This window comes from Chitinophaga silvisoli, from assembly GCF_003412465.1.
GTDB classification, from domain to species: domain Bacteria; phylum Bacteroidota; class Bacteroidia; order Chitinophagales; family Chitinophagaceae; genus Chitinophaga; species Chitinophaga silvisoli.
In genome coordinates this window covers 346,028-403,698 of sequence record NZ_QTJV01000010.1, presented here as the reverse complement: position 1 = coordinate 403,698, position 57,671 = coordinate 346,028, and the positions used below count along the sequence as shown (strand labels likewise).

At 45.7% G+C, this 57,671-nt stretch carries 45 protein-coding genes and 1 pseudogene (1 of these 46 cut by a window edge); 36 read left to right on the top strand and 10 right to left on the bottom strand.

The genetic code is table 11. The features are described 5' to 3' along the window. The 5 genes and pseudogenes from DXN04_RS25985 to DXN04_RS25965 all read right to left on the bottom strand — a co-directional run. Positions 1–127 carry the beginning of a hypothetical protein gene (locus DXN04_RS25985; RefSeq protein ID WP_116856319.1) on the bottom strand. Its footprint begins 500 nt before the window's first position, so only the first 127 of its 627 coding nucleotides appear in the window; it begins with the start codon at positions 125–127; its stop codon lies beyond the left edge, outside the window. 32 nt (positions 128–159) lie between these two features. After that, positions 160–2,571: a beta-galactosidase GalA gene (gene galA, locus DXN04_RS25980; RefSeq protein WP_116856397.1), complete on the bottom strand. Its 2,412-nt coding sequence runs from the start codon at positions 2,569–2,571 to the stop codon at positions 160–162. 121 nt (positions 2,572–2,692) lie between these two features. After that, positions 2,693–4,852 carry a multicopper oxidase domain-containing protein gene (locus DXN04_RS25975; RefSeq protein ID WP_199415137.1) on the bottom strand — a complete coding sequence of 720 codons (2,160 nt, stop codon included), beginning with the start codon at positions 4,850–4,852 and terminating at the stop codon, positions 2,693–2,695. A 56-nt stretch (positions 4,853–4,908) separates the two neighbouring features. Continuing rightward, positions 4,909–5,223, bottom strand: a complete 315-nt coding sequence (locus tag DXN04_RS25970; protein ID WP_116856318.1) for a hypothetical protein — start codon at positions 5,221–5,223, stop codon at positions 4,909–4,911. Positions 5,224–5,305: 82 nt separating this feature from the next. Further along, positions 5,306–5,506, bottom strand: a pseudogene (locus tag DXN04_RS25965) (LytR/AlgR family response regulator transcription factor); the annotation flags it as partial. A 176-nt stretch (positions 5,507–5,682) separates the two neighbouring features. On the opposite strand from DXN04_RS25965, the gene DXN04_RS34625 reads away from it, so the two are divergent. The 22 genes from DXN04_RS34625 to DXN04_RS25855 all read left to right on the top strand — a co-directional run bounded on the left by DXN04_RS34625 (position 5,683) and on the right by DXN04_RS25855 (position 35,214). Then, entirely contained in the window at positions 5,683–5,907 is a 225-nt protein-coding gene (locus DXN04_RS34625; protein ID WP_147320064.1) for a hypothetical protein, read from the top strand. An 836-nt stretch (positions 5,908–6,743) separates the two neighbouring features. After that, entirely contained in the window at positions 6,744–7,334 is a 591-nt protein-coding gene (locus tag DXN04_RS25955; protein ID WP_116856315.1) for a DUF4255 domain-containing protein, read from the top strand. 7 nt (positions 7,335–7,341) lie between these two features. Next, positions 7,342–8,619: a hypothetical protein gene (locus tag DXN04_RS25950; protein ID WP_116856314.1), complete on the top strand. Its 1,278-nt coding sequence runs from the start codon at positions 7,342–7,344 to the stop codon at positions 8,617–8,619. Between the two features lie 37 nt (positions 8,620–8,656). Next, positions 8,657–10,063 carry a phage tail sheath family protein gene (locus DXN04_RS25945; RefSeq protein WP_116856313.1) on the top strand — a complete coding sequence of 469 codons (1,407 nt, stop codon included), beginning with the start codon at positions 8,657–8,659 and terminating at the stop codon, positions 10,061–10,063. 25 nt (positions 10,064–10,088) lie between these two features. Beyond that, entirely contained in the window at positions 10,089–11,087 is a 999-nt protein-coding gene (locus tag DXN04_RS25940) for a hypothetical protein (protein ID WP_116856312.1), read from the top strand. Between the two features lie 17 nt (positions 11,088–11,104). Beyond that, a complete protein-coding gene (locus DXN04_RS25935) occupies positions 11,105–12,157 on the top strand; it encodes a hypothetical protein (RefSeq protein WP_116856311.1) in 1,053 nt (350 codons plus the stop codon). Between the two features lie 34 nt (positions 12,158–12,191). Next, complete coding sequence (locus tag DXN04_RS25930) at positions 12,192–12,662, top strand: phage tail protein (protein ID WP_116856310.1); 471 nt, start codon at positions 12,192–12,194, stop codon at positions 12,660–12,662. A 2-nt stretch (positions 12,663–12,664) separates the two neighbouring features. Next, the gene (locus DXN04_RS25925; protein ID WP_116856309.1) at positions 12,665–13,129 is read left to right on the top strand and encodes a phage tail protein; all 465 of its coding nucleotides are present in this window, start codon (positions 12,665–12,667) and stop codon (positions 13,127–13,129) included. Position 13,130: 1 nt separating this feature from the next. Beyond that, on the top strand, positions 13,131–13,313 hold the full coding sequence (locus DXN04_RS25920; RefSeq protein WP_116856308.1) for a DUF5908 family protein: 183 nt from the start codon (positions 13,131–13,133) through the stop codon (positions 13,311–13,313). Then, positions 13,303–13,998, top strand: coding sequence for a CIS tube protein (locus DXN04_RS25915; protein ID WP_116856307.1), 696 nt, complete (start codon positions 13,303–13,305; stop codon positions 13,996–13,998). Before DXN04_RS25920 ends, DXN04_RS25915 begins: the two co-directional genes overlap by 11 nt. Further along, the gene (vgrG, locus tag DXN04_RS25910; protein WP_116856306.1) at positions 13,998–15,770 is read left to right on the top strand and encodes a type VI secretion system tip protein VgrG; all 1,773 of its coding nucleotides are present in this window, start codon (positions 13,998–14,000) and stop codon (positions 15,768–15,770) included. The genes DXN04_RS25915 and vgrG overlap by 1 nt, the downstream gene beginning before the upstream one ends. Position 15,771: 1 nt before the next feature. Continuing rightward, entirely contained in the window at positions 15,772–16,065 is a 294-nt protein-coding gene (locus DXN04_RS25905) for a PAAR domain-containing protein (protein WP_116856305.1), read from the top strand. A gap of 16 nt (positions 16,066–16,081) precedes the next feature. Beyond that, a complete protein-coding gene (locus tag DXN04_RS25900) occupies positions 16,082–16,507 on the top strand; it encodes a GPW/gp25 family protein (protein ID WP_116856395.1) in 426 nt (141 codons plus the stop codon). A gap of 13 nt (positions 16,508–16,520) precedes the next feature. Then, complete coding sequence (locus DXN04_RS25895; RefSeq protein WP_116856304.1) at positions 16,521–20,840, top strand: baseplate J/gp47 family protein; 4,320 nt, start codon at positions 16,521–16,523, stop codon at positions 20,838–20,840. 10 nt (positions 20,841–20,850) lie between these two features. Continuing rightward, entirely contained in the window at positions 20,851–26,682 is a 5,832-nt protein-coding gene (locus DXN04_RS25890) for a hypothetical protein (RefSeq protein ID WP_116856303.1), read from the top strand. 3 nt (positions 26,683–26,685) lie between these two features. Further along, positions 26,686–28,137 (top strand): contractile injection system tape measure protein, encoded by a 1,452-nt coding sequence (locus DXN04_RS25885; RefSeq protein WP_116856302.1) that lies wholly within the window; start codon positions 26,686–26,688, stop codon positions 28,135–28,137. Further along, entirely contained in the window at positions 28,128–31,352 is a 3,225-nt protein-coding gene (locus DXN04_RS25880; RefSeq protein WP_147320063.1) for an eCIS core domain-containing protein, read from the top strand. Before DXN04_RS25885 ends, DXN04_RS25880 begins: the two co-directional genes overlap by 10 nt. A 10-nt stretch (positions 31,353–31,362) precedes the next feature. Beyond that, positions 31,363–31,806 carry an SMI1/KNR4 family protein gene (locus tag DXN04_RS25875; protein WP_116856300.1) on the top strand — a complete coding sequence of 148 codons (444 nt, stop codon included), beginning with the start codon at positions 31,363–31,365 and terminating at the stop codon, positions 31,804–31,806. After that, complete coding sequence (locus tag DXN04_RS25870; protein WP_116856299.1) at positions 31,806–32,576, top strand: ParA family protein; 771 nt, start codon at positions 31,806–31,808, stop codon at positions 32,574–32,576. The genes DXN04_RS25875 and DXN04_RS25870 overlap by 1 nt, the downstream gene beginning before the upstream one ends. 15 nt (positions 32,577–32,591) lie before the next feature. Then, positions 32,592–32,807 carry a hypothetical protein gene (locus tag DXN04_RS25865; RefSeq protein ID WP_116856298.1) on the top strand — a complete coding sequence of 72 codons (216 nt, stop codon included), beginning with the start codon at positions 32,592–32,594 and terminating at the stop codon, positions 32,805–32,807. 14 nt (positions 32,808–32,821) lie between these two features. Then, entirely contained in the window at positions 32,822–34,153 is a 1,332-nt protein-coding gene (locus DXN04_RS25860; protein ID WP_116856297.1) for an ATP-binding protein, read from the top strand. 107 nt (positions 34,154–34,260) lie between these two features. Continuing rightward, positions 34,261–35,214, top strand: coding sequence for a DUF3829 domain-containing protein (locus tag DXN04_RS25855; RefSeq protein ID WP_116856296.1), 954 nt, complete (start codon positions 34,261–34,263; stop codon positions 35,212–35,214). A 54-nt stretch (positions 35,215–35,268) separates the two neighbouring features. Here the strand turns inward: DXN04_RS25855 and DXN04_RS25850 are convergent, their stop codons facing one another. Beyond that, a complete protein-coding gene (locus DXN04_RS25850; RefSeq protein WP_116856295.1) occupies positions 35,269–36,684 on the bottom strand; it encodes an RtcB family protein in 1,416 nt (471 codons plus the stop codon). Positions 36,685–36,868: 184 nt separating this feature from the next. Here DXN04_RS25850 and DXN04_RS25845 point away from each other — a divergent pair, with 184 nt between their 5' ends. Continuing rightward, positions 36,869–37,219: a DUF6799 domain-containing protein gene (locus DXN04_RS25845; protein ID WP_147320062.1), complete on the top strand. Its 351-nt coding sequence runs from the start codon at positions 36,869–36,871 to the stop codon at positions 37,217–37,219. A gap of 59 nt (positions 37,220–37,278) precedes the next feature. Here DXN04_RS25845 and DXN04_RS25840 read toward each other — a convergent pair whose 3' ends face one another. Next, positions 37,279–39,522: a hypothetical protein gene (locus DXN04_RS25840; RefSeq protein WP_116856293.1), complete on the bottom strand. Its 2,244-nt coding sequence runs from the start codon at positions 39,520–39,522 to the stop codon at positions 37,279–37,281. Between the two features lie 305 nt (positions 39,523–39,827). Between DXN04_RS25840 and DXN04_RS25835 the strand changes: the two genes are divergently transcribed. Continuing rightward, the gene (locus DXN04_RS25835; RefSeq protein ID WP_116856292.1) at positions 39,828–40,466 is read left to right on the top strand and encodes a class I SAM-dependent methyltransferase; all 639 of its coding nucleotides are present in this window, start codon (positions 39,828–39,830) and stop codon (positions 40,464–40,466) included. Between the two features lie 52 nt (positions 40,467–40,518). Here the strand turns inward: DXN04_RS25835 and DXN04_RS25830 are convergent, their stop codons facing one another. Further along, the gene (locus tag DXN04_RS25830) at positions 40,519–41,319 is read right to left on the bottom strand and encodes an FkbM family methyltransferase (protein ID WP_116856394.1); all 801 of its coding nucleotides are present in this window, start codon (positions 41,317–41,319) and stop codon (positions 40,519–40,521) included. A 27-nt stretch (positions 41,320–41,346) separates the two neighbouring features. Then, positions 41,347–42,222, bottom strand: a complete 876-nt coding sequence (locus tag DXN04_RS25825; protein WP_233525688.1) for a hypothetical protein — start codon at positions 42,220–42,222, stop codon at positions 41,347–41,349. 401 nt (positions 42,223–42,623) lie between these two features. On the opposite strand from DXN04_RS25825, the gene DXN04_RS25820 reads away from it, so the two are divergent. The 12 genes from DXN04_RS25820 to DXN04_RS25765 all read left to right on the top strand — a co-directional run bounded on the left by DXN04_RS25820 (position 42,624) and on the right by DXN04_RS25765 (position 56,705). Then, positions 42,624–43,853, top strand: a complete 1,230-nt coding sequence (locus DXN04_RS25820; protein ID WP_158569148.1) for an acyltransferase family protein — start codon at positions 42,624–42,626, stop codon at positions 43,851–43,853. A 44-nt stretch (positions 43,854–43,897) separates the two neighbouring features. After that, a complete protein-coding gene (locus DXN04_RS25815; RefSeq protein WP_116856290.1) occupies positions 43,898–44,662 on the top strand; it encodes a polysaccharide biosynthesis/export family protein in 765 nt (254 codons plus the stop codon). 11 nt (positions 44,663–44,673) lie between these two features. Beyond that, positions 44,674–47,037: a GumC family protein gene (locus DXN04_RS25810; RefSeq protein ID WP_158569147.1), complete on the top strand. Its 2,364-nt coding sequence runs from the start codon at positions 44,674–44,676 to the stop codon at positions 47,035–47,037. Then, positions 47,030–48,379 (top strand): flippase, encoded by a 1,350-nt coding sequence (locus DXN04_RS25805; protein ID WP_116856288.1) that lies wholly within the window; start codon positions 47,030–47,032, stop codon positions 48,377–48,379. Before DXN04_RS25810 ends, DXN04_RS25805 begins: the two co-directional genes overlap by 8 nt. Beyond that, entirely contained in the window at positions 48,376–49,071 is a 696-nt protein-coding gene (locus tag DXN04_RS25800; RefSeq protein ID WP_116856287.1) for an FkbM family methyltransferase, read from the top strand. The genes DXN04_RS25805 and DXN04_RS25800 overlap by 4 nt, the downstream gene beginning before the upstream one ends. A gap of 4 nt (positions 49,072–49,075) precedes the next feature. Then, on the top strand, positions 49,076–49,717 hold the full coding sequence (locus DXN04_RS25795) for a class I SAM-dependent methyltransferase (protein WP_116856286.1): 642 nt from the start codon (positions 49,076–49,078) through the stop codon (positions 49,715–49,717). Further along, on the top strand, positions 49,717–50,625 hold the full coding sequence (locus tag DXN04_RS25790; RefSeq protein ID WP_199415136.1) for a hypothetical protein: 909 nt from the start codon (positions 49,717–49,719) through the stop codon (positions 50,623–50,625). The genes DXN04_RS25795 and DXN04_RS25790 overlap by 1 nt, the downstream gene beginning before the upstream one ends. Before the next feature lie 2 nt (positions 50,626–50,627). After that, the gene (locus DXN04_RS25785) at positions 50,628–52,043 is read left to right on the top strand and encodes a hypothetical protein (RefSeq protein ID WP_116856285.1); all 1,416 of its coding nucleotides are present in this window, start codon (positions 50,628–50,630) and stop codon (positions 52,041–52,043) included. Continuing rightward, a complete protein-coding gene (locus DXN04_RS25780; protein WP_116856284.1) occupies positions 52,043–53,137 on the top strand; it encodes a glycosyltransferase family 4 protein in 1,095 nt (364 codons plus the stop codon). Before DXN04_RS25785 ends, DXN04_RS25780 begins: the two co-directional genes overlap by 1 nt. After that, on the top strand, positions 53,134–53,877 hold the full coding sequence (locus tag DXN04_RS25775) for an FkbM family methyltransferase (protein ID WP_116856283.1): 744 nt from the start codon (positions 53,134–53,136) through the stop codon (positions 53,875–53,877). The genes DXN04_RS25780 and DXN04_RS25775 overlap by 4 nt, the downstream gene beginning before the upstream one ends. Before the next feature lie 183 nt (positions 53,878–54,060). Then, on the top strand, positions 54,061–55,464 hold the full coding sequence (locus tag DXN04_RS25770; RefSeq protein ID WP_116856282.1) for an undecaprenyl-phosphate glucose phosphotransferase: 1,404 nt from the start codon (positions 54,061–54,063) through the stop codon (positions 55,462–55,464). Positions 55,465–55,466: 2 nt separating this feature from the next. Next, entirely contained in the window at positions 55,467–56,705 is a 1,239-nt protein-coding gene (locus DXN04_RS25765) for a WcaI family glycosyltransferase (RefSeq protein ID WP_233525687.1), read from the top strand. Here DXN04_RS25765 and DXN04_RS25760 read toward each other — a convergent pair. Then, entirely contained in the window at positions 56,689–57,420 is a 732-nt protein-coding gene (locus DXN04_RS25760; protein ID WP_116856281.1) for a hypothetical protein, read from the bottom strand. The two genes, DXN04_RS25765 and DXN04_RS25760, sit on opposite strands and share 17 nt — an antisense overlap. Positions 57,421–57,671 lie beyond the last annotated feature (251 nt).

The window sequence follows — 57,671 nt, the reverse complement described above, 5'->3', positions numbered from 1 at the left end:
CAGCTTCACTACTGGTACTGGCAACGTTATTGGAGGTAAGATCGGGCAGGTCTTCTGTTTTCTTACAGGCAGCGATAAGGAGCATAACAAGGCTGATTGCTATGAGCAACCGGGGTTTTCTTTCCATTGTGTAGGATTTGAGGGTTTAAAAATTACAGATTAAAATGTAAGGGTAGCTGATTCCAATCCATTTCCTGTAGCTTTTAAAACCACTGCTCCGGGTTTGTTTCCTGCTTTGATGATCAACTGGGCATGCCCGTTGAAGAGGCTGCGCTGCCATGCACCTGGTAAGCATTGGTCAGGTTCATGACAGCTGGGATCACCATTACCGACACCAATGATGTCTGCATGGCCATCCAGTGAAAAGTGGATCATATCGCCGGCTACGGGCACTGTTCTGCCCTTATCATCCACTGCACTCACGTTGACTACAACAGCATCTTCGCCATCTGCCTGCAAAGTTGTCTTTGAGGGGGTTAATACAATCCTTTTAGGAGCATTGGTGGTTTCTACCTTGCTGGTGATTTTCTTTCCTTTCTTATAAGCTACCGCTTCGAGGGTACCGGGTTCATAGTTCACGCTCCAGCGGAGGTGTCCATTCACCGGCATATCTTTTTTTCCAAGGCTTTTGCCATTGAGGAAGAGTTCTACATTATCTGCATTGGTATTGATCCATACCAGTATCGGCTGTCCTTCCTTACCGGGCCAGTTCCAGTGTGGTGCAATGTTCAGTACATCTTTGTCTGTCCACCAGGATTGATAGTAGTAATAAACATTTTTAGGGAAGCCGCACATATCCATGATCCCAAAGTGAGAGTTGATATTTGGCCAGCTGTAAGGGGTGGGTTCCCCACGATAGTCAAAACCTGTCCATGCAAAACCACCCATGAACCAGGGACGTGCTGCTGCCAGTTTCCACCAGATTTCGGCGGTAGATGCCCATGATGGATAGGTACTGTCATAGTCAGGTACATAGCCATTGATAGTATCCTTTATATAGATACCACGGGTGGTGACAGTGCTGGCGACTTCTGTACCAATCACCGGTTGCTCAGGATGATCTTTGTGATACCCATCTATACCACCGAGATTGTAGTTGAAACCACGAACAGGCATTACCTGGTTTACGCCATAGTACACATTCGGCATGTTCGCTGCATAAGTACTGGTCCGGGAAGGATCTGATTCTTTCTGAACGATTAACTGGTGCTCCGCGATGCGCTTTCCGATGTTAGTATACTGCGTGTGGAATTCTTCGTTGCCGATGGACCAGATGAAGATGCTTGGGTGATTTCTGTCTCTCAGGATCAGGCTGCGCAATTGTTCCTCATATTCCTTGCCGCTGTTGAGTAAGCGGGTTTCGTCCATGACGATCATACCCAAGCTGTCACAGGCATCCAGCAATTCCGGTGTAGGAGGATTATGGCTGGTGCGGTAAGCGTTGGTACCCATTTCTTTCAGGAGGGCGATTCTATAGTATTGCAAGTAATCGGGTAATGCTACACCTACACCTGCGTGGTCCTGGTGGCAGCATACGCCCTGTATTTTGATATTCTTTCCATTGAGGAAGAAGCCTTTGTCTTTATCCATTACGATGGTACGTACACCAAAACGCACCTTTACGCTATCGATGGTTTTACCATTTGATTGTACGATGGCTACGGCGCGATAGAGGTAAGGATTTTCCAGTGACCAGAGTTGTGGCTGGCTAAGGTTTAAGACCTGTGAGAGTTTTTTACTTTCATAAGTGGCGAGAGACAATGGCTGCGGTTTGCCCTGTGCCAGTGTCTTGCCCTCCCTGTTAGTGATTACCGTATATACAGTGGCATTGGCCGGTGCAATGTTATCATTCTTCACAGTGGTTTCGATTGTCACAGCGGCATCGTTACCCTTTTGGGTAGTGTGAACGAATACGCCACCTTCGGAAGCAATGTGGAGATTGTTGAAAACATTGAGCCATACGTGGCGGTAGATGCCCGCACCTTCGTAGAACCAGCCTTCGTTTTGAGTAGCGTCGGCCCTTACTACGAGCACGTTGGGTTTATCGAATTGCAGTACATCGGTGATATCGTAGGAGGCACCGGTGTAACCACTGAAGTTACCGCCTACATAGTAGCCGTTTACCCATACTTTGCTATCGCGGTATACACCATCCAGCTGAATGACGAAGCGGTTGCCGGAATCAGCCCTGGCTACATCGAAGGTTTTGCGATACCAGCCGATACTGTTTTCTGGGAAAAGGCCGCCGATGGGCTTATAACCATGACCTTCCAGGTCGCCTTTTTTGGAATATTGGAATGGAAGGGATACAGCCCAGTCGTGAGGGAGCTGGACATCCTGCCAGGATTTGTCGTTGAATTTGGCATCAATGCAGGTATTGCTTGCATATCCCGATTTGGAAAAGGAAGTTTCTACACCATAGTTGAAGTCTCTTTCGGCATTGCCTGCGTGGCCGAGAGAGAATTTCCAGTTTGAGTCGAAGTTAATATGCCTGCGTAGCGGTGACTGCGCGAAGGCAGTATTTCCGATAGTGAATGCTGTAAATAATAGCAGCAAGTCTTTTTTAGTCATAATGTTGATTTTCCTTGCGTGGGTAGAGGAAAGCAATTTAATCATTATTAATTGTAAAAAAGACAATTTATACCATGAAATTAAGGCAAAATAATGTCGGTTAATATTTGATTAAAATCTGTTAATATCGAAGAGTTACACCTGCGCCAAAACCCATATCACTATCATAGTGAGTAGATAATGACAAATAATTCGTCCAGATGTACCGGAACCCGGCCATATATTCACGATCTGTATTTGCCATGAACTGGAAGCGTAATCTGCGGGTAATGGGAATATCTTCGCGGCTCAGTTGTAACCTTAGTTTACCATCAGTATCAATAGAGGCATCGGCAAGCAGTAACATAGGTAAGGTATATTCTACCCCGGCATGCAATACACCACGCTTATTGCGGGTATTGACCTGACCAAAGAGGTTCTTCTCCGGCTGCTTTTCCCTGCGATAACGGAAGTCCCAACCGATGTAAGGGAACAGCCATTGCATGCGACCTATATACCGTCCTAAATGGCTTTCTGTTTCATATCCATTCTCTGCATTCAGTCCTACTCTCCATTCTGTCTTGAAGCGATAACGGGTATTGGCAAATTGTAAGGTACCATCACTTCCATTGCTTTCCAATCCGATTTCTGCCATGGTATGAATCTGCCTGTCGTCAGCTTTTATTTTCCTGTATGCTTTTTCAGGATTGGGCAATTCAGGATTGGCAGGAGAATTTTCATAACTGAATACTCTTCCCATTCCACTCATCATATGATACAGGATATGGCAATGGAAGAACCAATCGCCACTTTCCGAAGCTGCAAATTCAATGGTATCTCTTTCCATCGGCATGATATCCAGTGTATGCTTGAGGGGGGAATATTCACCCTGCCCGTTCAGTACACGGAAGAAGTGACCATGCAGGTGCATAGGATGCCGCATCATGGTATTGTTGTACAGTATGATGCGAACGTTTTCTCCTTTTTTTATGAGGATTTTATCCGATTCTGAAACAGTTTTATTATTGATCGTCCATACATAGCGGTTCATATTTCCGGTGAGATCAAAGTGGAGCTCTTTTACCGGGCCCGCAGGCAGGGTTGTTTTTTCTGTAGCACGAAGCATGCTGTAGCTGAGGGTGACAAGATCATCATTGTTGCTCATATGCATATGATGCATGTGATCCATGTTCCCGGAAGACTTCTTTTTGCGATCCAGTTCAGGATACATTACAGTATTCATATCCATCTGCTGGGCGGACATCTCCATCCCCATATCATCCATATCCCCGTTCATCTTCATCATGCCATTCATCATCTTCATTCCTTCAAAATATCTTAAACGGGGCAGGCGATCTGCAGGCATAGCCATACCAGTACCCAGGAGCACAGAAGTACTATTTGTTCTGTCTTCCGAAGTGGCCAGGAACTCATACTGCATATCTTCAGGGATGGTTACGATTACATCGTATGTCTCCGCTACACCTACTATTAACCTGTCTACTTCAACCGGCTCTACATCTTTTCCATCATTTGCTACGACGGTGATCTTTCCACCTGAATAGGTGAGCCAGAAGTAAGTAGATGAGCTACCGTTTACAACCCGCAATTTTACCTTATCGCCCGCCTTGTATTGCGGCAGGGTATCTGTTATCTTTCCATTTGTAAGAAAATAATCGTAGTATACATCGCTCACATCCATTGCCAGCATGCGCTTCCACTCATTGGTTACTTTGGTACCGAATTTACCGGCTTTGATTGCTTCTCCATAACTCTGTACACTATTCTTCTTTACAGAAAACCAGTCAGACGCATTGTGCAGGTACCTGTTCACGGTGTTTGGGTTCATGTGGGTATAGTCACTCAGCAGCATCGTGTATTCAGGTTGGGGCTTTTCATTTTTCTTATGTATCACGATAGCACCATAAAGTCCACTTTGCTCCTGGAACATGGTATGTGAATGATACCAGTAAGTGCCGTTTTGAATAATGGGAAATTTATATTCATGTGTCTCTCCTGCTTTGATGGGTGCTGTAGTGAGATAAGAGACACCATCATACCTGTTAGGTAAAAGAATACCATGCCAGTGAATGGAGGTTTCCATTCCCATCTGGTTGTGCACATAGATGAGCGCGGTATCGCCTTCAGTAAATTCCAGGACGGGTCCGGGGCTTCCCCCATTGATGGTCATTTCATGGTGCATGTGACCATGGGCAATGTAAAGGTCATAACGCACGGTTCGCTGTGCGAATGCGGTAGTACCCAGCACTACCAGGATAAGTGTAGATAATAGATTCTTCACCTGATAAAGGTAAATCAGGAAAAGGTATAGAATTCCGGTAGAGTTGTATAAAATTTTTAGTTCTTACTGAAGGGTATCCTTATAAACGGAGATTCCCATTGTTCAAAGTCATGCTTATACATCTCGTCCACCTTGTACCAGCTGCCGGAAGGAGATTGTTCCGGTGCAGGCTCTACACGGCAGTGATGTTTGTATTCCAGTACGATCCCTGTCGAGACGGTACTTTTCTGTATCACTTTTGGTGCGGGTACCTGTGTGTCCGAAACTATAAAAGGCCCTCCTTTCTTTTTTGATTTTAATAATACTATCGACGCTGCGATAACTACAACCGGCAGAAGGCAAAGAAGTTCCTTCGTTAAGTTACTGTCCATAAAAAAGCTAAAGTATCCCTGTTTGCTGCAAAATAGCTACCTGCATGGCTGCCTTGTCCAAGGCCTGCAGGAAACGGTCATACTAAAATGGTTTTAAGAGAAAATCTGCTGCCCGGGCATTGAATGCTTCGATCGCATATTCGCTGTAAGCAGTCGTAAATACAACTACCATTATGCGGGGCAAGGATTTATAAAAGTCCAATCCTGATACATTTGGCATTCTGATATCGATGAACAAAACGTCTATAACATGTTCTTCCAGATACTTTAATGCGGCTGCCGTGCTTGTAAAAACTGCTCCAGGCTGATAAAATCTGTTTTATTACAATATGTTTCGATAACCTGCAGTGCAGGTGGTTCACGGATTGACCCCATGCTTAAAAGCATTTCCTGAAACCAGCGACTTCGTATACCTTGTAGTACAGCTGTTAGTATAACGATCGCAAACAGGAATACATAGTGCCTGATCTGCTCCGGGAAACTCCATCGTTAGGCATTGGTCCCATTCCATGTGCATCGGGCATTGGCGGTGGCCCAGGTGCATGTTGCCACTATATATACCCTGTGAGCAGGGAAGGCAACACACATATCATAGTGAATGCCAGCACGATACTGCTCAAATATAATACTTACTTCCGCTTAAAATACATGACCGGAATCAGGCAGGAATCATTAGATAGCTGATAAAAGACCAGCACCATGATTGAATTGCCGATCAGGTCCCTGAGATCAGGCCAGTAAAAGTAGCCTGTTTCCCCAGGTGGCCTGGGAGACAGTAAGAGGGGTACGAACAAAAACGCCCTACTCCAGATATGTGGTACCATGTATACTTGCGGTCCCCGGACATGAATGCTGATAGTTTTACTGCCTTCCTCCCGGAAGACAATTATTGATAGTATGCAATTTGGCAATTTTACCCTTCCGCTGGTAAGGAATGAGGTAAACAGTCACTTTTTATAGGTATAAAATCAAATTTCCGTATTTCTACGCAAGAAGTTCCGGAGAAATACTGACACACTTTTCACAGGAGGAATGTAACTTGCATGGAAACTAATCGAACATGGAAAAAAATTAAAGCAAGGGATTTGTTTGAATTTCAAGATTTAGTTTTAATTTCACTATACATTTACCTTTTTACCCCAAAAACGATAGATAAGTTATTATTGATAAAACCTGAAAGGTAAGTGATCACAACATTCATTATTTGGAAGAACCTGGATTTTACAACTGATTTATTTACCCCAAAACACAACTATTCAGTTATGAATCATCACTGAATTTAATCAAACTGTAGCGCGTCTGTGAACAGAGAATTCCCACATCTAAAGGGAATAATACAAAAACTGTACGTTAAAGACTCATTTCAAAGCCATCCGCAGGCATTAGCAAGCGGTAGCGATTATTATTTCCATTCCTGAAGTAAATCACAATTTGAGTCTATTAACCACCATACTTATCGCATATCATCCTGTATGATATCGTGGATGGTAATTCCATGTCGTTAATTTAATCAATTAGCAATGATTGATCGTGCACTACTGCTTTTGAAAGAAGAACTGGAATCGTACCTGAGCATTACTGATGCTGCAGCGACTGTTGTTATTGACAACATTGGTTTGTTTGAAACAGCTGCCGGTACACAACTTCCTGACAACATTGTACTGACCCTTGTCAACCTTGAGGAAGAAAGTACATTAAAGAATAATACACCCCTGAAAAAAGGCTACAGCAATGCTGTATACCAGAATCCACCGGTGTTCCTGAACCTGTATGTACTCTTTGTGTGCAACTACGGAGGCAGCAAATACATCGATGCGCTGAAACGCCTGAGTTATGTCATACAGTTTGTACAAGGAAAGAATTCATTTCACTATGCTTCTGATACCGGCAGTTTGCCTCCCGGCGAAGACATCCTGGATATGAAGTTTACCCTGGAACTTTATACCCTGACCTTCGAGCAGATCAACCATCTGTGGGGATCTCTGGGAGGCAGACAAATGCCGTTTGCCATGTACAAACTCCGCCTCATTGCACTCACGTCGAACAACAGACTGAGAGAAGTACCATTAATTGAAGAAATAGAAAATAATAACGCCCCCATAAACAGGTGATCCAACCATGCAAACTATATATAAGATATTGTTTGAGGTAAAGGTGCTGCATGAATACTATCTCACCAATCCCAAGGGTGATACAGTATTTGATCTTGACAATCAGGCTGACCGCCTGCTCTTTCTGGCTGACAGGCTGGATAAGGATGCAGTATCTGTCAATAACGATATTAGTTTTGAACCTTCCCCGGAACTCGTGAAACTGTTCAAAGATCATCGTCTGCGCCTGCTCACCTCCTACTCCGGTTGTAAAGTAGGCATTGAAGTCATCGCTTCCTACCTGCCCGACGGCACACGGGTATACACACCCAGCATACCGCTGCCGGCCGATTTGCCGATTACGCTGCTCATCAGGGTAAAGAATCCTGTCTTTCATACCATTACTAATTCACGTATTGTTACCCCCGTGCCTGCCACCTATTATTTTAGTAATGACAGTGTGCTCAGTGCACTCAATTTTCCTTCGCTCAGCAGCCGCATTGCTGACTTTACCGCCGGCTATGCATATGAGCAGGGAGAACTTGCGACGATTGCCCCCAACAGCGTCAAGGCATATTATTCCGATAATAATGCGGACAAGTGGTTGCCACTGCATGGCAATGACTACGTGAATGAGGGCGATCGTTGTTTGCTGCCATTGCGGTTTAACTTTACTTTTCCTGCTGGGGCCAATGTAACACAGGCTACTTTTACGCTGAAGGATGGCACTGGCACTGTACTCAATACATTTGTAACGCAAAATGCCGGCGGCTTACAAAAAGTAGCACTCAACTACAGCACCCTTTCCCTGGTTAATTATATTAAATATACGCTTGAAGTAGCCGGCGACAATGGTTATACCTGGATACGCCCTGTCATCTTCACTAATACCAATAGCTGGGCCACCCTGCAATTTAAACCCCGCGTTACCAATGCTGCATTCAACCTGCTGGATGATCAGGGTTACCTCATCACCCGCAAACCACCTGTAGGTAACATTAATGATCCTCCCGTATTCGAGCTGAGAATTCCAAGCAGGCTTACCTATTGGCGATATGTGCACGCAAACAGGTTGCCATTTGATCAGACCAATTACCCCGATGAATTATTGAATTACCAGAACGGATTACTCATCAGTAAAAGCCCCAGGAATTCCACTTATCAATCCACTTATTTTCAGAAACCGGATAATTCATTTTTCTTCCTGCCCAATCCGGAAGACTATGCATTACTCCGCAGTGAAAATAAACTGCTGTTTACCGAAATCATGCTACCTACATCCAAACTCTTCCCGGTAGCTCCTTAACCACATTCAATCTTTAAATTTTTATAAACAAGAACATATGGCAGAATATAAAACCCCGGGTGTCTATATAGAAGAGATTCCCAAATTGCCCCCTTCCATCGCTTCCGTAGAAACAGCTATTCCTGCCTTTATCGGCTATACGGAAAAGGCGCAGTGGAAAGTAGCCGGCGATCTCACCAACAAACCATGGCGCATAGCATCCATGCTGGAATATGAACTGTATTTCGGTGGTGCCAGACCTGATGCAGGGATCGAAGTCACCGTCGATGCCACGCAGGGTAAAGTGGACATTCAGGGCTCCATCAATGCAGAACTCCGCTCTAAATACCTGATGTACTATTCCCTGCAAATGTTCTTTATCAATGGCGGAGGGCCCTGCTACATCACCTCTGTAGGCGGCTATGCTGACGGGGATGTAATTCTCGATGCAGACCTGCAGGCAGGGCTTGCAGAAGTGGAAAAGATAGACGAGGTAACCTTGTTGCTCTTCCCCGATGCCATCAACCTGGCCAGTGCAGGTAACTACTATGCACTGTATTCCCAGGCCATTGCCCAGTGCGTAAAACTGAAAGATCGCTTTACCGTACTGGATGTATATGCTGATCCTGCGAATGCCGGCAACTGGCGGCTGGACGTAGATTTCCTGCGCAACACCCTTTCAGGTACTACAGATGACCTGAAATATGCAGCTGTCTATTTCCCACGGATTTATACCAGAACGGACTTTACCTACAATGAAGCGGATGTAAAGATCATCAGCAATGGTGCAGGCGAAATCGGGGCCACTCTCACTGAACTCAAATCCAATAACAACGCTTACTACAATATGGCACGTGGCGCTATCAACGATATACAGATGCTGCTGCCTGCTTCTGCTGCTGTAGTAGGTGTATATGCAACTGTCGATAACAACCGCGGTGTATGGAAAGCGCCTGCCAACGTGAATATCGAATACGCGGTAGCTCCTGAACTCCTCATCACACAGGAAGAGCAGGAAAGCCTGAACGTAGACACCACTGCCGGTAAGTCTATCAACGTGATCCGTTCATTCCCTGGCAGGGGTCCTGCTATCATCTGGGGTGCACGTACACTGGCAGGTAATGACAACGAATGGCGCTACATCCCTGTAAGAAGGTTCTTTAACATGGTAGAAGAATCTACCAAAAATGCCGCCCAGCAATTTGTATTCGAACCCAATGACCGTAATACCTGGATCAGGGTAAGGTCTATGATTGAGAACTACCTCACCCAACAATGGAAGGCCGGCGCACTGATGGGCACTACCACCCGCGAAGCCTTTTATGTAAGAATAGGACTGGGCGAAACCATGACAGAGCAGGACATCTGGGAAGGCCGTATGATAGTGGAAATAGGATTGGCGGTAGTAAGACCTGCCGAGTTTATCATACTCCGGTTCATGCATAAAATGCTGACGGAAGCGTAAAATTTAACCTTTCAAATGATTTGTTATGGACATACCGCAAAAACAACAATCCACCAACACCGATAAATGTAAGGACAAGGATAACGCCACCCAGAAGAGCATCAATACCCAACGCAGTATTGTATGCAGCAATCTCTATGACACCGCTGCTTCTCTGGGTAAAGCGGAAAAAAGATATGACGGTGCCAGCGAACTGCTGAATGAAAAAAAATGTCTCTTCGTTAAAACGGAAGACAACTACCGCCGCTATCGTAACCTGGAGATGAGCACTGCCACTGAGCTGCTCATCACCAACGAAACCATGAAGTCTAACATGGACACCTATAAGAAGTGGAATACCGCTTTGGGGGCGGCCCTGAAAGACATTGCCAAGAAAGCTAAAGAAGTAAAAACAAAGTTCGCCGACCTGAAAGATGCTGCCGGTAAACTGGACAGCGCCATCAATGACAGCTGCAACTGCTCCCAATACAAAGCTCTTACCGGTAAGAGTCGTGAGAATTGTAATTGCGGAGAAGGTGGCAAACAGGTGATCGCTGCCTGCGCACAATCAGAAGAGATCCTGAACGATCTCGTGAATATGCCTAAGGCACTGGCATCCGATATCGATACCATCTTCCAGAGTGCTGCCGATGTAGCAGGGATCCAGCTCTTCTCCAATCTGGAGACACTGGAACCGCTGGAGAAGACTTTGTCTGACCAGTCAAAACTATTTGAAGCACACATCAGCCAGGTGATGAAAACCAGGAAAACGGATCTGGACAAACTGCAGGACGATGTAGTGAAACAGGTACAGGAAGTAAGCAGGGCTATCGCCGATCGCCATTACCAGCGCAGCATACTGGAAGGCTATTATGATGCAGCAAGGCATTTGTGCTGCCCGCCATGCGACTGCGTACAGGTAGGCGAAAGCAACTATTCACCACGTCTGAAAGGATGCAGCGACATCATTTGCAACATCTGTGATGAAGTAAAAGATGCCTTCTGCTGTAAACCTGTCACACAGGAAGAAGAAGCTAATTGTTAAAAATTAAAACCCCGGAAATGTCTACTACCTATAACTACGACGCATTGGCATCTGGCTGGGACGCAAAGATTGCCAATTGCTGCAATACCAACACTACGACTGACGGCGGCTGTACTGATTGCTGCTACGACACCTGGCAGGATCAGCTGAAAGATGTAACACAACGCGCTGCATCTGTTACTGAAAAGACCACACAGCTACAAAATAAAATCGCTTTTATCTCCGACAGGCGTAGCCGTTATAAAACATGGCTGGATGAACTGGATAAGGCGGAAACACTGGCACGCAATATCTGTCATCAGCTGGAAATCATCGCTACCCAGGCAGACAAAATCTGGTACAATGCGAGCAAAGCCTGCAAAGCGATCGAAACCCTCTTCTGCATGATCAGGGATTTCTATGGCCAGGTAGACTTTATAAAGAAAAGATATGATGACCTGCAGATCTGCATCCAGAAGAATGACGATCCTGCCCTTGAAAAAGGCAAAGGCATTCTGAAAGCACTCGACGACTATGGTGCCCGGCTGAATATCATCATCGCTACCCGCGATGCCCTGATTGCACAGGCGATAGAAGCTGTCAAACTGGCTAACCTGATCATAGATGCGATTACCAGCAAAGACTGCACCTGCGACTTTAAGCCATGCGATGGCAATTATCAGCCATTCAAAACCCCGAATGATGGTAAGAACTATTATGGCCTGAAAACCATCATTACTACCTGGTACAATGTACTGGGTTGCGCCAGCGGTTGTCCTGGCGAAGGTAACACGCCTGCTGTTTCTACGACCGCACTCGTAAAGAAGAACTCCGGTCCTTCTACTGACGAAGACTGTGGTCCGGACAATGGAGACGATACCTGCGAACTGACTCCCATCCTCTCCTTCCCTATTTGTGCGGATAGTTACCGCACTACTGTGCAAGCCCTTTTTGACAAAGACGACAAATCCCTGGTGACCCTGTCTAAAAAGCTGAAAGAAGCCAATAAAGACAAGGAAGCACTGGATGCCTGCAAGAGTAGTCTCACCAATGCGATTGCAGTAGTAGATCCAAAATCAAGGTGTAATTAATCAAATTTTATCACGCTCAAAATTATAAATGCATATGGCAGCTAAAGGCGATTACCCAATTCCTAAATTCCATTTCCAGGTAGAATGGGGTACAGATTTCAGGATGGGATTTACCGAGGTAAGCGGTCTTGATTTCGAAACCGAAGTGATAGAATACCGCGAAGGTAACAGCAAAAGATATAATAAATCCAAACAGGCGGGTTTGCGCAAGTTCAGCAATGTAACGCTGAAACGCGGCACCTTTGAAGGGGATTTTGACTTCTACAATGAATGGTCCAAGACCTATTACTTCCAGGAAGGTAACAAGACGGGATCCAAATACCGCAGAACCGTTACCATCAAACTGCTTAACGAAAACCATGAAGCCATCATCACCTGGAAACTGCTCAATGCATGGCCTTCAAAAGTGAACTCTACCGACCTGAAAGCCGATGCCAATGAGGTGGCTATCGAAACGATGGAACTGGTACATGAAGGACTTGAAATCATGGAAGCTAACAACTAATCATGGCAGAAAATGTAGCAAATTCCTTTTACCAGACGGTGAACTTCCACTTCAGAGTGGAGTTCGTAACGGATACGGAAAACATTGACGTGCGCTTTCAGTCTGTAAGCGGACTAGATGCCACCCTGGATACCGAGACGGTAAAGGAAGGCGGTGAAAACCGTTTTGAGCACGTGATCCCGGTGAGAAGAAAGTACGGCCCCCTCGTATTGAAGAGGGGGCTCTTATCTCCCTCGCAAAGTGCAATGCTCACCAAATGGCTCAAGGAAGCCTTTGATGATGAAAAGGTGAAACCCCTTGCGCTGCTACAGGTGTCATTGCTGAATGAAGACCACCAGACACTCATGTTGTGGAAACTCAGCAATGTATGGCCGCGCAGCTGGAAGATAGGTGAGCTGAATGCTGAACGGGGAGAAGTACTGATCGAAACACTGGAACTTAACTATAACAGGTTAATATTCGAATAAGATGCCTATAGAGATCCGGGAACTGGTAATCAAGGCCACCATAACTGATGATGCTGCAGCCGGCAGCAGCGGTGCAGGTAAATCAGGTAGTGGCGATAACAACAATGTATCGCCAGGCGAAGAAATGATTAAAGATACCCTTGACAAGATCATGGATGCTATAAAAGACAGAAATGAACGATAACAATCATCTGGTAAAACTGAAGATCCATTCCTTTCCCAACCGTGACTATACGGGTGAGGAGACGGTATTTACCCTGCCGGTAAACCCGGAATCATTCACGAAAAACTACAAGGTAGACCTGGATGAAAGAAGGGGCCATGGCAATAATGGTACAGATGTACGCTTCAAATCTACTGCTCCTGAGGAGTTGCGGCTTGAATTCATTCTTGATGGTACCGGTACGATAGAAGGCTACCTCGATGCATTGAAAACGGTGCCAGTCACCCGGCAGCTGGAATTGTTCACACACTGCGTATACAACATGGACAGTAATATTCACCGTCCACGTTTCCTGTTGCTCATCTGGGGTACAGATATCAGGTTTCGATGCGTGCTCTCCAACCTGGACATCAACCACACGCTCTTTACACCCAAGGGTGATCCGCTGCGGGTAAAACTGAATGCCACCTTTCTGAACTATGTAGCCAGACAGGAAAGACAGGCCCGGGACAGAACAAGTTCTCCTGACCTGACACACTACCGCAAAGTAGTACAGGGCGACCGCCTGGACAACCTGACCAACACGATCTATAATGACCCTGCCTACCTGATGCAGGTAGCCAAGGTAAATGGCCTGAGTACCATCCGAAGTATCAAAGCAGGTACCGAGCTTTATTTTCCACCCTTTGACCAAACTGAAAAGTAATGGAAGAAATACTGATACCAAACGACTCACAGCATGATGTAGTCACGTTTACGCTACTCGTGGATGGTACGGCAGTATCTCCGGATTACCAGATCCTTTCCATTACTGTCACCAAAGAGATTAACCGCATTCCCATGGCCCGGATTATCCTGCGGGATGGGGAAGCACCCGATAAAACGTTTGCCATCAGTGATGAAGACCTGTTTATTCCAGGTAAAAGCATCGTGATCAGGATAGGAAGAGATGGCGATAACAAACAGATCTTCAAAGGTGTCATCACCCGCCATGCCATTAAAGTCAAAGAGAATGGCAATGGTGAATTGCAGATTGAATGCAGGGACGATGCCATGCATATGACGCTGGGCAGACATAGCCGTTACTTTGAACAGGTAAAGGACAGCGAGGTGTTCGACGACCTCATTGGGAAATATGCACTCAGCAGCGAAACACAGACTACTACCCTTACACATAAAGAACTGGTTCAACATCACCTGAGTGACTGGGACTTCATGCTGCTGCGCGCAGAAGCCAATGGCATGCTGGTAAATGTAGATGATGGAAAAGTGATTATTAAAAAACCGGATACAAGCGCCGCCCCCGTACTGCAGGTGAGCTATGGCTCTTCCGTATTGGAATTCGAAGCAGACATCGATGCCCGCAGACAATGGAAGAACGTAGCGGCGCGCTCCTGGGACTATAGTAACCAGCAATTATTCCAGGCAGATACGGATAGTGTATCCTACGCCGAACATGGTAACCTGAGCGGCCAGGATCTCTCTGCTGCTATGAAACAATTGCCTTTTGAACTCCATCATAGCGGGCACCGCCTGGAGCAGGAATTACAGGACTGGGTAAATGGCACCATGCTGAAAAGCCGTATGAGCAAGATCAGGGGCCGTGCCCGCTTCAGTGGTTTTGCCACAATCAAACCCGGTGATATGGTAAAACTGGACGGCGTAGGCAACCGCTTTAAAGGCAATGCATTTGTTACGGCTGTGAGACAGGAACTGGGCAAAGGCATGTGGGATACGCATATCCAATTTGGCCTCGACCCTACCCCTTACGCTTTTATCCATCACGATATGAACGATGCTCCTGCTGCTGGTTTGGCTGGTGGGATCAGCGGTTTGCAAATAGGTGTAGTCGTACAACTGGAAAATGATCCTGATGGGCAGGACAGGATCCTGGTACGCATACCTGTTATAGACAACGACGCACAGGGGATCTGGACACGGGTAGCCAGTCTGGACGCCGGTAAGGACAGAGGCGCTTTCTTTCGGCCTGAAATAGGCGATGAAGTGATTGTAGGCTTTATCAATGATGATCCCCGCGATGCAGTGGTGCTGGGCATGCTGCACAGCAGTGCGAAGCCCGCTCCCATCAAAGCGCAGGATGTAAATAATGAAAAAGGATTTACCACCCGCAGTAAAATGCACATCTCATTCAACGATGATACCAAAACCATCAGCATCGATACGCCAGCCGGCAATAAGATTGTACTGGATGAAGCCGGCCAGCAAATCACTATTACAGATCAGAACAGCAACAAGGTAACCATGGACGCAAAGGGTGTGAGCATGGAAAGCCCGATGGACATCAAGCTGAAAGCCGGTGCCAACCTGAGCCTGGAAGCAGCAGCTTCGCTGACTATCAAAGCAAACTCCCTCTCTATGCAGGCCAATGCAGATGCTTCACTCTCCGGTGGTGCAAGTACTAAACTGACATCGAGTGGTATCACAGAAATAACTGGATCATTAGTCAAAATAAACTGATATGCCCCCAGCAGCAAGAATATCCGACATGCATACCTGCCCTTTGGTAAATCCGGGTCCTGTACCCCATGTAGGAGGCCCGGTGACAGGACCGGGCGTAGCCACTGTATTGGTAGGTGGTATGCCGGCAGCCGTATTGGGCGATATACTGGTATGTACAGGGCCTCCTGATACCATTGTAAAGGGTTCTGCTACCGTGTTGATTGGAGGCCGGCCTGCAGCCCGGATGGGCGATAATACGGCCCATGGCGGAGTCATTGTAGCTGGCTTACCCACAGTGATGATTGGTGGATAATTATAAAAAAGAAAACATGAGCACAATAGTAAACTCATTCCTTGGACGCGGATGGTCCTTCCCTCCCACTTTCAACCTGCAGACGGGTGCGGTGGAGCTGGTAAGTGACTATGAGGATATCCACGAAAGCCTCAATATCCTGTTGTCTACAAGCCTGGGAGAAAGAGTAATGCAGCCCAAGTATGGCTGTAACCTCAACGACTATTTGTTTGAACCACTGAGCAGCTCGATGATCGGGTATATCAAAGACAGGGTGCAGTCGGCCATCCTCTTCTACGAGCCCCGCATCATTGCAGATAAGATTGATGTGACGGCTGACAGTTCTTTTGACCTGATAGAAGGCCGCTTCACCATTTCGATTGAATACACCGTACCTGAAACCAACTCCCGTTTCAACTATGTGTACGATTACTACAAGAACGAGGCATTAAAGCCAGTATAAAGAATCAATAACTATGGAATGCACTAATCTGCTACATCCATTTCAACATGATCCCGGCACCAGCCAGCGTCAGCGTGTACTGGACGACCTGCTCTCCAGCACCACACAGATCGATGGCAGACAGTTGTCGGATCTGCTGGATTATTTTGTACAGCTGTCCAGGCACGTCAACTATTATGACGCGCAGGGCGGTGTACTGATCAATGCCGGCGACTGGCAGGCCTTCTTCCGTAACAGTACCCCTTTTACGCTGAGCGCGATCAATAAATATAACCTGCCGGCCAAAAAAGAAAAGCTGGCGGGGTACTATTATCTCTTTGGCAAGAAACCTTCTGCCAGGGGATTACAACTGCTTATCCAATACACCTGGTATTATACCATCAGCCGTGTCGATGCCTGGTACCAGCAGGTAAAAGATAGCGGACTGGCACTGGAGCCCCTGTTGCTGCATGTAATCAAAGATAAACTCCACAACAGCCTGGTTGAATTTATTGCACTCGACAATGCGGCAGCTTCCCGGTTTGCCATTAAAAGAATTGATTTCCGTCCTTACTTTGAAAGTGATTACTGGGACCTGGAGATAGATGACCTATATGCAGTATCATCCCTGAGCAGCCTCACCGACCTGGCCGCTGCTGTGGTGAATGTATTCAATGGCTGTCAGCAGGTAATAGATAGTATCAGTACTGCCGCTGCCGCAGATATTGAGAATAGTTTGCTGCCACTGAAACAGGAATTACAAAAACAGCATACGCCACATCTGGGTTTGCTGTTTGCCTTCCTGAAATTATTCCGCTACCTGCAGGACGACCTGAACGGCTTTGCCAAAAAGCACCTGGATTTCTTTTACCAGCAGGTATTACAATTGAAACCGAGGCCTGCACAGGCAGACCAGGTACACATTATCATAGACATTCAGCAGCAGCTGGAACAGTATAGGTTACAGGCAGGATTGCTGGTGAAAGACGGCAAGGACAATAACAAAGCGGAAGTACTCTTTTCACTGGACAATGAGCTGGTGGCGAATAAAGCCCAGGTAGCAGATGTGCGTACGCTCTTTGTAAGCAATGGAGTGTATATGGCTCCCAATGCACTCTTTGCAGACGGTGTATCCCAGGGTACACCCGATAGCTGGCCAACCATGGGTAGTCACTATAGTAAATACATAGACCCGGAACAGCAATTTACTTACCCTTATCCACATGCACGCTTAGGATTTATCTTAGCGACTCCTGTACTGCTCCTGAATGAAGGCAGGCGTACTGTGACGATAAAACTAAGCTGTGAACTGCAGGATGCAGGTTCCCTATACAGCACTGTTGCAGGACTGATTCAACAGACCTGGTATTATATCAGCAAGCCGCTTATCAGGCAGGCAGTGAAGAAAGGTATCAGCTCAGCACTGGAAGCCAGTCTTTACACTTTCCTGCTGGAAAAACCCACGCAGTCGCTCTGCTATAATCCACAACTAAAATACAATTACGATGCGCTGATCACCGAAGCCGAATTTAACAGCCTGAATACCGGTGATACACTGAAAGATATTTTTCCACCCCAAAAGGCACTGAATGTATCATTCAGCGGCAAAGACAAATGGCTGGATGCTGATGAACTGAGTATAACACTTGATCCTGCATTGAATGGTAACCTGTTCTCCATTACCATCAACGCCACCCTGCAACCTGCCAGTCCGGCTATTGTATTCTATGACAAGGATAAGCTAAAAGAAGATTTCAATACCACACAGCCCGTAGTCAGGGTATTGCTGAATGACCTGATTGCCATGCGGCTGCCGGGAAATAACCAGTCTGAGAATTATTGCTGCCTGTCCGTACCGCCCAATACAGACGACATTGAAGTATCTCTGTATTATTTCTTCAGGCATGTTATTTTAAAAGATAACAACATTGATGTCACTGTTTGTGGCCTTAAGAATTTCATCGTGCAGAACGACGACAGCCCGATGGACATCAATGGTATTATTTATCCATTTAGTTCAAGACCACGTTTAGGTTCGCATTTCATACTCAGTTCCAAAGAGATTTTTAACAAGAACTGGACTGCCATAAATTTAAGACTGAACTGGAAAGACAAGCCTGCCAGCCTGGAAACCTACTATCATGGATATGAGGACCTGACCACTACTCCGGCTATAGAACAGGACCACTTCAATGAAGATAATTTCCTGTTTACGACCGACTTCCTGGATCATGGCAGCTGGCGGAATTATAATGCAAGCAAAAAGCTTTTCAGCAGCGATACACCGGCTGATAAATTCTGTGGCAATGAGGGGCCGGTTTACTTCTTCAATTTTAAAAGAAGCAACTTTACCGGCATCAATGCCTACAAAAGGAATGATGGCCTTAGCTACACTGATGTACCCTACACCAATGCCGCACAGGATGGTTTTCTGCGCCTCTCGCTGACATCTGTGCATAACCTGGACTTCCAGCATGCAAGATATTCCTATGTGCTGACCAGGCAAATGCTGGCATTGGGCAAGTACCCTGAAATATACGTAGGGCCTGTATATGATGGTATTTCTCCTACGGGCACCTCTACAGCACAGGTATTGACCTTCAATGAGGTCTTCGACGCTGTAAAGCACTCCTATGAGCTCACAACAAACATCCGAAACAGGGCAGACCAGCTGATTGACAAACTGTGGGTAAAGTATCCGGAGATGCCAAATACGCCTATCGATTTCTCAGACGGCGAGTATAAACTGGCATTGGGTAATCCTGCCCCGGAGGGTCAGCAACCTTTTCCACCGGCTTCATTCCCCCTGTATCCTAATGGTGTGCCTGACAATGCGCCGGCCTGGAATGGATACAACCTGAAACGCATGATCGACTTTGAAGAAGATCAGGTATTGAAGCCCACTTATGATAAAATTATAAAGCTGCAGAACATCAGGGTAGTAATTCCGAATGAGCCGTATACCCCACAGATCAAAGGCATCTCCCTGGATTATACAGCAACTGCGGCGGCCAGAGATATTGACCTGATACACCTGCATCCTTATACAGGTACCTATCAACCTGTAAGTAATACGGCAAGTCCTACGCTCTTCCCCTTATTCACTGACGAAGGAAATTTATTCATCGGCCTGAAAGATCTCCAGCCGGGCAATAACCTGAGTGTGTTGTTCCAGCTGGCAGAAGCTACCGCCGATTCTGAAGCCGAACGGCAGCCCGTGCAATGGTATTACCTGGATAATAACCAATGGAAGCCATTGCGTACAGGGTTTGAAGTGCTGGATGATGCAACTGATGGCCTGACCACTTCCGGCATCATCCAGTTCTCCCTGCCGGCTAATATGACGAATGAGAACACCATTTTGCCCAAAGGACTTCATTGGATTAAAGCCGCCATTCCATTTAACAGTAAATCCATCGCAGAGACGATTGGTATTCATACGCAGGCAGTGAGGGTCACCTTCACAAATGGTGATGCCAATGATAAGATGCGCCTGGCAAATCCCATGGATGCGGGTCAAATCTCCAAACTGAAGGAAGCCGATGCAAAGGTGAAGAAGATCACCCAGCCTTACCCTTCCTTTGGAGGCAGTGTGCCTGAAGAACAGGGGCAGTATTATGTACGTGTGAGTGAACTACTGCGTCACAAAGGAAGAGCTATTCAGAAGTTCGATTATGAGCGGATCGTGCTCGATGCATTCCCACAGGTCTTCAAAGTGAAATGCATCAATCATACCCATGCGCTGGATGCGGCCGCATTTACCAACGACTTCCCGATGGCTCCCGGTCATGTACTGGTCGCTGTGATTCCTGACCTGAACAAACTGAAAGCATCGCAGGCCTTCGAGCCCAAAGCACCACTGAGCCTGCTGGAAAAGATCCAGGAAAGCCTGCAAAAAGTAGCCTCCCCTTTCGTAAAACTAAGGGTTATGAATCCCCGCTATGAAAAGGTGAACTGCTGTATCCAGGTGAAGCTCTACCCGGGCAAAGACAAAGGCTATTACAAAGATAAACTGGCTGCTGACCTGCGGGAATACCTCGCTCCATGGGCAGTAGGGGTGTATGATAAACTCAGTTTCGGACAGTGTATTTACAGGTCAGATATTGTCTACTTCCTGGAAACAAGAGATTATGTAGACTATGTACAGGACCTGCGGCTCTGGCATGAAGGAGGTACCAATGGTACTGACGTAACCAATGTATGCCCCATTACCCCACGCAGTATTCTCATAGCTGGTGAAGTTGAAGTAAATATTCCGGATGATGAAGAGGAAAACTGGGACCGCGAATATACCTGTGGCAAGCTGCCTACACCAGTGATGCAATATTGTGAAGATTCAGTAACCCCCAAATAAGTAAGCCACCATGGCAGATGTTTTAAACGAAACGACAGTCATCAGTAAGCAAAATGCCGGCTTCCCGGATTACCTGGATTTCTCAAGGTTAAGATCGGAAGGGATCGGTTACCTCGCACAGTTGTCCGGCAAGATCTGGACAGATCACAACGTACATGATCCGGGTATCACTATCCTGGAAACCCTGTGCTATGCCCTGCTGGATTTGGGTTATCGAACCAACCTGCCTGCGGTAGACCTGTTTACCCCGGCACCCGGCACCACTACCACGGACAATAATTTCTTTACCCCTGCACAAATATTAGGATGTAATCCGGTAACCATCCTGGATTACCGGAAAATGCTCGTTGACATCGAAGGTGTCAGAAATGCATGGTTGCAGGTTGCGGATGATTTCAATGTAGAAGAGTTCTGCGGAAATTATAATCGTGCAGGTATTGCCCTGAATGGACTCTATAATGTATACATAGAACTGGAAGATAATGCTGAAGAAGCAAAGGTGCTCGAACAGGTAAAAAGGAGCCTGCTCGCGCATCGTAATTTCTGCGAAGACTTCCTGAAAATATATATTCTGTGCAGACAGCCCCTGGGTGTAAGCGCCGATATTGAACTGGCAAATGGTGCTGATCCTGAAAAGACGTACCTGGACCTGATGCAAAGGTTACAAAATTTCTTCTCTCCGGCCCCACAGTTCTACACCTTACCACAACTGCTGGACAAAGGTGTTTCAATGGACCAGGCCTTCGCGGGCAGACCTTTTAATGTGACGAGTAGTCACGGTTTCGTAGATACAACAGAATTTGAGCAGATCATTCTAAGAAAAGAAATTCATACTTCGGATGTGTACAATGTGCTCCTGTCTACAAATGGCATCGGCAGGTTACAATCCCTGAGAATAAAGTTCTGTGACCGGGATGCTGATGAACGCTGGAAGATCTCCCTCCCTGAGCATCACATCCCTTTATTAAACCCTGCCTGTTGTGAATTCAGGTTCACAAGGAATGGAATTCCTGTTGCCTTCGACTTTTCTAAGTACAATGATTTATTGCTGGTAAACTTCCGTTATACGGGTAAGATTACTTATCAGCAGCAATTTCCCTATTTGGATGCAGCAATCCCAACTGGTGTATATAGAAAAGACCTGGCGGATTATTATTCAATTCAGAATGATTTTCCACGTGTATATGGTATTGCCAAAGGTGGCCTCTCTCCCAGTTCAACCGCCCTGCGCAAAGCACAGGCTTTACAATTGAAAGGCTACCTCCTGTTCTTTGACCAGTTGCTGGCCAATTACCTTACCCAGTTACAACATATACGTACGCTCTTTTCAATGTCTGCCACAGAAGAACGACATTCCTATTTCATCAACGGACTGGATAGCGTACCTGACCTGGACAAATTACAAAGATTCAGCGACGGATCACTGGGAAATACCGGGGATACCCTCTGCTACCCAATCGATAAGTCTGTAATAGACACCGCAGACCTGCTGACAATTGATATCAGTCAACTGGCACCCGCTACTTTTGAAACTACAGCAGACAATGCGATTGCCATTGCGCAACTGGAAGATGACCTTCGGAATAACAATGCGGTCATCCATGTTATTACTCAAAAAGATGGTTGCTGTTTTTACTACATCACCAGTTCTGCTACCGATTTTGTATTGATCAGCAAGCGCTATTACCCTGATGCCGTAGCGGCTAATAACGCAGCAACGGCACTGCTGTACATGGGTACTTTTGACAGCAATTACAATGCATTCCTATATGCGGCTAATACCCGCTATTCATTTGAGATCAGTTTCAATCTGAGCAATTATGCTGTTTACCTGCAACAGATTGCTGAAGACGAAAATCAATATGCGGCACGCCGGCAGGGTTTCCTGGATCATTTACTTTCAAGGTTTGCGGAGCAGTTTACAGATTTTGCTGTATTATCATATGGCCAGAGCCAGATTGAAGCAAAAGAAAACTTCCTGGCTAACTATAGCGAACTCAGTGCAGACAGAGGTACGGGTTATGATTACAGCAACGTCGATGATATCTCCGGATTTGAAAAACGCTTCCTTGCTTTAACGGGTAATACTGACAGTACACGGCATACCCTGTGCAATTTTGAAGTGGTTCAATATGCAGAGCAATACCTGTTCTCACTACCTGTTGGTGAAAATGATTATTTCCGCAGTACAATCAAATATGATACAAGAGCGGAAGCACGGGAGGCAGCAAAAGCACTGCTCACACAACTGGGTGACCAAAAGAATTATACCACCGAATACCTGGCACATGAACAGGCTTATGTGATCAAAGCAAACAATGCTACCTTCTCAGTTAAACAGCCCACAGCAGAGATAGCCAATTCAGTGATTAGCGGACTGCAGAAGTTATTTACAACCGACATTGCGCCTGATGATATCTATATTCATACTTACAGGTACAATGCGGTCCTGAAAGACAGTGCCGGCAACAAGGTCAGAATGTTCATATCCCCTTCCCCGGCGGAGGAGCAGGCACATACTGTAGCAGTACAGGCCATCAGCATGATCAACGATCATAAAGTTTGGGAGGATACCGAAACGCCCCAGGTACCTATCGGCGTACTCGCATTCGATGAGAAACAGGCGACTACTTTTATTGATACCGATGCTTTTAAAATCGGGGATAATGACATCATCGACAAGCCTGATAAATTGTCTTATGCACTGGTGGAGAAGAAAGGTAAGCGCTTTAAATTTACCCCTCTGGCTGAGTTTGATAATAAAGAGCAGGTCAATGCGCATGCCTTCAGGTTGCTGGTATTAATGCTGGATCCAGCTAACTATTCTATCTCGAAAGAAACTGATGGGGATAAATACCTCTTGTCTGTAAAAGATGGAGAAACGCCGATAGCGGTATGCGCGATGGAGACTAATTCCGAAGCCGCCGCCCAGGCATTGCAGGAAAAGATCTGGCGCATTGTCAATGAGTTCAGGTATGATATGAACATCAACCAGGCCCCTGATACCTGGAAGTTCAATTATACCATCGGTTACCAGGCTACCCAGCAATATACCTTTACTAGTCAGCAGGCTTATGATACACAGGCGGCGGCACTGGAAGCTGCAAAGAAGTTTACTACTGCCTTGCCCCAGTATAAACTCAATGGAGCTGATTTGACTGCCGGTAAGATCAGTAGCCGTTTGTCTACAGCCATACCACAGGATGCGGGCATTAATGCGCTCCTGGAAGTCCGCAGGCATATTGAAAGTCTGCGCAGTGCCACTGATACCAAAGCCTACGATGCATATGTACAGATTGATGAGATCAGTCAGTGCGGGCAATATGTATACAGGCTGGTAGACAAAGATCATCCTGTAGCTGTACACAATGGCATTATAGATGCCCGCAAACAGGTGACCCCGGATTATCTTGAAATATACCTGGGTGGAGATCTCATTGTACAGGATGGTAAATTGTACTATTACCAGATAAAGTCTGTAAACAGGAATACCCCTGACAAAGAACTGGTATTATACAGAAGCGCAATTGGTTACAATAGCCAGGACGAAGCGCTCCAGGCCTTCAAAACCGATTATCTCCTGATTTTACAGGGGCGCGTTGCTGCTACACCGGTGATGGATGCTGAAGCTGCGGCCCAGCTGGCGGCCACCTACCCCATCAAACAATTATTCAAAAGAGCAGATTGCGATGAGTTCTACCGCCGCTTTCATCCCTGCGAGCCAAATCCCTGTGCGGCTATAAAATCCCAGTGTTGTTTTACAGACCCTGATGAAGCCGTGTATTATTTCTCATTAGGTGAATGGCAGAGTGTCAACTACTACCCCGATCCGGCAGCAGCCATGCAGGCTTTCAGGTTTTTCCTGATCCTCCTGCAGTATGCGGGCAACTATACCAACACCTGCGATTGCAATGGTACTACCCGTACTTATCTGAGAGAAGTATTGGCAGAGAGCAGTACCCGCTTCCTTACAGCAGATGATGCATGGGGAGAACAAGGCGTACAACTGTTTATTAATACCGGAGAATTTCAGCGGTATAGTCATTCCTGTGCATACAGCTTCTTTATGGGTAGTGCCGAAGAACTGATTATACACCCTTGTGCATATGATGATGTAGCCAAAAGAGATGCCGCCAAGATTGCTTTATACAATCAATACAAGGCACTGGCCGGAAAGAAACCTTTTAGCACCAGCGATGAAAATGGCAGCAGTATCCTGAAGGATAACAGTGGGATACCATTTGCAAGCGTACCACACGCACGTGCCTGCAACTGGGTAGATGTGATTGATGCTTTGCAGAATGAAAAAAATATCATAGCAGGTACCAAACAAAATGACTATTATCTGACCAATGCGAACCAGCAAAGATTAGTAACAGCGTATGCAGCAGTGAATGCTATTCCATTCGATACCTGGAAGCAGCAATTGCTGTCTGTGTTCCAGTATTACAATAGTCTGGTCAGGTTGGGTGAGGACAAAAAATACTATATCAATATTCCTTTCTTACAGGATCATACCAATGTTGTCAGTTCACTCAGCAGCACAGTATGTGAGCGCTGGATGATCAATAATGGCTTTGCCACATACAGGGATGCTGTACAACAGTTACTGAACCTGCTTGCAATGCTGGGAGATTATGAAAACTATCGCAGCAGTTTTGATTGCAGCTGCGGACCATATGGTGTGACTTTCTATGCACCCCGCTATAGCTGTGGTTGTAGTACGCCGGATGGACAACCCAATCAGCCGGCGGTCAATTTACCTGCGGCAGGAGAAATGCTTGCCTGGAATCCACAAAAGTATAGCACTCCGGAAATGGCTTGCGAGGCAGTAAAGAGAGCGAAGCAACTGATCAATAGCGAGGGCCTGCATGTAGTTGAACATATCCTGCTGCGTCCTCATTGTGAAAATAATTGTGGCTGTTATTTGTTACCGCATCGGGCAGAACTGTTTAGCCAGTGCGATTTCCCGGACCTGGCAGCCGGTTATGATCCTTATTCATTTATTGCAACAGTAGCACTGCCTGCATGGCCGGAAAGATTCCGGAAAGACGGAAACAGGCAGGTGATTGAAAACATGTTGCAAAGAGAGGTACCGGCACATGTATTACTGCGTATCATCTGGCTGATGCCAAAAGAATGCTGTGAATTTGAAAGTTATTATAAGCAATGGATCCGGTGGATGGCGAAAAAGACAGTATGCAATGGTCCTTTCGATTTCAATGCCTTCTTACAGGTGCTGACAAGGGATGTAGAGACACAGGGTTTCCAGCAGCAGGTAGACGAGTTATTTGACTGGAAAACTTCCTGCGATGATTCCGGGCCGGTGATTACAGTAGCAGCTGTAAAAGCTGAGAATGTAGAAGCAGTACCAGGAGTCACCAGTGAAGCTCCTGCATCAGTTATTGATGGCAGCGGCAAAGCCAGGGTTGTCAATGGCCGTCTCAACGCACGCAAAAAAAACATCCAGGAACTGGCTGCAAATATTAAAGACAAACAACTCAGCAGCATGCTCACCACCTTCTCAGAAGTGGCATCCCCTTCAGTGGCCCAATACCAGCAGGTAATTGATAAAGTCCTCCAGTACTGGCCTACCAGTAAAAAGAAGATCCTGAATAAAAAACAGGCTACTTCACTCCTCAGCTTACTCACCGGTAATTATCTGGACAAATACACATTTGGCGGCAAAGACATCAGTGAAATTACAGCCATCAGGCCAGTATTGGACCAGATCAAAACCAAAATGCCATTAGCAGATATTTATAAGGAATGGAACGCTGCTACTGTCAAAAAGTACGAGCCTTCCTTAGATCTTAAACAAATTGAAAATCTCTTTAAATAATACATGGCAGCGGAACAACACCATATGATCCGCAGACAGGTGCTGGCATTGAAACTTCCAAAGTCAGCACCTGCTTTTGAATGGCAGCATGAAATGAGCAGGTATTACCATCATCATTTAGTGCCACTCCTGGAAAAAGCATGCAATGAAATCTGTGGAGAAGAGGAAGTCATTCAACTGGATACCGTTACAATCGACCTTGGTATGCTTCGCATGAAAGACATGAAAGCGGGCAAATGTGAAGCATTGATCTACGCACTATTATTAGAGCAACTACGTAAGCATATTCCTGCTGCTTTAAGAATATCAGCAAGCGCAGGCAATACTATCCGCCTTTCTGTGGCCCGCCAATGGCTCTTCTACATGCAAAAGGGCTACCTGCCATGGAATACCCTAAAAGCAGACCAGACCTGGTTTAACTACGTCCTCGAGGCATTTGCCACCGACTTCGGGATGGTCACCCTGCTTAGAGAACAATTAATACATAACCCCGTTGTGTTACAAAGAGTGATCACAGATCACCCCACTTCCTTTTTAATTCAACTAATTGAAATATTGACTGCCACCAGTCAGCCGGGTTTATTAGCAGTATTTCATGAACTGGCTATCCTCAGTGCCATTTCGAAAAGTGAAAACCCCGGCCCTCTCCTCTCATCATCTCCTGGCATTCCGCCAGCGCTTTATCGTCAGCTCTGGCAGGTGGCGCTAAAGATGGCGGCTGGAAAGACGGGAAAAGGTTTGTCCGCATCTGAGGTAGCGATAGCCTGCCTGCAGCAATTCGTACCCTTAACAACCATCACGGTAAATGCGATAAGCGAAGAAATCATACCATCGTTGCCGGTATGCCTTCCTTTAATCAGTGAACTAAAAACGGTACCCGCCACAGCGGCAGGCGAAATTAAGCCCGGCGAATATAGCATTTCGCTTGACGGTGAAGATGACGCAATCCCGGCGGATGGCATCTTCCTCATCAATGCAGGATTGGTCTTACTCAATCCCTTCCTTGCCACCTTCTTCAAAAAACTGGGCCTCTTAAAAAACAATGCTTTCAAAGATCCTGCTGCGCACGAAAAAGCATTGTACCTGCTTCACTACCTCGCTACAGGTGAAACAGAAACACCCGAGCATGCTCTTGTAGTGCCCAAGCTCCTTTGTGCATGGCCTTTGGGCAAAAACCTTGCACAGGAAACTGTACTGACAAGCGAAGAGTGTGAAGAAGCAGATGCCCTGCTTGAAGCGGTGATTGAACATTGGGACAAGTTACAACGAACTTCCGCCGATGCATTGAGAGGTGGTTTTTTGCAACGCAACGGCAAGATCTTTACCCTCAATGAACAGACCTTTATACAAGTAGAACAACAAGCCCTGGATATATTATTGGATTACCTGCCATGGAATATCAGCCACATACGGCTGCCATGGATGAAAACAATTTTAAGAGTTGAATGGCGATGAATAAAGCAGCCCCCACACCAGTAGCTACTCCTGCGAAAAAAGAAACTCCCTTTTTTGATAAAGAAGGCGGGGAAGATTTTTTTTCAGATTCAGGTTTCTTTAGTGGCATACAACGATGTGCAGCATGCGACGAACAGGAAGAAAAAGACAAGCCCATCCAACCTAAACTCAGTGTGGGCCAACCTGATGACAAGTATGAAAAAGAAGCCGACCAGGTCGCCGATCAGGTGATTCAGCGCAAGCCTGCTCCACCCATCCAACCCTTGCAAACGAAAGGTGAGGGTACCGCTGCTCCACCCGCCGTAGAAACGCAGCTCGCAGACAGCAAAGGCAGTGGTAAGCCACTCCCGGGCGATCTGCAGCAGCATATGGGTAAGGCCATGGGGGCAGACTTCAGCGGTGTCCGTATTCACACTGACAGTACTGCCGTACAGATGAACAAGGACCTGCATGCCCAGGCCTTCACCCATGGCAATCACATTTACTTCAACAGTGGCAAATACAATCCCACTCACAACAGCGGTCAACATCTGCTGGCGCATGAGCTGACACATACCATTCAACAGGGAGCCGCCGGTACCGACATCAACCTGCTCAGTGCAGAGGAACAAAACTCCTATACCAATGATGTCTACGATGCCCTGGATGGCTGGACATCCAGCAATGACAGCGCCATTATTCTCTCTAAGTTCCAGGGACTGGGGCAAAACGATGTAGATGCCATCCTGAATGGGGTAGCGGCCAAGGCAGAGGAAGATGTGATGTATGTATACGACTGGCTCAGTTCTGACTGTGTGACGGCTGACTGGAAAGCCCTGCTCCGCATTTTCATACAGGTACAGTCTACCCGGATCAGCGAACTCATTGCCAAAGAGGTCCTGAACCGCTTGAATGGCTGGACCTCCGACAATGACAGCAAGGAAATCAAAGACCTGCTCACCGGGCCCACCGGCGGAGCACTGGACAATATACTCTCGGAGATGGAGACACAGGGCGAATCCCTGCCGGATGACATGACGGCCTTCCTCTTTGGCGACATGCAGGATATGGATGCCCATAACCTGTCACTCGTCTTCTTTGGAAGTGGCAGTGTAAAAGCATTGCAATATGCCACCTACTGGTACGCTTATAAAATTAAAAACCTTATCTCTGGTTTTACCAGCATCCGGGATAGTAACTCCATCTTACTCAACTTTCGCCGCCTGCCGAATCATATGGCATGCCTGGCTGTGTACGCTAAACTAGGCGAACTGACACAGGCAGAATGGAATGAAACGGCGGCCTTCTCCCTTATGGACGACATGCAGCAGGGTGATTACAATACCCTACGTAATGAAGTCCTCCCAGAATTGCCCGTTTACAGCATTGAGCGGAACTTCCTTCGCCAGGCCTGGGACTTTATTACTGACATCGGTGATTATCTGCTTGGCTTCGTGGAATATGTAGTATGCGGACTGGCTGGTATCGTCGTAGGGATCTTTGATGCCGTTGCAAGCATTATAAGCGGCATCGTTGACCTCGCGGCTGGTATTATGCACTTCTGTGGCTGGTTGCTTTATCATGCCAGTGGCGGGGCTATATGCAGGGATTCTGCAGATAAGGTGCATGACTTTGTTGCCTCCATCGGTCAGGCCTTTGGTGCCCCCGGCGAAATGATTTCCCGGATGTGGGAAGAAACCAAACTGGAAGCATCACTCATAGAAGGTCCTTTTGAGGAGTGTCAGCTCGCTATCTTCTGGATGAGGAGGGTAACGAACTTCGTAGTTAATATCATCTTACTTTTCGTAGCCGGTTATGGTGCTGTCAAAGCCGCACTGGAGGCGATCGAAACCATCAAGACCATCAGCAGCTTCGGAGAGTTCCTTACCAAAGTAGGACAGGTACCCATCCGCCTGCTGCGCAGTATGCGGCAACTACCTGCCAGCCTGGCCTCCGGCGCAGCAAGGATCGTCACAACCATTCGTAACATCGATGAGATCATTGCAGCTGTGCGTAGCACCATCGGGTTTATCAGACTTGCTGCCGCTGATGAGAACTTCTTTACAAATCTGCGGGCTGCAGGTACAGAGCTGGCCAGGGAACGACTTGCCGCAGAAAGGGATTTCTGGCGCAGGCGACGCGAGATCTGGCGGGGCAGCGCAGATGCACAGGAAACCCGCCTGGTAGGTATTGAAAACGCCACTGACGATGCAATAGCTACTGCAGATACTAACAGGCCGGCTGCCGAAGCACAGATAGCCGAAGCAGAAACGAATGCGAATGCAACCAGAACTGCCGCCGATGCCACTGAGGCAGAAGTAAGAACGGGGCAACCCAACAATGAGGGTAATACTCCACTCACGCCTGACGTACCCAATGCAGAAGCCCTGGCATGGGAACAGTCACTCAGCCCGGAAACCCGTGCCATGCTGGATGCCGACCCTGATCTCCGCAGGATGTGGCACAACATGGACTCGGATGTACGCCGTGCACTCACCTATTGTAATTCGCCCTGTATACCGGTCAATATCTCGCCGGAGAACCTGACCAAAGTACATAATCTTATCAACAGGCTGAACCTGCCTTCTGATGACAGGGCGCTGAGGGAATACCTGCATATGTTCAGGGATAACCAGGCAGACCTCTCGAATGCCATCGATGCGCTCAATGGTGTCACCAATGGCAGGGAACTGCAACAGTTTATGGATAACCGCCTGATCTCAGCTATAGAAGCGAGAACAGGTGTCACCCTTCGCAGAGGGGCCGGTGGACTCTGGGAATATACAAGAGCCGATGGTGCCATCATCCGCGAATTTGAATTCAATACCCATGGCTTCCTCACGGATAACAGGGGTACGAACAATTTCTTCCAGTCGCATCATGGTATCCAGGATGCATGGGCCAGGGAACGCTTTGCAGGATTAGGCGTTTATGGCCGGGACGATGCCCCTGCTTTGTTATTGAGAACACGTAACTTTGCGGGAGGCAGCCGCGGTACCCCACATGGATTAATCAATGACCTGCAGGGTGCCAGAAGAGCGACTGTAGCCACCCGCACCTTTGCTGAAGAACGAGCCTTCCTGGTAAGCGATATGAATGCGATAGGCGTACCTGCAGGCGTGCAGGGCCCTTACCTTGCAGAAGTGGATGCCTATTTCGGAAGGATTTACAATACACTCAGGAATACTTTAAGCAACGATCAGCTGACTGCCATCTTTGGCACCTGGACCCCATAAAACAGACCATATGAGTACAACAAATGAACTGATTTCTTTGATCAGCACACAGGAATGGGATAAACAACATCCGGCGACGGCACAGGACATTCAATCGCTGGAAGCTGCTTTCGGGCCGATCCCGGAAGACTATAAAGCCTTGTTGTTATTCTCCAACGGCGGCAGTTTGTATGGCAAAAAGACCCCATTCATCGCTTATTCCGTGATCGAAGTACTGGCATTATTCAGAGAAAAAGACCTGTATAAATTCATTCCGCAATCGCTCATCTTTGGCGGTGATGGCGGTGGTACGATCTATTGCTTTGATCTGCGGCCGGACAAAGGGCAGCAGGTATTCTTCATCCGGGAGGAAGATGCAGGATACGACCCGAATGCGTATAGTAATGTGGTATTTAATGGTAGTACCCTTACAGATACTCTCCAGCGCATTGTCAACAATGAAAAGCTCAACTAATGCCAATCATTTCCATAGCCATCCAAAAGGGAGGCGCAGGCAAAACCACTACCTCCATTAATCTTGGCGCTGCCCTGGTAAAAGCCGGGAAGAAAGTATTATTAGTAGATGCCGATCCACAGGCGAACCTCTCACAATCGTTAGGAGTGCCGGCGGAGCCAGCACAAAACCTGTATACTGAACTAAAGAAAGAGATGTCAGGAGAAGGTAGTCAGATCAAAGAAGCTATCATCAACATCAAAGAAGGATTAGACATTGTTCCTTCCTCTATTGAGCTGGCAGGTGCTGAACTGGAACTGGTCAGTGTATATGGCAGGGAACAGGTGTTCTCCTGGCTCTTACAACCCATCGCGGCTGAATACGATTTCATTCTTATTGATTGTCCGCACGCGGTAGGGATGCTCACCGTAAATGCACTTGTATGCAGTGATTATGTCTTCATTCCTTTGCCGGCAGAGTTTCTGCCATTGAAAGGAGTATACAGCTTCATGCAACACTTCCAGACCATCCGCAAGAAACTCAATCCCAAACTTAAGCTGCTGGGAATGGTGCTCACCCGTTTTGATGAAAGAAAAACAATGAACCAACAGGTCAGACAGGAACTGACGGAACAATACAAAGGCAGCGTATTCGGTACCGTAATCCGTAGCAATATGCAACTGGCCAAAGCACAGGAAGCAGGCAAAGATATTTTCAGGTATGACCCGCATGCCAATGGTGCAAAGGATTACGAACGGCTGGCAACAGAGCTGCTGAGTAAATTGTATTAAAATAAATACCCCCATATGAAAAGTGCATTCAGTAAAAATAGCGCTACCCCACAGGAGCAATCCTCCAATTCCGGCTTCTTTCAGCAAAAATCAGGCGCTCCTTTTTTTGAAGGAAATAAAATTCAACGACTCGCTTCCCCAAAAGATGAACAGGAACCACCTACCAATGACGGCCGTATGAAACTGGACAAAGATATTCAGCGCTGCCCCTGTGAGGATAAAAAGAAATAATATAAACAACAGATATGCAGGTATTAAAGGCTTACGCCAAAGTGTTGTCAGATCTGATCCGTCATCGCATACAAACGCTGACGGGAGCTTCAGACCAGGATGACTATATCATTGCTGTTCCGGTAGACATGGAACAGGACGACCCTTATTTGAATTTCATCAGGGCACATTCCCTGAGCACCCATGAACAATTACTGCTGTTCATCGCCCTCATCCCCCACTTACAACCTGATTTTTACGATACAGAAATACAACAGCATTTGCCTGGCAAGGGTGATTTTCCACAAATAGGCGGTACCCGCAGCAAACAAAGCAGGGGTTTCCTCCCCACCGGCGAAACGGCCCTCTTTTTATTGGGTGGCAATAACTGGGATGTTCGTATGGAAGTAGCGCAGATCTTTTGGCCGGATCATTTTTTCAGCCGTACAAAAGTACTGTGGCTGGAAGAAATGCCTTCAGGTGAACCCACCATGAGCGGACGATTGCTGCTATCGCAGGACCATATCAATATCTTCACACATGGTAAACCCGTACCTCCGCATTTCAGTAGCAGCTTTCCCGCAAAGCAGGTGCAGACAGAACTCGCATGGGAAGACCTGGTCATTAATAATGACCTGAGATCGCAGATTGATGAACTCATGAACTGGGTGAACTACAATGCGCAGCTGATGAATAAATGGAAGATGGAAAAACGCCTGCGCAAAGGGTACAGGGCGCTCTTCTACGGCCCACCGGGTACAGGCAAAACCTTCACAGCCGGATTATTGGGGAAGTATACCGGCAAGGAGGTATATAAGATAGACCTCTCTATGATTGTGTCTAAATACATTGGTGAAACAGAAAAGAACCTGGAATTATTATTCAGCCGTGCAGAAGACAAGGGCTGGATTCTCTTCTTTGACGAAGCAGATGCGCTCTTTGGCAAACGAACAAATGTGCGCGATGCCCACGATAAATATGCTAACCAGGAGGTTTCTTACCTGTTGCAGCGTATCGAAGACTACAACGGCCTGATTATCCTTGCAACAAATATGAAAAATAATATAGACGATGCATTTATACGCCGTTTCAATGCTATTCTAAAATTTTCTTTCCCCGATGCTAATGAGCGGGCCATGATCTGGCGCAGGACATTTCCACAGCAATCCGTATTTATCGGCGGGGATGTGCCTGAAATGATCAAACGCTTTGAACTGGCCGGGGGCAGCATTTTGAACGTGGTACACTATGCCTGTCTGAAAGCAATTGAAAAGCATACTGACGATAAGGAAAAACTGGAAATTCATGTCAATGATGTACTGGATGGCATCAAGCGGGAATTTGTAAAAGAGGGTAAACCCTTCTGATAATTAAATATTATATATATATTTGCGTCACTGTTTGTGAAAGAGGACAATATACCGCATTAACTACCAGTACTTTATTGAATTTGTTTAACCAAAAATACCCTTACATGAGAACATTTATCTGTTCATCCCTTGTCATTGCTATGTTCGTAGGTAGCATTTCCTGTAACAATACCAGCGGCAAGAAACCCGGTGCTACTGAATACAGTGAGAACTCAGCTGAAAAAGCCAGCCGTATTATTGAATACACCAACCTGATCGTTGATATGTCGAACAAACATAACAGCTACCTGGAAGATGTTGTAAACAATACCAACAAGCTGGAAGAGGCCCTGAAACACCCAAATGACAAATATCGTTTTATCACGATCAATAAACCTTTCTCTGCGCCAGACTTCCAGCGGTTCAATCAGAAAGTGAAGATCGACGAACCTGTAAAAGAACTGAGCGACAAAGATCAGAAATTCTTTAAAGACAGTATTGCCCAGTACAAGGCACTGTTTGAATCAATGAAGGCGACTAATAATCGCATGCACGAATATATTACTGCCGAAGATTATAAAGACGATAAAGGTGCAAAAGGATATGCTATCATCGATACCCTGCGCAACCAGATCGCTGAATTATATAGCCTGAAAAGTGCAATTGTAAAGAAAGTAGAAGTAGTAGCTGACGAAAGTGAACAAATCATCCTGAAAGATAGTCCGCTGAAAGACTACATCATTGCGATGAAGAAGGATATGGCAAGTGTCCGTTCTTTTATCGATCTGCTGGGTAGTGAAGAGAAATATGCCGGCATCGAAGCAAAGGCCAAAGCACAATATGATTTACTGGAAAAAGCACAGGCTGAGCATTCACAGATCAATATTGAAAATGCGAAAAAAGCGAATGAAGATCATAGTTTCAATACCTTCTACGATGACTTCCACAAGCTGCTGCTGAATGCAAGAAAACGTATGCGTGATGCAGGTGAAAAAGGTCACTTTGAAAGTTATGACCTGGAGTCACTGGATAGCGATTACGATTCACTGGTAAGAGATTACAATAACTTCAACAGTTAATTAAAGTTTACAATAAAAGGGGTTGCTGTACAGCAACCCCTTTTTTATTTAAAATTAATCTTCTTTACTTCCATCATCTGCCATTCTCACTATTCTAGGCGAAAACTTCGCTACCACATCCACCAGCGCATCCTGTGCAGCCATCACCGCATGAATATCCTTATAGGCCATCGGCGCTTCGTCCAGACCTGCCCCAATCAATGTCACATTATTCGCTGCCAGCACTGCCGCCATATCCACTTTCGAAATCTCTTTTTCCGCCCTGGTACGGCTCAATTGTCTACCCGCACCGTGAGATGCTGAGTTAATCGCCGATTCCTCACCCTTACCACGTACCAGGAATCCCGGTGCCGCCATGGAGCCTGGTATGATCCCCATCACTCCTTTACCTGCAGGTGTAGCCCCCTTTCTATGCACAATAACCTCTTCCCCGTTCAACTGCTCCTTCCAGGCAAAGTTATGGTGGTTCTCCACGGTTGCCAGCAGCTGCCCACCTACCAGTGCAGCTACCTTACGATGTATCACCTGGTGACAGGCTGCCGCATAATCACCAGCCAGATTCATCGCCATCCAGTATTCCTGGCCTTCTGCCGTATGCATATCCAACCAGGCCAGGTTTGCCGCCTCTTTTGGCAGTTTACATAAGTCCTTGGCCAGTCTTGTATAATAACCTGCTATAGTAGCCCCAAAACCACGGGAACCGGAGTGTGATAACAGTGCCAGGTACTGACCGGCATTAATATTTAAAGCCTCATCTCTCTGTGCAAATTCAATCACCCCAAACTCCACGAAGTGGTTACCGCCACCGGAAGAACCCAGCTGCGACCAGGCCTTATCTTTCAGTTGCTTCACGAAGGGAGTCATATTAAATGCATCATTATCCAGCACCGCGTGATCTGCCCGATCCTTACCCTGGAAACCGTGTCCTGCACCAAATTTCGTTTCATTTACCAGGATCTTTTTCAGTTTATCTTCATCCATGACAGTATATGGGATATCATAGATAGACAATGCCATTCTACACCCGATATCCACACCTACACCATAAGGAATTACAGCATTTTTAGCCGCCAATACACCTCCGATAGGCAGACCATAACCCTGGTGGGCATCAGGCATCAGCGCACCGCCTACAGTCACAGGCAGCCGCATCGCATAATCCATCTGTTTTATGGCACCGGGATCAATGGCAGCCTCTCCATAGATTTTATAGTTAGCAGCCTTATCATTCAGTGGAATAGTCGCATCCAGTGGCGCAGCAGCTTCCTCTATCATTTTAGTGGCCAGGTCTTCCAATACAGGATGATCCAGGTATTGTTCCGGTCTTGATCGCAGGTCACTCATCAATGCAATAAGGCTTGCATGGTCCATATCGCTTAAATGCGCTGCTATTACGGCCAGCGCCTCACCTAATATTTTACCTTGTTTAAAACCTGCTGCCATTAAATCAGCGCCGTTAATCTTGTTCATACATTGATCAATTTAGTATAATTGAATTGATGATACAAATATTCAAACGCATGTGCGCAAGCTTAGTGCGCAGTTGAAAAAAACTTTTTGGCACTATAGATGTTATACTATTCATAGAATTCCTTCATATATATACAGCTGAGACAGCTGTGTTTTTAAACCTGTAATCTCAAAAAGTTCAACAATGAAAAAGCTACTTATTTTGTCAGCCTCCCTGCTGTTAATGACAGCCAGTGCAACATTTGCACAAACTCCCACTACTGACACAGCCATGCATCATCATAATGGAATGCACAAAATGAAAGATTGTGTGGCCATGAAGGGAGGTAAAATGTGGGTAATGAAAGGTGGTGAGAAATCAGAAATGACACAGACCATGACCATGAGTGATGGGACCACGGTAATGGCAGACGGTACCGTTAAAAATAAGGATGGTAAGACGTGGATGATGAAAGACGGACAGATGATGGATATGAACGGGAAAGTAATGATGAAAGATAAAATGAAAAAAGCCAAATCAGATGGTATGAAATAATACCATGATAGTTTCAATGAAAAGGGCAGCCACTACCGCTGCCCTTTTTCTTTTATTGATTAGTCGATGAACAACTGTGTAACTGCGGCTGCATCTTTCGCCCATATGGCTGTATAGGCTTCATCAGCCATGGATGGATGTGCTACTTCCTCCAGTGCCTGTGCCTCAGCTTTTATACGCAACAGGTTCCCTACGCTCAGTTTGCTTTCCAGTTTACGCAGCAGGGTCTGCACCATTTTAAAATTCATTTGCCCTACCACCTGGCCCTGGAAGGGCATCTCCAGCCAGATAATTTCACGGCTGGCAATTTCCAGTACACCGAATACCATCCCTTTTGTGAGTCCTTTCCCAATCCGTACCTGATGTTGCACACAGGAGGGATCGTAGGCAACACCTTCATCTGTTATCTCCATTTCATTGGCTGAATCCATCCAGCCAATTACCATATTTGGAGACATGCTGCCATTGCTATAAGCGTTGCATACAAAGGTCACGTATCTTGCGTTCTCTTTAGAAAGTACTTCCAGGTCTATGTCGATGTATTCGGCTGTCCCTACCTGGTCTGGTATGGTGGTAATATCCCCGCTATGCTGGCAACCTACAGGATACATATTACTAAAGCTACAGTGATCTACGACCTTATCGTAAGTGATCATACAGCTCAGGTCCATATCCAGGTGTTGCGCAGGCAATCCTGTTCCCCATTGCATAAAAAGACGTACAGTATTCCCTTCTACCGGGAAACGGGTACCCTGCAGGGCCACCGGCAGGTCCTGGATGGAATCACTGCGGTCGCCGATTGACAGAGGCATTTTGAATAACAGCGGATCGATAAAAATGGTTTTATTATTATTTGGCATTCCTGCAAAGCGACCTTTCATTAGGGTCAATGTCAGCTCCTGCACTCCATCTTTCATGTGCGCCAGTTCTTCAATGCTAAATAACTGTAACAGCCTGTTGGGTGCAATTACTTTAGCAACACCTCCCAATGGTTTCACCGTGCGGTAATTATTCTTCGTAAAATAATCCTCCGCATACATATTCAGTGTAAACACTAATCGTGCAGGTACCTTATTAATAACTTTCGCGAAAGCATTCAGTACCGGCTCCTCACCGAACCACAGCATATTTGCAAATAAGGAACGGGCAAATAATCCCGGGCGCTGCTGCAGTAAACTTAGCGTAGCTGTAGCATCTTTCTTCAGGCGAAAATGTTGTACCTGCCCGTTGTATACCTCATACCGCTCATTGTAAAATACATCCAGCAGTTCACGGAGTTTTTCAAACCCCGGGCGCCTGCTGAATTCAGATAAACGCAAAGCCCTGATATACCGAACCCACATACCTCTTTTGGGATGCATGTCCTCGCACATTTTCTCTGCTGTCTGCGGCATGGCATTTAACCATTCTGCAACCATACGGCCCGTTTTACGCCCGTAACGTAATTCCAGGAAGGCCTTTGAAAACACGCGGGCTATCGCTGATGTATTATGTGCTTGTCTGAAATGTTCGTGGTTCCGGCTATAACGTTTTAGAATCGTATTAGGTGAGATAATCTGTACAAAGCCGGTATGTTTATACCATAGATAACGCAGTATTTCACCAGGTGAATTAAAGAACTGCTGCGCTTTACCGGGTTCATTTCTCTCCAGCAGGATGTCTATCACCAGCATCAAAGTTTCCTTCATAGCCGGTTTGGCGTCCGGTAGCGGGAAGTACGAGATCAGGGTCTTCAGGCTATCCTGCTGGGTTGCATCCAGCGGTGTCTTAGACTGCAGCAGGTTGTTGTAATATTTCATCACATCATCCAGTGTCCAGCACTGTAAGATGGTTCTTTTTCTTGCCTGGTTTTTTAAGGTAAGTTCCTCAAACCGGAATGGTTTTGAACAATACGGGCAGCCATTATAACGCTCAAGCGGAAAAGTCCCTTCAGGTATGTAATGTCCACAAGGTAAGGTGACCTCATCGCCAGTCATAAAAAAGTTGGCAAAAAAAGTCATAACGTAATCTTCCGATTTCACATTGACAGGTGTCTTCCAGTTCCGGATCAGCGGTGTCCAACCTTTCCCGAGTCCTAATGCCTCCTGGATATTTTTCAGCGCCAGCTCTCTTTCTTCTGCACTCAATAAGGGGATGGCATACAACAATTCTTCAGACACATGATAACCCTGGCTGACTAATTCTGCCACAAAATAAATGCTTTCTTCATCTACAGTCTGATATGTACAAGGACGCTGTAATGTAGGTATATATAGGGCCTGTTGGCGTAAGGCAACTTTCAACAATGCTTTTGTCTGTTCCATGCTGATTGTATTAAAAGAAAGGTCCGGAATTTTGTAACTAAACCAGTATAGAAGTAAGTTACAATTGACCTGGACCAAATATCTAACGATACAAAGATGTCACCTCAAGTACGCAGTATTCCTGCGCAGATAGAATTATTTTACCAAAGGTAATAAATAATTTTATTTATCATATATAATATTTTGAAAGCTGTACCTGATGTTCGCTATCTCCTAATCAGGTTTTTTCCTTATATTGCTATATAACCCGTATCAAGACGCAATAGCCTGGACATTCCTTCTCATATTTATTAAACCCATCAACTATGAGTAATCTATATGTACAGTATGGCTGCGGTATGTCATCACCCCAGGGATGGAAAAACTTTGACGCATCCCCTACTCTCCGCCTACAGCAACTCCCCCTTATTGGCAACCTGCTAAAGCAACGCATGCATATTGCCTTTCCGGACAATGTACTGCAAGGCGACATTATCAGAGGTTTGCCTGGTATCGCCGAAAACTCTGCCGATGGGGTATATTGCTCCCACGTTCTGGAACATCTCACCTACGAGGACTTCCTCATTGCAGTACGCAATACCTACAGGATCCTGAAACCCGGCGGTATTTTCCGCTGCGTAGTACCAGACCTGGAAAAAGCGGCACGCGAATATGTAGAAGACCTGGGCAATCATGACCAGGAAGCCAATGCCAAGTTCCTGCAAAAAACAAGGTTGGGTAAAACCCATCGGCGCAGAGGTATTAAAGGTCTCCTGCAAAATACTTATGGTAACAGCGACCATTTGTTTATGTGGGACACCCTTTCCCTCTCTAATGAACTGTACCGCGCAGGCTTCTCTTATGTACGACCTGCTACATTCAATGACAGTGAAGATGAAATGTTTAAACTTGTGGAAAGTGAAGGACGGTTTAAAAATGCTGTCGCACTCGAAGCACGTAAATAATATATAGAGGTTGTATCAGGGGAAATTCCACGCTTGATACAACCTCTTACAATTATTTCAGGATAGCTACAATGTTCTGAAAAGCAAAAATCTCGAATGCAGCCACATTATAATTACCCAGTGGCATCAATCCATCCGGCAACATGCGGTAGAAGGAATACGCAGGCAGCAAATCTATAAAGTCCTTAAAGAACGTACGTGAAATCACATTCATCTCATTGAACTCAATCTGAATCACCTTCACTTTTCTTTGCTGTATACTTTGCATGGCTCCCCGCAGTACATTCAGCTCATGCCCCTCAGTATCGATCTTTAACAATGCGACTTCACTGATGTTATTCTCTGCAATAAATTCATCAATGGTAGTAATATCAATAGGTAGTTCTTCTGCCGCACTATCCCTGAAACCGGTGATCACTTCCTTGTACATACTGGCGTGTTCCGATCCTCCATTGCCGGCATAGTCATAAATGACTGCCTGCGACACCTTATCTCCTGCCCCGCGCTTTACGGGAATAAAATGATGTATAGCAGCTGCATCCTGCAATTTGTTGAAAGCCTTAGGATGTGGTTCAAATGCATAAATCGGTAAACTCACCTGCTGCCTGCGCAACATCACTGAATAATTTCCCACATTTGCCCCTACATCCAGTATTGCTCCACTATTAAAATAATGGTGTTTTTTCATGTATTTTACAAATGCTTCTTCCCCACTTACCCGATCATTCTCATGATTCATGATGCCAATACCGCGCATACTTAATTTATACATCAGCAGGTTGAAACGATACAATGCTTTTCGTGCAAAAACAAAAACATACACATCTTTAAATATTGTGGATACCGGATTCATGGAGGTTATATTTACATTCATTTTTAATTAAAGTACTTCTGTTTCGCCTGTCGCCACATTTACTACAGGCATACCCTGTATACAGGCATAGCGCTGTGCACCCCTTAAATAATTCAGCTGTCCCTGCTTATTCCTGCTTTCCCTGAACTGCGATTCTACATATCCTTCTTCCACGTTCAATGCCTTCAGCTCACCCATGCGATCCTTCCTTACAAAATAAGCGTTGTTCCCAATCGCATTACATCCTACCAGGCTATATCCTTTCTCTTCTGCCAACAGGCATAGTGCTTTTAACGACGCACCAAAATACAGGTAACTGTAATGCGCCACTGATCTTACAAAGTCCGATTTATAGGGTACTGTCAGGGCACGATCCATTCCAAATACACTATTGTATTCCGCCACCACGATCACTGGTTGCACCACATCTATCGCTTTCCATACCCAATAATCATTGCCATCTATATCCACACTTAGCAAGCCGATCTCTCCACTGATCCCCGCAGATGATATAAGATCATTAATATTGTCTTTGGTAATAAAAGCTTCAAATGCCTGCAGGTCATGCTGATAATAGATATCGTCAGACATGATATATTCTATTGCCTTGCGGGATCCATCTATAACCAGGCCCGACCAGTTGTCATGCCTTAATAAAAAACGGGTGTTCGATTCCACATAATTTTCAACGCCAAATTCTATAAATATTTTCCGGTGAATTTGAACTTTATGAATCAGATATTGTATGATCCCATCATCTCCTGCCTGGCTAAACACTTTGAATTCAGCATCCGCTATATTTTCTAAAATGGGTAACGCTTTATTTTGTCTTGCTAACAATGCGCCTAATAAAAGAATATCGGTTTGTTGGGACTTCCTAATGTTATACAGATAGTGATGCATAACATTGAATAACTTTTTAATGCTTTTCATCTATTATGGGTCAATTTATTTTCGAGGCTACATCCAGGATTTTTTCCTCCATAAATACATAAATAATACAATTATTGTTCATTTTTTAATTATTTATAACATGTACAACTGCCGTATTTAGTATTGCACTCATCCCCTTTTCTTAACAGTTAGATACTTGAAAATTCTTTGCCATAGCATATTATAGCCAACATCCACTGTTCAGGTCACCAGCCCGGATTTTTTCCTTCAATTTTGTGCAAATGATATTTTTAATTTAACTTGCTCTCGTCTGAGAATGCTATAATCAATAAAAAACTGGAAATAACTCCGCTCTAATAATGGCCCAAAGGTCATTAAAGGTTTTTTATTGCTTTATATCATCACCATTCATGACCTCGAGTAAGCCCTCAACATTATACTTTTTTAGTCTCGATGCAATCAGGGGATTTGCGGCACTTATCGTCGTATTATGCCACTGGCAGTTCTTCTTTTACAAGGACTACACCGTGCAGACAGCGCCCCTCGAAGATTTCCATTTACCACTTTATTCCCTGTTCTCCATCCTCTACCATCACGCATTTTATGCTGTAGACCTGTTCTTCCTGTTGTCAGGTTTTATCTTCTTCTGGTTCTATGCTGAAAAAATAGCCAGGGGCACTACCAACTTCAACTATTTTATTACCTACAGGTTTACACGCCTGTACCCTGTGCATGTCCTTTCACTCCTGGCAATAATACCCCTGCAAATGCTCATGGTCAAACAGTCAGGCCATACCTTTATTATACAAAACAACGACTATTGGCATTTTCTGCTCAACCTGCTCGTCATCCATAGCTGGGGCTTTGAAAAGACACCTGCCCTCAATGGATTCAACGGTCCCTCCTGGTCTGTATCAGTAGAGCTGCTGCTTTACCTGCTGTTCTTCCTGATCGCCTGGCGCAGACTCCATAACAAAAAAGGCTTATTGATACTTCTTGTCGTCGCCGGCGCTGTTATCCAGGCTATTTATCCAATGATTGGACAGGGTATTTACTCCTTCTTCCTTGGAGCACTCGTCTATCATATCTATTCATGGTTGTGCACTAAAAAGAATTTCAGGAGCCTAACACGCAATGTTGCCATTGCAGCCGCACTGCTATGGTGCTATATCCTTCTGGAATACTATTTCTCCTTTACCCGTCAACTCTTTTTCTCTTTTACACACAAAGTACTGCCAGCCTGGAAAGATGACAGCATTGAAAAGATCTTCTACCTCACCACCAATACTTTTTTCAGAACGATCGTATCGCCTGCAACCGTTTTGGTACTGGCCATGGCAGAGACAATCAAAAGCGGTATCAGGGCCAAATGGACACAGGTACTAGGGAATGCCAGCTATTGCCTGTACCTCATTCACTTTCCCCTCATGGTGGCAACCGCAGTATTGGTCAATGCATTGGGCCTGCCCCAAACCATTTTCCAGTCTCCCCTCACCTTACTGGCATTCTATGGAGTACTGATCACACTTAGTATACTGGGCCACTACTATTTCGAGCTCCCTGTACAACAGACTTTACGACAGAAATTAATCAAAAAAAGGAAGAGCACTGTGCCTGCTGCTATCATTCCGGAAGGGTAAACTATTCAACCTACAAATACGCACGACTTATAACAAAATAACACATGAAATCCAGAATCCATTTACTGTTAATTAGCAGTTTGTTCTTTTTATTCAGCTGCATCGAAACCAAAAAAATTACTTACTTAAATGACATCCAGCAACAAATGGGAGAAGAATCTGGGCATCCACTACAGCCACTTAAAGTGCAGCCAGGGGATGTATTGCAGATCACTGTGACGACAATCGATAAAGACATCTCTCAAATTCTGAATCCGGCTGCTGTATCTGCTGCTCCAGCCAGCGCCAACGGTATAGACCCCGGATACCTGGTAGATAGCGCCGGTTACATCAACCTTCCAATGGCAGGCCGGATTTATGTAAAAGATAAAACGACATCTGAGATCAACAATGCCATCACTACAGAACTAGACAAAAGCATCCGCAATGCTTTTGTATCTACCCGTATTTCAAATTTTAAAATTTCAGTCCTGGGTGATGTAGCACGCCCCGGCTCCTTCAAGATAGGCGCTGAGCGGGTATCGATCCTCGATGCTCTCAGCATGGCCGGCGATATGAACGTTACTGCCCTGCGTGACGATGTCACGGTGATCAGGGAAGTAGACGGTGTAAAAAAATATGCATCACTCAACCTGAGTGATAGCAAAGTACTATCGTCGCCCTACTACTACCTGAATAACAATGATGTGGTATATATAAGACCAGGCAAAAATAAAGTGTTCAATGGATCAAGATTCGTACAACTGATCCCGGCTATGATTGGAGCCCTTTCACTGATCACAACACTAATTATCGTTACCGTTAAATGATACCTTCCGTTATGAGCCAAAAAAGCGAAACAACTAACAAATCTGCCGTTATAGACCTGAATGACCTCTTGAAAAAACTGGCATTCCACTGGCCACTTTACCTTATCCTTATACTGCTTTCTGTATTGGGTGCCTTCATTTACCTGAAATATGCCAAACCCAGGTATATGTCCAGCGCTAAATTGTACCTGAAAGATGAAAAGAAAGGAGGTGGTGAAGAAATGGATATGCTTAAATCCCTCTCCCTCTTCAACAGCGGAAAAAATATAGAAAATGAAATGGAAGTGATCAAGTCGCCCATCCTGATCGCCAAAGTAATCAGGGATAATCACTTCAATATTCGTTACTACCGCAAAGCTGCTGTGCGGAACGAAGAACTGTACGATGACTCCCCTTTCAATATCAAAATCCTCAGCGATACCGCCAATATTGGCAACTATATATTTGATGTCACGCCCTTTAATTCAGGCCTTAAGGTAAAAGCCGAATATGGAGATGATCAGACCAAAGAATTCACCGTGCGGTCAGGCGTGCCATTTACCGTAGGCCGCGATCAGTTCAGCATTACCTATAGCGGAAAGCAGAACAATCTGCCTGCTTTGAACGATTACCGCATCCGGATAGATTCTATCGCTGAACTGGCGTATGAAAAAATGGACGATATCGGTACTGCCCTCGTAAATAAAGATGCAACTGTAATACTGGTAACCTATGAAGATGCGGTCGCTGCCCGGGCTGCTCATTTTATCAATGCATTACTTGAAACCTACAATGATTATACACTCGATGATAAGAACAGGGTGGCGCTGAAAACCATCAATTTCCTCTCTATCCGTATCGACTCCCTGCGCGATGAACTGGGTTACCTGGAAAAACAGGAAGAACGATTCAAAGTACAGCGGGGCATCACAGACATTGAAGGAACGAGCAAACTGGCGCTGGAACAGGTAAAAGATGCGGATATCAAACTGAATGATGCAAATATGCAGCTCTCCGTATTTGACCAGGTAGAAGACTACCTGAATGCACCCGGCACCAGTTATCCCTTCGCCCCAATGCTGGGCACCGTGGACCAGACATTGACTGCTATGATCAACCGGTATGAAGAACTGCTGAAAGAAAAGAACAAACTGTCTCTTTCCCTGCAGCCAGGCAGTATGATCGTTCAAAACCTGGATGGACAAATAGAAGAAGCACGTAAAACAATAAAAAGCTACATCTCGGGATATAGACGTAACGCAGGCGTAGCACAAAGCCAGATGCAGCAAAAAGTCAACCAGATCCAGGCTAAAATTGCAAACATCCCGGCATACGAAAGGGAATATATCAATATCAAAAGACAACAGGGCGTAAAGGAAAACCTCTATCTCTACCTGTTGAAAAAGAAAGAAGAAGCATCAGTGTCCTATGCAAGTAATGTGACTGACAACAAAATCATTGCCCCGGCATTTATTCCGGAAAAACCGGAGTCGCCCAAAAAAACAATGGCCTTTGTAGGTTTCCTGGCCATCGGCCTGGCACTGAGCACACTCTACATTTACCTGAAATATTTCCTGAACAATAAGGTCCTCAACAAAACTGAGATTGAACAATTATTTGAACTCCCGCTTATGGCAGAAATATACCAGGATGACGAAGAAACTTCCAAGAACCTTTCACTGCAAAACAGGTCTGTGCTGCTGGAACAAATTTTCAATCTGCGTACCAACCTCCGCTACCTGCTGAGTGAGCATACCAATAGTACTACCATCCTGATCACGTCCAGCATCTCCGGTGAGGGTAAAACTTTCCTGAGTGCACACCTGGGTAACTCACTTACCGTAAATAAGAAGAAAGTAATCCTGCTGGAACTTGACCTGCGCAAACCAAAGCTCTCAAAGTTCCTGGGCATGGACAACTATGTAGGGATCACCAATTATATCGTAGAGAATAAATCGATAGACGAAATTATTCATAAGGTTCCCGGTAGCGACCTGCACCTGATTTCGTCCGGTCCTATTCCACCCAACCCGGTTGAACTGATAGAAGGAAACAGGATGCGTACCCTGATGACTACCCTGAAGGAACGCTATGACTATATCATCATCGATACTGCCCCAATCGGTATAGTATCTGATGCCAAAAGCCTGGCACCTTATATAGATGCCAGCCTGTTCGTAGTAAGGTACAATTTCACCTTAAAATCCAAACTGAAAGCAGTAGCAGAAAATCTGAGGGAAGGACATTTCCGTAAAACAGGTATCATCTTCAATGGTATTGAACAGAATAGTTTCTATCCAAACTATTACTACGATCATTATTCATATTCAGAGGAGAAGATGAAAGCCAAAAGGTGGTTTGCATTTTTCAAAAAACTAAAACATCGTCTTGCATAAGATTCTGCAAAATAGTGGTTGGCTGCTGGTAGACAAACTGGCGCGCCTGTTCCTTGGTCTCTTTACCATGGCCATGATCGCACGCTATATCGGCCCCGGGGAATTTGGCATCTGGAACTACTCCATCGCGCTTACTGCCATTATAGGAGGCATTGCTGTGCTGGGCCTGGACAAGATAGTGGTGAAAGAACTCGTCTCTGCACCTGAACGCAGGGATGAAATTATCTCTACGGCACTATTTATGCGGATGGTGGCGGGTATCTTATCCTGCACGATCTGTATAGGCATCACCTGGTTCACCAGGCATCACAATCCTTTGTATATATGGTGCACCTCCATTACCGCATTGAATATCCTGCTGCAATCATTCGATGTTTTTGATTACTACTACCAGGCACATAACCAGGTGCAACGTGTGATTATCCCTAAGGTGACTGTATTTGTTTTATTCTGCCTGATCAAGATCGTTTGTGTCAGGATGAACCTTTCCTTCCTGGTTATCCTCTGGGTATCGCTGGCTGAACTGGTGGTCACCTATGTGCTCATATCTGCTTATTACATCTGGCATGAAGGAATCACTTCATTACTTAAAGTACGCATGCAGGAAGCCCGCTACCTGTTCTCACAAAGCTGGTCCCTCCTCTTCACAGGAGTGCTCGTACTGCTATACATGAAGTCAGATCAGCTGATGCTGGATATCCTGACCACCCCACAGCAACTGGGTGAGTACGCCGCAGCTGCCCGTATATCAGAGTTGTGGTACGCTATTCCCACAGTGATAGCCGTTGCCATCCTGCCTAACCTGATCCGGAAAAGACAAACCAATCACGGCAGGTACCTGGAAAATGTTGAGAAATGGATCAGGCTTTCTATGTGGGGCAGTACAGGCATTGCGGTCATCATGACGACCGCTTCCGGTTGGCTTACAGGCATCCTGTACGGCAGCCAGTATCCACATGCAGGTATCATTCTATCTATACATATCTGGGCAAATATACCCGTGTTTATATGCGTGGCCATCATGCAATACCAGATTGTGGAAGGCAATTACAATGCGAACCTGTATGCTACCATAGCCGGCATTATAGCCAACCTGCTCATCAACCTGCTGCTGATTCCCTCACTGGGGGGAATAGCTGCAGCAATAGCTACTGTTATTTCCTATACAACCGTTGCTACCTGCCTGATCATGGTTGATAAAACCGGTCAGGGCAAAATGTTCATCATAAAAATGCTAAACCCAGGAAAGGCGCTTGCAGATATTTGGCAGTTGCATCTGGCGTTGAAGAGTTCTATTGAAAACTTATTATCTGTAATACGTCAAAAGTCTTTGAGTAAATGAGTCAAGTAAAAAAAATAATTGCCCGGTTGGGATCTAAGTTAGCACCTCAGATCAGGTACCTGGCTCCGGCATACAGCTCGGAGGGAGAAGACCTGATCCTTAAAAGGATTTTTGATAACAAGAAAAACGGGACTTATGTAGATGTAGGCGCTCACCATCCTTTTCGTGTATCCAACACCTATATATTCTATAAGAAACGCTGGAAAGGAATCAATATTGATCCGAATCCCGGCTCCAAAGCCATGTTTGACAGGTACCGCCCGCTGGATACAAACCTGGAAATGGGTGTGTCACTTACCAGGCAACACCTCACCTACCACATCTTTAATGATCCGGCACTCAATACTTTTTCGCCGGATAAAGTGGAAGAATACACACAGGATCCAAAATACAGGGTGATCAGGGAAAAACAGATTGAAACATGGCCACTGGGAGACATCCTGGATCAATACCTGCCGGCTGGTACACCTATCGACTTTCTCACCATCGATGCAGAAGGATTGGATATGGATGTATTACGCTCCAACAACTGGCAGAAGTACCGCCCTTCCTATATCCTGGTGGAAAGCAATCCTTTCCTGCTGGGAGACATGTATAATACTGAGCTGGGCAAATTCATGCAGGCTGCGGGTTACGACATTTTTGCCAAAACCTATTATACCTACATTTTCAGGAACATCAAAAGTCATTAGCGCTATGAACAAGTTATATGTACAGTATGGATGTGGTCCCTATTCAGCACCTGAAGGCTGGACCAATTTTGATGCGAGTCCTACACTCCGGATTCAACAATTGCCTATTGTAGGCAAGTTACTGAAAAGCAGATTGCATGTCACCTTTCCAAAAGACGTTCATCAGGGTGATATCCTGAAATCACTCCCCGGCATTCGTGAAAACTCCTGCGACGGTGTCTATTGCTCCCATGTACTGGAGCATCTTTCGTATGACGATTGCCTGCTGGCAGTGCGCAATACTTATCATATTCTGAAACCTGGCGCTTACTTCCGCTGCGTATTGCCGGATCTTGAATCCGCAGCCAGGGAATATGTGGAAGACCTGGCCAATCATGATATCAATGCAAATACAAAGTTCCTCGAAAAGACAATGCTGGGGAAAAAGCAACGCCAGCGGGGATTCAAAAGTCTGCTGACAAGCACCCTCGGCAACAGCGAACACCTGTACATGTGGGATCATCTCTCCCTGTCTAATATTCTTCTCGAAGCGGGTTTCAGCAGTGTCAGGCATTGTGCATTCAATGATTGTCCGGATCCGATGTTTAAACTGGTAGAAGAGAAAACAAGGTTTGAAAATGCAGTATCACTCGAAGCTATAAAATAATGAAGCTGGAAACACCTGTGCTATTACTGATCTTCAACCGTCCTTTCCAGACAATGCAGGTATTTGAACATATCAAAGCTCAACAGCCTGCCCGATTGTTCATCGCAGCAGACGGTCCACGACCTGGTAAACCGGGCGAAGATGCCTTGTGTGAAACTACCAGGAGCGAAGTGCTCAATGCCATAGACTGGCCATGTGAAGTAAGCACCCTGTTCAGAGATGAAAACCTGGGTTGTGGCCAGGCTGTGAGCAGCGCCATCAACTGGTTCTTTGAGCAGGTGGAAGAAGGCATTATCCTGGAAGATGATTGCATTCCTGATCCTACATTTTTTACTTTCTGTACCACACTACTGGATCGCTACAGGCATGATGAACGCATTATGCACATTTCCGGCAGCAATTACCAGATGGGACAGCAAAGGGGCGATGCCTCCTATTACTTCTCCAGGTTTGCACATATATGGGGATGGGCCACCTGGCGCAGGGCCTGGCAGTATTATGATTTTAGTCTTCAACGGTACCAACATGTTTCACGCAAGGGCATGAACCGCCAGTTCCTCACCGATCTTGAGAATATCTATACAAAACGGATCGATACCTGGGACATACAATGGTTTATGAGTGTGTGGTTCAATCATGGCTATGCCATTACCCCCAATACTAACCTGATTACAAACATCGGTTATGGAAAGGAAGCCACTCATACCCGCTCTACACCTGCATGGTTCAAAAAGATGGTGTATGGCAGGATCCCTGACATTGTCCATCCGGCAAGCATCAGCATTGACCATGCAGCAGATGAATTTTCGGTTGTCAACCTGTTCAATCCTCCCTACCTGTTTTACATGGCCAGGAAGATTGTCAGGGGTACCCCTTTCCTCTATAACCTGTATAAGCGCATTTCATAAATATGGATAGTATTTATAACGCCCTCATCAGCAGTAATCCTTTTGTGGAAATGTTCAAGGAAGCAATGCCCCTTGTCATTGCCTTTCTTTTGCTGTACCTGCACTATAGCAAAAGGATCACTGCGATGGAAACTGTTTTATTCGCCTTTGCCACCGAAGCCTATACGATGCTGATAGTTGGTCCTACCTTTACGGCAACCTTCTTTGTCAGTGTCGCCTTTATGCTGGAGCAGGCACACAGGCTTTTTACAGGACAAACACTCATCAGGCGGGAATACCTGTTATTACTGGTGATACCGGCATTGTCCAGTCTCATAATTTTTATCCTCGTACAGGTTTATAAAGATCCATTTTACTATCCGCCTGGCAAGAAATCAGCCTTCTACTTCAGGCCGGTCTATTTTTACATCAAGTCATTTTTCCCCCTGTTCGCCATAGGTGCCAAAATTGTGCAGGAAAGAGAAAAGCTGTCTTTTGCGATGTATGCTGATACAATGAAAAAGATTGCAAAATTCTCCTTTGCTGTTGCCATCCTTCAGATCCTTTCTCAATTCATCTTCAAAAGCGAAACACTGGGCGAGATCATCGGCTTACAACACCGCTACCTGCTGGAGCAATCCACCTCATTTTTCAGTCTGCGCGTACAGGCATTATTTGCAGAGCCCAAAGTGTTCAGTGCATTCCTTTCGCTCACCATCCCTTTGTTCCTTTATGACAGGGATTACAAGTGGGCAGCACTATCAGTGATCATGGGCGTACTGACGGTATCACAAACCTTCTGGATCAACCTGCTCTCTGCAGGTATCTGTTGTGTATTTCTTTCCGGGGTTAATTCAGCCAGGGTACGCATCCTTATGTCCATGAGCATCATCATTGGCCTCTTCATGGGCATTGCCGCGTCCAGTAAATATTTTATAAAACTGTATGCTAAAAACCAGTCGAGTACTTTTTACCAGCTGGTATTTAAGCGTTCTGTATACAGGTATGATAATGAGATCTGGCAGAAAGATAATGTGGTCATGGGGATGCCGCTGCAAAGAGATATGGAACTGCCGGTGGTGGACTTCTTTAAAGATGAACCCTACCTGGTGTTTTCAGGCTATGGGGCAGGCAACAGTACTTTTATTCCCGCACAATACTTCTTTGGGCAGGTGAACTACGAAAACAGGCTGAATGGTATTGGCGGTCATAACCTGAACATGCGCTGGTTCTATATACTGGCTGAGTTTGGGGTATTTGCCCTCATTTGTTTCTTTGTAGTACTGACCATAACGCGACCGCAGCTGCCTCCCTTTCAAAAAGGATATTTCGCATTTGTATGGGTTTGTTTCTTTTTTAGTCAGATAGACCTGTTCCTGATAATAGTAGCCATGTTATGCGCTTATGAAGACGGAGAAACTACTAAAACGATAAGGTGATGGAGATTTACTTAGACAATATCGTGTTTACTATTCAAAGGGCGGGTGGCGTGTCCATGTACTGGTACGAGCTTCTGAAAGGACTCTGCGATACCGACCTGCCACTGAACTTTCTGAATGCCGATCCGCATTCTGAAAACCTCTTTGAACAGCAGCTCGACTATAGCCCTTACCCCTGCATCCGTGAAAGCTGGATACCTCCGAAATACCTGCGTTATCTGCCATTACGCTATACATTGCCATCCAGTGCAGTGTTTCATGGCGGCTACCTGCGGGTATCTCCACAAAAGGATATCGTCAATATTCTCACCTTACATGACTTTGCACATGAGCGAAGGATGGCTACCCGTTTCCCCCGCGGGTTAGCCAATATCCAGCAGAAGGCTTATGGCATACGCCATGCAGACGGTATTATCTGTATCTCAGAAAGTACCCGTAAAGAGTTATTGTATTTCTACCCCAAAACGGATCCTGAAAAAGTCAGGGTGATTCACCATGGCATTGCTGATTGCTTTTATCCCCTGGACAAACAGCAGCCACCAGACTTCGCACTGCCGCCTTCACCTTATATATTGTACATCGGCGTGCGCAGTCACTACAAAAACTTCGGCCAGGCAGTGGCCACCCTTCAGCTCTTACCAGCCCATTATCAGCTGGTCGTAGCAGGTGGTGAACCCTGGCTGCCGAAAGACAAGGAGGCACTGGATCAGGCCATACCAGGCAGGTATCATATACTACAGCATGTCAGCTCAGAAGAGCTGAATATCCTGTACAATTATGCCTGGTGCCTCTTGTACCCTTCATCCTACGAAGGCTTTGGATTTCCCCCGGGTGAAGCCATGAAGGCAGGTTGCCCCGTAGTAGCTACCTATACGACCTCCATCCCGGAAGTGACAGGTACGGCAGGACTACTCGTGAACAACCCTTCCCCTGCTGCCTTTGCCGAAAAAATTCAGTTACTCGAAGATGCTAATTTCAGAGCTGGTATCATACAGGCGGGATTTACGCGATCACAATTCTTTACATGGGACAAAAGCATTCAGGAAACAATCTCTTTTTACAAACATTGCTGGAACACTAAATTTTCACTATGAATTTCATTTTCAAAATTGCCGATGCGGCCAAAGTTTTTTTACAATCAGGAAGGGGTCTCAGTGCCTTGTGGAAAAAGGGAGGATCCATTGCCTCCACCACCATTCTGCACAATTGTAAACACTATATCCCTGAGATAAAAACGATCATAGACGTAGGTGCCAACCAGGGCCAGTTTGCTCTCTCTGCACGTTACTTTTACCCCCGTGCCGGCATCCATTCTTTTGAACCGGTGCCCGATGTATTCCGCACCCTGCAGCAGAACATCAGCAAAGCCAATGGCATCAGTACCTACAATTTTGCATTAGGCAGTACCAATGGCTTCCTGGAGTTTTTTCAGAACGATTATTCACATGCCAGTTCTGCCCTGCATGTATCAAGTATACAACAGCAATTTTTCCCGCAGACGGCTTCTGAACATCAGATTAAGGTACCTGTAAAAAGAATCGATGACCTGATCAGCAACATCGCTTTTGATGCACCTGTATTGTTAAAACTGGATGTACAGGGATTTGAAAAAGAAGTACTGAAAGGTGCTGCCGCAAGCCTGGACAAAATCGACTATCTCCTGTTCGAGACCTCCTTTGTACCTATGTATGAAGGAGAACCCCTCTTTGACGAGATGCATAATTTCGTGAAAGAACTGGGCTTTGAATTCATAGCTCCTGTAGGTTTCTGCCAGACAGATGCTTTACAGATTTTACAAATGGACCTGTTGTATAAACGAAAAACAGCAGCCTGATCATATTACTTTTTTTCCCGGAGCAAGAACAAAAAGCACAGCTGTTTTGTAGTTAATAAAACCAAGCCCCAAGTCACCACTCCGACCCTCATAGCCTACCCAAACCTGACAGAGTCAAAACTAACAGTTACGCCAATAGGAAATTGATACAAGGCAACCAATGCCCTCAGTAATCTTATCGCTATGAAGAATCGAAATTATGCAGTTCAATACGTACGGCAATTTTTTGACTTTACTATACTTGGGACGGCATTTGTCCTCACCAGATATTATATCAGTACCAAGGGAGAGATGATCTTTAACGACATGGACTGGCTGCTGCTGGGCATCAGCATCGGCACCTGGATCATACTCGGTGCATCACTCCGCCTCTACGATGAATACGACAGGGTCAATTCATTTTCATTTGAATTTGTTGCTTTAATAAAAAATGTCTTATTACAGGCATGTGTACTAACTTTCCTGTTTTTTTATTTTTTTAAAAACTATAGCTATCCCCGCACCTTTACACTACTCTACTCCGCATATGTATTTGCAGGAGCAATCCTTACCAGATATGCGGTTAAGAAAACCTTATTAAAACTCAGGTCTCAGCGGCATCGAACTAAGAATGTACTAATCGTAGGTACGGGTGAGACAGGTATCAACTTCTACCACACCATTACCAAGAATGGACATTTCGGTTATAACTGTATCGGCTTTGTAGATGACCAGGCGCAAACACAATTACATGGTCACTACCTGGGCAAGATCTCTGAACTGACTAACATACTCGAATCAAATGAAATAGATGATGTGATTGTAGCACTGCCTGAATACGCAAGGGAACAAACTGAAAGCGTCATCGTAGCCAGCGAACGTGCTGCCAAAAGTGTCAAGATTATTCCCAATGTACTTCAGTATTGCTCCCCCACTGCCAGCATGAACCTGCTGGGTTCTTTTCCACTGATGAATATCCGTTCCTGTCCGCTGGATGATCCGGGCCTGCAACGCATGAAGCGGGTATTTGATATCGTATTTACCCTCGTACTTTTCACAGCTTTCAGCTGGTTGTTCCTGGTCATAGCAGTCCTCATCAAACTAAGCTCTAAAGGCCCTGTATTTTTCAAACAGGAAAGATGGGGACTCAAAAATAAAAAGATCACCTGCTATAAGTTTCGCTCCATGATCGTGCAAACCAGTGAAGTAGATGCAAATGGCAGGTTTCTGCAGGCAACCCGCAATGACAGCCGTGTTACATCCATCGGCCGTTTCCTGCGCAAAACAAATCTTGATGAATTGCCGCAGTTTTTCAATGTGCTCATGGGCAACATGTCATTTGTTGGTCCACGCCCACATGCCACTCCCCTGCATATAGAATCGCGTGAAACTGTACAACACTACATGCGCAGGCAGATGGTGAAACCCGGCATCACGGGATGGGCGCAGGTAAATGGCTGCAGAGGCGAAACCAGCCAGTCAGGCATGATGCAGAAAAGAGTAGACTACGATATCTGGTATATTGAAAACTATAGCTTCTGGCTGGACTGCCAGATCATATTCCAGACTTTAGTGAACATGATTAAAGGGGATAAGAACGCTTATTAAGAATGATGTCCGAACGATTATTACTGATCACAGGCAACTATAGTCCTGAGCCAACGGGAATTGGAAAATACAACGGGGAAATGATGCAGTGGCTGGCTGAAAGAGGTTACGACTGTACTGTCCTCACGACCTATCCCTATTATCCACACTGGCAAATACAGCCTCCTTATACGCAGCTGGGTCGCTGGTACAAAAAGGAAGTACAGCAGGGAGTAACCGTTTATCGTTGCCCCCAGTATATACCGGCAGCACCTTCGGGTATGAAACGTATATTGATGGATGCCAGTTTCTTTATGGCAGCCTTTTTCCGGCTGTTCACATTGTTGTTCACCGCAAAATTCGATGTGGTCATGGTGGTCGTTCCCCCCTTCCATTTAGGCTTTCTGGGCCTCCTGTATAAATGGATCAGGGGGACGCGGCTGCTGTATCACATACAGGACTTGCAGATAGAGGCTGCCCGAGACCTGCAGATGATCCGCTCTCAATGGCTGATCAATACCCTGTTTCGCATGGAGCGTTTTATCCTGCACAGAGCAGATATCGTCAGTAGTATTTCGGAAGGGATGATGAAAAAAATAGCTGCCAAGTCAGGCAGAGAGATCTTCTTCTTTCCCAACTGGGTAGCTGTCTCTTATTTCTTTCCTATCAATGAAAGGCGGCAGCTAAAGACTGATTTTGGTTTTCGGGCTGAAGATAAAGTGATTCTTTATTCAGGAGCTATCGGTGAGAAACAGGGGCTGGAATCTATCCTGGAGGTCGCGCTGGCAATGCAGGACGATGCCCGCCTGAAATTCCTGATTTGCGGAGCAGGACCCTATAAGACGACCCTGGAAAACAAGGCCCGGATCATGTCGCTGCAGAATGTGTTCTTCTACCCTACCCAACCGTCTTCACACTTCAACAGGTTCCTGAACATGGCCGACATTCACCTGGTGATCCAGAAGGCCAATGCTGCCGACCTGGTGATGCCCAGTAAGTTAACGACTATTCTGGCAGTAGAAGGGCTGGCATTGATCACTGCCAATGAGGGCACCAGTCTTTATGAGCTGGTAAGAACACACGAAATAGGAATTGTAATACAGGCAGAAAACCAGCAGGCGCTGTACGAGGGATTGCTACAGGCTGTAAATGAAGATTCCGGACACATCACCAGTCGTGCTGGAGACTATGCCCGGAACTTTCTCGCTATAGATTCGATTATGACAAGCTTTGAACAGGGAGCGCTTAAGGCTTCCAGATAATACGTGCTGCACCGCTTACATCCCCGCTATATTCAGTTGAATTGAACTTCACCGTACAGAAGCTGATGGTAGTAACGTTATTATCAATAGAGACATAAACAGATCCTGAATTGGTATCAGTTGTCCATGGAGCGGTGGTGATCGCCTTGGCAGTAAGTCTGCAATAGCCATTAGACAGCGCAGTAGTGGACTTCTGGATAGAATAGATACCTTCAGCAGGTGGCTGATTATTAGGGAATTCAACAGTGATAGTCGCATTACCGTTAGTAGCGGTAATCATATAATCACTGCTGCCGGTAGTACCTATTACTTTATTGAAAGAAAGGTCTACCACCCCTTGCAGCGTGGCCTGGTTGCTATCCAGACCGCAGGCATTGGTAGGGCCGGTGACAACGATAGTATCAGAGCTACCAGTGTAGGTACAGCCACCTGTGGTAGTCACAGTGACAGAATACACATATTTCCCCCTGGTAGGACTGGTTATTTTCGGTGCCGCCTCGGTTGATGTGTAACCATTAGGACCAGTCCAGGCATAGGATGCAACCGCACTCACACCACTGCTGGTGAGAGAGAGCGTTTCATTGTTACCAATGGGACCATTGCTTTTGATTTTAGGCTTTAGGCCAGTATCGCAGGCAGCTCCGCCTTTGGAACATCCTATTAGCGCGCTGATCCATCCTAAGATTAATACGATAAATATAGATTTATACTGCATTGCCAAATATTCATCAATACGAAATAATATTATATGCTTTACTGCCGTTAATATGTAACCAATCGCTCCAGTTTCATACTAAATGTTCCATTTATTACTACCGCACATAGCTTCTCCAGCAAGAACAACCTTCGTTGCTTTGGCATCATATTGGATAAAAGGATGTAAATCGGAAATAAATATAGTAAATACTTTAGTTATTAGTATTTTTTAATATTAATAATATATGAACCACTATGGGTTTAGGGGCC

What these genes read in the sequence shown, in the direction of transcription:
- galA (WP_116856397.1), bottom strand. Translation starts at nt 2,571, where the DNA reads ATGACTAAAAAAGACTTGCTGCTATTATTTACAGCATTCACTATCGGA.
- DXN04_RS25970 (WP_116856318.1), bottom strand. Translation starts at nt 5,223, where the DNA reads ATGGACAGTAACTTAACGAAGGAACTTCTTTGCCTTCTGCCGGTTGTA.
- DXN04_RS25955 (WP_116856315.1), top strand. Translation starts at nt 6,744, where the DNA reads ATGATTGATCGTGCACTACTGCTTTTGAAAGAAGAACTGGAATCGTAC.
- DXN04_RS25950 (WP_116856314.1), top strand. Translation starts at nt 7,342, where the DNA reads ATGCAAACTATATATAAGATATTGTTTGAGGTAAAGGTGCTGCATGAA.
- DXN04_RS25945 (WP_116856313.1), top strand. Translation starts at nt 8,657, where the DNA reads ATGGCAGAATATAAAACCCCGGGTGTCTATATAGAAGAGATTCCCAAA.
- DXN04_RS25940 (WP_116856312.1), top strand. Translation starts at nt 10,089, where the DNA reads ATGGACATACCGCAAAAACAACAATCCACCAACACCGATAAATGTAAG.
- DXN04_RS25935 (WP_116856311.1), top strand. Translation starts at nt 11,105, where the DNA reads ATGTCTACTACCTATAACTACGACGCATTGGCATCTGGCTGGGACGCA.
- DXN04_RS25930 (WP_116856310.1), top strand. Translation starts at nt 12,192, where the DNA reads ATGGCAGCTAAAGGCGATTACCCAATTCCTAAATTCCATTTCCAGGTA.
- DXN04_RS25925 (WP_116856309.1), top strand. Translation starts at nt 12,665, where the DNA reads ATGGCAGAAAATGTAGCAAATTCCTTTTACCAGACGGTGAACTTCCAC.
- DXN04_RS25920 (WP_116856308.1), top strand. Translation starts at nt 13,131, where the DNA reads ATGCCTATAGAGATCCGGGAACTGGTAATCAAGGCCACCATAACTGAT.
- DXN04_RS25915 (WP_116856307.1), top strand. Translation starts at nt 13,303, where the DNA reads ATGAACGATAACAATCATCTGGTAAAACTGAAGATCCATTCCTTTCCC.
- vgrG (WP_116856306.1), top strand. Translation starts at nt 13,998, where the DNA reads ATGGAAGAAATACTGATACCAAACGACTCACAGCATGATGTAGTCACG.
- DXN04_RS25905 (WP_116856305.1), top strand. Translation starts at nt 15,772, where the DNA reads ATGCCCCCAGCAGCAAGAATATCCGACATGCATACCTGCCCTTTGGTA.
- DXN04_RS25900 (WP_116856395.1), top strand. Translation starts at nt 16,082, where the DNA reads ATGAGCACAATAGTAAACTCATTCCTTGGACGCGGATGGTCCTTCCCT.
- DXN04_RS25895 (WP_116856304.1), top strand. Translation starts at nt 16,521, where the DNA reads ATGGAATGCACTAATCTGCTACATCCATTTCAACATGATCCCGGCACC.
- DXN04_RS25890 (WP_116856303.1), top strand. Translation starts at nt 20,851, where the DNA reads ATGGCAGATGTTTTAAACGAAACGACAGTCATCAGTAAGCAAAATGCC.
- DXN04_RS25885 (WP_116856302.1), top strand. Translation starts at nt 26,686, where the DNA reads ATGGCAGCGGAACAACACCATATGATCCGCAGACAGGTGCTGGCATTG.
- DXN04_RS25880 (WP_147320063.1), top strand. Translation starts at nt 28,128, where the DNA reads ATGGCGATGAATAAAGCAGCCCCCACACCAGTAGCTACTCCTGCGAAA.
- DXN04_RS25875 (WP_116856300.1), top strand. Translation starts at nt 31,363, where the DNA reads ATGAGTACAACAAATGAACTGATTTCTTTGATCAGCACACAGGAATGG.
- DXN04_RS25870 (WP_116856299.1), top strand. Translation starts at nt 31,806, where the DNA reads ATGCCAATCATTTCCATAGCCATCCAAAAGGGAGGCGCAGGCAAAACC.
- DXN04_RS25865 (WP_116856298.1), top strand. Translation starts at nt 32,592, where the DNA reads ATGAAAAGTGCATTCAGTAAAAATAGCGCTACCCCACAGGAGCAATCC.
- DXN04_RS25860 (WP_116856297.1), top strand. Translation starts at nt 32,822, where the DNA reads ATGCAGGTATTAAAGGCTTACGCCAAAGTGTTGTCAGATCTGATCCGT.
- DXN04_RS25855 (WP_116856296.1), top strand. Translation starts at nt 34,261, where the DNA reads ATGAGAACATTTATCTGTTCATCCCTTGTCATTGCTATGTTCGTAGGT.
- DXN04_RS25850 (WP_116856295.1), bottom strand. Translation starts at nt 36,684, where the DNA reads ATGAACAAGATTAACGGCGCTGATTTAATGGCAGCAGGTTTTAAACAA.
- DXN04_RS25845 (WP_147320062.1), top strand. Translation starts at nt 36,869, where the DNA reads ATGAAAAAGCTACTTATTTTGTCAGCCTCCCTGCTGTTAATGACAGCC.
- DXN04_RS25840 (WP_116856293.1), bottom strand. Translation starts at nt 39,522, where the DNA reads ATGGAACAGACAAAAGCATTGTTGAAAGTTGCCTTACGCCAACAGGCC.
- DXN04_RS25835 (WP_116856292.1), top strand. Translation starts at nt 39,828, where the DNA reads ATGAGTAATCTATATGTACAGTATGGCTGCGGTATGTCATCACCCCAG.
- DXN04_RS25830 (WP_116856394.1), bottom strand. Translation starts at nt 41,319, where the DNA reads ATGAATCCGGTATCCACAATATTTAAAGATGTGTATGTTTTTGTTTTT.
- DXN04_RS25825 (WP_233525688.1), bottom strand. Translation starts at nt 42,222, where the DNA reads ATGCATCACTATCTGTATAACATTAGGAAGTCCCAACAAACCGATATT.
- DXN04_RS25820 (WP_158569148.1), top strand. Translation starts at nt 42,624, where the DNA reads ATGACCTCGAGTAAGCCCTCAACATTATACTTTTTTAGTCTCGATGCA.
- DXN04_RS25815 (WP_116856290.1), top strand. Translation starts at nt 43,898, where the DNA reads ATGAAATCCAGAATCCATTTACTGTTAATTAGCAGTTTGTTCTTTTTA.
- DXN04_RS25810 (WP_158569147.1), top strand. Translation starts at nt 44,674, where the DNA reads ATGAGCCAAAAAAGCGAAACAACTAACAAATCTGCCGTTATAGACCTG.
- DXN04_RS25800 (WP_116856287.1), top strand. Translation starts at nt 48,376, where the DNA reads ATGAGTCAAGTAAAAAAAATAATTGCCCGGTTGGGATCTAAGTTAGCA.
- DXN04_RS25795 (WP_116856286.1), top strand. Translation starts at nt 49,076, where the DNA reads ATGAACAAGTTATATGTACAGTATGGATGTGGTCCCTATTCAGCACCT.
- DXN04_RS25790 (WP_199415136.1), top strand. Translation starts at nt 49,717, where the DNA reads ATGAAGCTGGAAACACCTGTGCTATTACTGATCTTCAACCGTCCTTTC.
- DXN04_RS25785 (WP_116856285.1), top strand. Translation starts at nt 50,628, where the DNA reads ATGGATAGTATTTATAACGCCCTCATCAGCAGTAATCCTTTTGTGGAA.
- DXN04_RS25780 (WP_116856284.1), top strand. Translation starts at nt 52,043, where the DNA reads ATGGAGATTTACTTAGACAATATCGTGTTTACTATTCAAAGGGCGGGT.
- DXN04_RS25775 (WP_116856283.1), top strand. Translation starts at nt 53,134, where the DNA reads ATGAATTTCATTTTCAAAATTGCCGATGCGGCCAAAGTTTTTTTACAA.
- DXN04_RS25770 (WP_116856282.1), top strand. Translation starts at nt 54,061, where the DNA reads ATGAAGAATCGAAATTATGCAGTTCAATACGTACGGCAATTTTTTGAC.
- DXN04_RS25765 (WP_233525687.1), top strand. Translation starts at nt 55,467, where the DNA reads ATGATGTCCGAACGATTATTACTGATCACAGGCAACTATAGTCCTGAG.
- DXN04_RS25760 (WP_116856281.1), bottom strand. Translation starts at nt 57,420, where the DNA reads ATGCAGTATAAATCTATATTTATCGTATTAATCTTAGGATGGATCAGC.